Origin of the sequence: Cryobacterium lactosi, from assembly GCF_004403945.1 — a bacterium.
Taxonomy (GTDB): Bacteria; Actinomycetota; Actinomycetes; order Actinomycetales; family Microbacteriaceae; genus Cryobacterium; species Cryobacterium lactosi.
The window spans coordinates 1-55,125 of the sequence record NZ_SOHM01000013.1 but is presented as its reverse complement, the minus strand read 5'-3'; the positions used below and the strand labels follow the sequence as shown (position 1 = coordinate 55,125).

The 55,125-nt window shown below is 64.2% G+C and carries 62 protein-coding genes (1 of these 62 only partly in view); 55 read left to right on the top strand and 7 right to left on the bottom strand.

Annotated elements, in window-relative coordinates:
• From E3T61_RS07750 to E3T61_RS07710, 9 genes are all read left to right on the top strand, one after another.
• Positions 1-292, top strand: partial view of a GtrA family protein gene (locus E3T61_RS07750; RefSeq protein WP_166793180.1) — the 3' portion only. Its footprint begins 116 nt before the window's first position; only the last 292 of its 408 coding nucleotides appear in the window; the start codon falls outside the window, past its left edge; it ends in the stop codon at positions 290-292.
• Positions 289-1,215: a WxcM-like domain-containing protein gene (locus tag E3T61_RS22540; RefSeq protein WP_134640297.1), complete on the top strand. Its 927-nt coding sequence runs from the start codon at positions 289-291 to the stop codon at positions 1,213-1,215. Before E3T61_RS07750 ends, E3T61_RS22540 begins: the two co-directional genes overlap by 4 nt.
• 335 nt (positions 1,216-1,550) lie before the next feature.
• Entirely contained in the window at positions 1,551-3,731 is a 2,181-nt protein-coding gene (locus E3T61_RS07740) for a hypothetical protein (RefSeq protein ID WP_134640296.1), read from the top strand.
• Positions 3,732-4,251: 520 nt separating this feature from the next.
• Positions 4,252-6,408 carry a glycosyl hydrolase gene (locus tag E3T61_RS07735; protein WP_134640295.1) on the top strand — a complete coding sequence of 719 codons (2,157 nt, stop codon included), beginning with the start codon at positions 4,252-4,254 and terminating at the stop codon, positions 6,406-6,408.
• A 209-nt stretch (positions 6,409-6,617) separates the two neighbouring features.
• Positions 6,618-7,433, top strand: a complete 816-nt coding sequence (locus E3T61_RS07730; protein WP_134640294.1) for a glycosyltransferase — start codon at positions 6,618-6,620, stop codon at positions 7,431-7,433.
• On the top strand, positions 7,430-8,419 hold the full coding sequence (locus E3T61_RS07725; RefSeq protein WP_134640293.1) for a glycosyltransferase: 990 nt from the start codon (positions 7,430-7,432) through the stop codon (positions 8,417-8,419). Before E3T61_RS07730 ends, E3T61_RS07725 begins: the two co-directional genes overlap by 4 nt.
• Positions 8,416-9,333, top strand: coding sequence for a glycosyltransferase family 2 protein (locus E3T61_RS07720; protein WP_166793178.1), 918 nt, complete (start codon positions 8,416-8,418; stop codon positions 9,331-9,333). Before E3T61_RS07725 ends, E3T61_RS07720 begins: the two co-directional genes overlap by 4 nt.
• Entirely contained in the window at positions 9,330-10,667 is a 1,338-nt protein-coding gene (locus E3T61_RS07715; RefSeq protein ID WP_134640291.1) for a hypothetical protein, read from the top strand. Before E3T61_RS07720 ends, E3T61_RS07715 begins: the two co-directional genes overlap by 4 nt.
• Complete coding sequence (locus E3T61_RS07710; RefSeq protein ID WP_134640290.1) at positions 10,664-11,680, top strand: glycosyltransferase family 2 protein; 1,017 nt, start codon at positions 10,664-10,666, stop codon at positions 11,678-11,680. The genes E3T61_RS07715 and E3T61_RS07710 overlap by 4 nt, the downstream gene beginning before the upstream one ends.
• Here E3T61_RS07710 and E3T61_RS07705 read toward each other — a convergent pair.
• The gene (locus E3T61_RS07705) at positions 11,651-12,832 is read right to left on the bottom strand and encodes a polysaccharide biosynthesis protein (protein ID WP_134640289.1); all 1,182 of its coding nucleotides are present in this window, start codon (positions 12,830-12,832) and stop codon (positions 11,651-11,653) included. The two genes, E3T61_RS07710 and E3T61_RS07705, sit on opposite strands and share 30 nt — an antisense overlap.
• Positions 12,833-12,909: 77 nt before the next feature.
• Positions 12,910-14,016 carry a hypothetical protein gene (locus E3T61_RS07700; protein ID WP_134640288.1) on the bottom strand — a complete coding sequence of 369 codons (1,107 nt, stop codon included), beginning with the start codon at positions 14,014-14,016 and terminating at the stop codon, positions 12,910-12,912.
• Between the two features lie 196 nt (positions 14,017-14,212).
• Here E3T61_RS07700 and E3T61_RS07695 point away from each other — a divergent pair, with 196 nt between their 5' ends.
• Positions 14,213-14,704 carry a VanZ family protein gene (locus E3T61_RS07695; RefSeq protein ID WP_134640287.1) on the top strand — a complete coding sequence of 164 codons (492 nt, stop codon included), beginning with the start codon at positions 14,213-14,215 and terminating at the stop codon, positions 14,702-14,704.
• 50 nt (positions 14,705-14,754) lie between these two features.
• Here the strand turns inward: E3T61_RS07695 and E3T61_RS07690 are convergent, their stop codons facing one another.
• Positions 14,755-16,488: a DUF4012 domain-containing protein gene (locus tag E3T61_RS07690; protein ID WP_134640286.1), complete on the bottom strand. Its 1,734-nt coding sequence runs from the start codon at positions 16,486-16,488 to the stop codon at positions 14,755-14,757.
• Positions 16,489-16,785: 297 nt separating this feature from the next.
• Here E3T61_RS07690 and E3T61_RS07685 point away from each other — a divergent pair, with 297 nt between their 5' ends.
• The 24 genes from E3T61_RS07685 (at position 16,786) to map (ending at position 31,264) form a co-directional block, all read left to right on the top strand.
• Positions 16,786-18,252, top strand: a complete 1,467-nt coding sequence (locus E3T61_RS07685; protein ID WP_134640285.1) for a sugar transferase — start codon at positions 16,786-16,788, stop codon at positions 18,250-18,252.
• A 472-nt stretch (positions 18,253-18,724) separates the two neighbouring features.
• Positions 18,725-19,033 carry a 30S ribosomal protein S10 gene (rpsJ, locus tag E3T61_RS07680; RefSeq protein ID WP_035834607.1) on the top strand — a complete coding sequence of 103 codons (309 nt, stop codon included), beginning with the start codon at positions 18,725-18,727 and terminating at the stop codon, positions 19,031-19,033.
• 8 nt (positions 19,034-19,041) lie between these two features.
• Positions 19,042-19,701 carry a 50S ribosomal protein L3 gene (rplC, locus tag E3T61_RS07675; protein ID WP_088457178.1) on the top strand — a complete coding sequence of 220 codons (660 nt, stop codon included), beginning with the start codon at positions 19,042-19,044 and terminating at the stop codon, positions 19,699-19,701.
• A gap of 5 nt (positions 19,702-19,706) precedes the next feature.
• Entirely contained in the window at positions 19,707-20,357 is a 651-nt protein-coding gene (rplD, locus tag E3T61_RS07670) for a 50S ribosomal protein L4 (RefSeq protein WP_134640284.1), read from the top strand.
• A complete protein-coding gene (gene rplW / locus E3T61_RS07665) occupies positions 20,357-20,659 on the top strand; it encodes a 50S ribosomal protein L23 (RefSeq protein ID WP_088457176.1) in 303 nt (100 codons plus the stop codon). Before rplD ends, rplW begins: the two co-directional genes overlap by 1 nt.
• Positions 20,660-20,684: 25 nt before the next feature.
• Complete coding sequence (gene rplB, locus E3T61_RS07660; RefSeq protein ID WP_104165740.1) at positions 20,685-21,524, top strand: 50S ribosomal protein L2; 840 nt, start codon at positions 20,685-20,687, stop codon at positions 21,522-21,524.
• A 9-nt stretch (positions 21,525-21,533) separates the two neighbouring features.
• Complete coding sequence (rpsS, locus tag E3T61_RS07655; protein ID WP_066597628.1) at positions 21,534-21,815, top strand: 30S ribosomal protein S19; 282 nt, start codon at positions 21,534-21,536, stop codon at positions 21,813-21,815.
• A gap of 23 nt (positions 21,816-21,838) precedes the next feature.
• Entirely contained in the window at positions 21,839-22,204 is a 366-nt protein-coding gene (rplV, locus tag E3T61_RS07650) for a 50S ribosomal protein L22 (protein ID WP_066597626.1), read from the top strand.
• Positions 22,204-22,968, top strand: coding sequence for a 30S ribosomal protein S3 (gene rpsC / locus E3T61_RS07645; RefSeq protein WP_066597624.1), 765 nt, complete (start codon positions 22,204-22,206; stop codon positions 22,966-22,968). The genes rplV and rpsC overlap by 1 nt, the downstream gene beginning before the upstream one ends.
• On the top strand, positions 22,968-23,387 hold the full coding sequence (gene rplP, locus E3T61_RS07640) for a 50S ribosomal protein L16 (protein ID WP_066597622.1): 420 nt from the start codon (positions 22,968-22,970) through the stop codon (positions 23,385-23,387). The genes rpsC and rplP overlap by 1 nt, the downstream gene beginning before the upstream one ends.
• A complete protein-coding gene (gene rpmC, locus E3T61_RS22535; protein ID WP_066597620.1) occupies positions 23,387-23,725 on the top strand; it encodes a 50S ribosomal protein L29 in 339 nt (112 codons plus the stop codon). Before rplP ends, rpmC begins: the two co-directional genes overlap by 1 nt.
• Positions 23,726-23,727: 2 nt before the next feature.
• Complete coding sequence (gene rpsQ / locus E3T61_RS07630) at positions 23,728-24,021, top strand: 30S ribosomal protein S17 (protein WP_110128307.1); 294 nt, start codon at positions 23,728-23,730, stop codon at positions 24,019-24,021.
• 34 nt (positions 24,022-24,055) lie between these two features.
• Complete coding sequence (gene rplN, locus E3T61_RS07625) at positions 24,056-24,424, top strand: 50S ribosomal protein L14 (RefSeq protein WP_066597616.1); 369 nt, start codon at positions 24,056-24,058, stop codon at positions 24,422-24,424.
• 3 nt (positions 24,425-24,427) lie between these two features.
• Positions 24,428-24,787 (top strand): 50S ribosomal protein L24, encoded by a 360-nt coding sequence (gene rplX, locus E3T61_RS07620; RefSeq protein ID WP_134640283.1) that lies wholly within the window; start codon positions 24,428-24,430, stop codon positions 24,785-24,787.
• Complete coding sequence (gene rplE / locus E3T61_RS07615; protein WP_130176627.1) at positions 24,787-25,377, top strand: 50S ribosomal protein L5; 591 nt, start codon at positions 24,787-24,789, stop codon at positions 25,375-25,377. Before rplX ends, rplE begins: the two co-directional genes overlap by 1 nt.
• A 105-nt stretch (positions 25,378-25,482) precedes the next feature.
• Positions 25,483-25,881: a 30S ribosomal protein S8 gene (gene rpsH, locus E3T61_RS07610; RefSeq protein ID WP_066597609.1), complete on the top strand. Its 399-nt coding sequence runs from the start codon at positions 25,483-25,485 to the stop codon at positions 25,879-25,881.
• A gap of 6 nt (positions 25,882-25,887) precedes the next feature.
• A complete protein-coding gene (gene rplF / locus E3T61_RS07605) occupies positions 25,888-26,424 on the top strand; it encodes a 50S ribosomal protein L6 (RefSeq protein ID WP_134640282.1) in 537 nt (178 codons plus the stop codon).
• 2 nt (positions 26,425-26,426) lie between these two features.
• The gene (rplR, locus tag E3T61_RS07600; RefSeq protein ID WP_088457171.1) at positions 26,427-26,798 is read left to right on the top strand and encodes a 50S ribosomal protein L18; all 372 of its coding nucleotides are present in this window, start codon (positions 26,427-26,429) and stop codon (positions 26,796-26,798) included.
• Entirely contained in the window at positions 26,795-27,508 is a 714-nt protein-coding gene (gene rpsE / locus E3T61_RS07595) for a 30S ribosomal protein S5 (RefSeq protein WP_255455660.1), read from the top strand. Before rplR ends, rpsE begins: the two co-directional genes overlap by 4 nt.
• Complete coding sequence (rpmD, locus tag E3T61_RS07590) at positions 27,508-27,690, top strand: 50S ribosomal protein L30 (RefSeq protein ID WP_066597599.1); 183 nt, start codon at positions 27,508-27,510, stop codon at positions 27,688-27,690. Before rpsE ends, rpmD begins: the two co-directional genes overlap by 1 nt.
• A complete protein-coding gene (gene rplO / locus E3T61_RS07585) occupies positions 27,690-28,292 on the top strand; it encodes a 50S ribosomal protein L15 (RefSeq protein ID WP_110128304.1) in 603 nt (200 codons plus the stop codon). Before rpmD ends, rplO begins: the two co-directional genes overlap by 1 nt.
• A 102-nt stretch (positions 28,293-28,394) precedes the next feature.
• The gene (gene secY / locus E3T61_RS07580) at positions 28,395-29,717 is read left to right on the top strand and encodes a preprotein translocase subunit SecY (RefSeq protein ID WP_134640281.1); all 1,323 of its coding nucleotides are present in this window, start codon (positions 28,395-28,397) and stop codon (positions 29,715-29,717) included.
• Positions 29,714-30,328 carry an adenylate kinase gene (locus E3T61_RS07575; RefSeq protein WP_134640280.1) on the top strand — a complete coding sequence of 205 codons (615 nt, stop codon included), beginning with the start codon at positions 29,714-29,716 and terminating at the stop codon, positions 30,326-30,328. The genes secY and E3T61_RS07575 overlap by 4 nt, the downstream gene beginning before the upstream one ends.
• Positions 30,329-30,427: 99 nt before the next feature.
• Complete coding sequence (map, locus tag E3T61_RS07570; protein WP_241992447.1) at positions 30,428-31,264, top strand: type I methionyl aminopeptidase; 837 nt, start codon at positions 30,428-30,430, stop codon at positions 31,262-31,264.
• Positions 31,265-31,429: 165 nt separating this feature from the next.
• On the opposite strand, the gene E3T61_RS07565 is transcribed toward map, so the two are convergent.
• A complete protein-coding gene (locus tag E3T61_RS07565; RefSeq protein WP_134640279.1) occupies positions 31,430-33,361 on the bottom strand; it encodes a BglG family transcription antiterminator in 1,932 nt (643 codons plus the stop codon).
• 166 nt (positions 33,362-33,527) lie between these two features.
• Here E3T61_RS07565 and E3T61_RS07560 point away from each other — a divergent pair, with 166 nt between their 5' ends.
• The 12 genes from E3T61_RS07560 to rplQ all read left to right on the top strand — a co-directional run bounded on the left by E3T61_RS07560 (position 33,528) and on the right by rplQ (position 42,293).
• On the top strand, positions 33,528-33,845 hold the full coding sequence (locus E3T61_RS07560; RefSeq protein ID WP_134640278.1) for a PTS sugar transporter subunit IIB: 318 nt from the start codon (positions 33,528-33,530) through the stop codon (positions 33,843-33,845).
• 120 nt (positions 33,846-33,965) lie between these two features.
• Complete coding sequence (locus E3T61_RS07555) at positions 33,966-34,232, top strand: HPr family phosphocarrier protein (RefSeq protein ID WP_134640277.1); 267 nt, start codon at positions 33,966-33,968, stop codon at positions 34,230-34,232.
• Between the two features lie 13 nt (positions 34,233-34,245).
• On the top strand, positions 34,246-35,970 hold the full coding sequence (gene ptsP, locus E3T61_RS07550) for a phosphoenolpyruvate--protein phosphotransferase (protein WP_134640276.1): 1,725 nt from the start codon (positions 34,246-34,248) through the stop codon (positions 35,968-35,970).
• On the top strand, positions 35,967-37,424 hold the full coding sequence (locus E3T61_RS07545) for a PTS mannitol transporter subunit IIBC (protein WP_134640275.1): 1,458 nt from the start codon (positions 35,967-35,969) through the stop codon (positions 37,422-37,424). The genes ptsP and E3T61_RS07545 overlap by 4 nt, the downstream gene beginning before the upstream one ends.
• A complete protein-coding gene (locus E3T61_RS07540) occupies positions 37,424-37,864 on the top strand; it encodes a PTS mannitol transporter subunit IIA (protein WP_130176636.1) in 441 nt (146 codons plus the stop codon). The genes E3T61_RS07545 and E3T61_RS07540 overlap by 1 nt, the downstream gene beginning before the upstream one ends.
• Entirely contained in the window at positions 37,861-39,012 is a 1,152-nt protein-coding gene (locus E3T61_RS07535) for a mannitol-1-phosphate 5-dehydrogenase (RefSeq protein ID WP_134640274.1), read from the top strand. Before E3T61_RS07540 ends, E3T61_RS07535 begins: the two co-directional genes overlap by 4 nt.
• 167 nt (positions 39,013-39,179) lie before the next feature.
• Positions 39,180-39,401 carry a translation initiation factor IF-1 gene (infA, locus tag E3T61_RS07530; protein ID WP_022883252.1) on the top strand — a complete coding sequence of 74 codons (222 nt, stop codon included), beginning with the start codon at positions 39,180-39,182 and terminating at the stop codon, positions 39,399-39,401.
• Between the two features lie 67 nt (positions 39,402-39,468).
• A complete protein-coding gene (rpmJ, locus tag E3T61_RS07525; RefSeq protein ID WP_035834639.1) occupies positions 39,469-39,582 on the top strand; it encodes a 50S ribosomal protein L36 in 114 nt (37 codons plus the stop codon).
• 175 nt (positions 39,583-39,757) lie between these two features.
• Positions 39,758-40,132: a 30S ribosomal protein S13 gene (gene rpsM / locus E3T61_RS07520; RefSeq protein ID WP_134640273.1), complete on the top strand. Its 375-nt coding sequence runs from the start codon at positions 39,758-39,760 to the stop codon at positions 40,130-40,132.
• A gap of 42 nt (positions 40,133-40,174) precedes the next feature.
• A complete protein-coding gene (gene rpsK / locus E3T61_RS07515; RefSeq protein WP_055821293.1) occupies positions 40,175-40,573 on the top strand; it encodes a 30S ribosomal protein S11 in 399 nt (132 codons plus the stop codon).
• 166 nt (positions 40,574-40,739) lie between these two features.
• The gene (locus E3T61_RS07510) at positions 40,740-41,729 is read left to right on the top strand and encodes a DNA-directed RNA polymerase subunit alpha (protein WP_066597571.1); all 990 of its coding nucleotides are present in this window, start codon (positions 40,740-40,742) and stop codon (positions 41,727-41,729) included.
• 51 nt (positions 41,730-41,780) lie between these two features.
• A complete protein-coding gene (gene rplQ / locus E3T61_RS07505; RefSeq protein WP_134640272.1) occupies positions 41,781-42,293 on the top strand; it encodes a 50S ribosomal protein L17 in 513 nt (170 codons plus the stop codon).
• A gap of 405 nt (positions 42,294-42,698) precedes the next feature.
• Here the strand turns inward: rplQ and E3T61_RS07500 are convergent, their stop codons facing one another.
• A complete protein-coding gene (locus E3T61_RS07500; RefSeq protein WP_134640271.1) occupies positions 42,699-44,768 on the bottom strand; it encodes an acyltransferase family protein in 2,070 nt (689 codons plus the stop codon).
• A 153-nt stretch (positions 44,769-44,921) separates the two neighbouring features.
• Between E3T61_RS07500 and truA the strand changes: the two genes are divergently transcribed.
• The 4 genes from truA to glmM all read left to right on the top strand — a co-directional run bounded on the left by truA (position 44,922) and on the right by glmM (position 48,385).
• On the top strand, positions 44,922-45,818 hold the full coding sequence (truA, locus tag E3T61_RS07495; RefSeq protein WP_130175907.1) for a tRNA pseudouridine(38-40) synthase TruA: 897 nt from the start codon (positions 44,922-44,924) through the stop codon (positions 45,816-45,818).
• A gap of 187 nt (positions 45,819-46,005) precedes the next feature.
• Positions 46,006-46,452: a 50S ribosomal protein L13 gene (rplM, locus tag E3T61_RS07490; RefSeq protein WP_110128290.1), complete on the top strand. Its 447-nt coding sequence runs from the start codon at positions 46,006-46,008 to the stop codon at positions 46,450-46,452.
• Positions 46,453-46,501: 49 nt separating this feature from the next.
• On the top strand, positions 46,502-46,987 hold the full coding sequence (gene rpsI / locus E3T61_RS07485) for a 30S ribosomal protein S9 (protein WP_134640270.1): 486 nt from the start codon (positions 46,502-46,504) through the stop codon (positions 46,985-46,987).
• 24 nt (positions 46,988-47,011) lie between these two features.
• Positions 47,012-48,385: a phosphoglucosamine mutase gene (gene glmM, locus E3T61_RS07480; RefSeq protein WP_134640269.1), complete on the top strand. Its 1,374-nt coding sequence runs from the start codon at positions 47,012-47,014 to the stop codon at positions 48,383-48,385.
• Positions 48,386-48,447: 62 nt separating this feature from the next.
• Here the strand turns inward: glmM and E3T61_RS07475 are convergent, their stop codons facing one another.
• Positions 48,448-48,990 (bottom strand): GNAT family N-acetyltransferase, encoded by a 543-nt coding sequence (locus tag E3T61_RS07475; RefSeq protein WP_134640268.1) that lies wholly within the window; start codon positions 48,988-48,990, stop codon positions 48,448-48,450.
• 112 nt (positions 48,991-49,102) lie between these two features.
• On the bottom strand, positions 49,103-50,059 hold the full coding sequence (gene coaA, locus E3T61_RS07470) for a type I pantothenate kinase (RefSeq protein WP_134640267.1): 957 nt from the start codon (positions 50,057-50,059) through the stop codon (positions 49,103-49,105).
• Between the two features lie 34 nt (positions 50,060-50,093).
• Here coaA and glmS point away from each other — a divergent pair, with 34 nt between their 5' ends.
• The 5 genes from glmS (at position 50,094) to E3T61_RS07445 (ending at position 54,968) form a co-directional block, all read left to right on the top strand.
• A complete protein-coding gene (gene glmS, locus E3T61_RS07465) occupies positions 50,094-51,944 on the top strand; it encodes a glutamine--fructose-6-phosphate transaminase (isomerizing) (RefSeq protein ID WP_134640266.1) in 1,851 nt (616 codons plus the stop codon).
• Positions 51,945-52,061: 117 nt separating this feature from the next.
• Positions 52,062-52,418 carry a holo-ACP synthase gene (locus E3T61_RS07460; protein WP_130175893.1) on the top strand — a complete coding sequence of 119 codons (357 nt, stop codon included), beginning with the start codon at positions 52,062-52,064 and terminating at the stop codon, positions 52,416-52,418.
• A complete protein-coding gene (gene alr, locus E3T61_RS07455) occupies positions 52,415-53,599 on the top strand; it encodes an alanine racemase (RefSeq protein WP_134640265.1) in 1,185 nt (394 codons plus the stop codon). Before E3T61_RS07460 ends, alr begins: the two co-directional genes overlap by 4 nt.
• Before the next feature lie 5 nt (positions 53,600-53,604).
• Positions 53,605-54,168 carry a tRNA (adenosine(37)-N6)-threonylcarbamoyltransferase complex ATPase subunit type 1 TsaE gene (gene tsaE / locus E3T61_RS07450; protein ID WP_134640264.1) on the top strand — a complete coding sequence of 188 codons (564 nt, stop codon included), beginning with the start codon at positions 53,605-53,607 and terminating at the stop codon, positions 54,166-54,168.
• On the top strand, positions 54,165-54,968 hold the full coding sequence (locus E3T61_RS07445) for a sulfite exporter TauE/SafE family protein (protein ID WP_134640263.1): 804 nt from the start codon (positions 54,165-54,167) through the stop codon (positions 54,966-54,968). The genes tsaE and E3T61_RS07445 overlap by 4 nt, the downstream gene beginning before the upstream one ends.
• Positions 54,969-55,125 lie beyond the last annotated feature (157 nt).

The window sequence follows — 55,125 nt, the reverse complement described above, 5'->3', positions numbered from 1 at the left end:
GCCAGGGACGCTGGCCTTCACGATTGCTTTCGCGCTCGGTATCGTCTACTCGCTGCTGCTCACTGGGCGTTGGGTGTTCAAGTCTCAGCTGACGGCCGGTCGATCAGCAACATATGTGGGCGCTTACGCGGCGATATACCTTTGTGGGCTCGCCTTTGTCTGGGCGGTGGGCGCCGCAGGTGGGCCTCCTTGGGTGAACGGTGCCAGCGTTCTACTAACCGCGCCACTGAGTTTCGTGGCCGGCCGCTTCATCTTCCCCCGTTCTCAACCAAGTCAGGTAGACATCGCATGACCGCACCGTTCGTACATCCGCAGGGTATTTGCGAGTCCGAGAGCGTTGGCGCGGGCACCACAATCTGGGCATTTGCGCATGTGTTGCCGGGCGCGGTGATCGGCAGGAACGTGAATGTCAATGACCACGTCTTCGTCGAAAACGACGTTGTCATCGGTGACCGCGTAACGGTGAAATCCGGGGTTCAGCTATGGGACGGGATCGAACTACATGACGACGTGTTCGTCGGCCCGAACGCAACGTTCACCAATGACCGTTTTCCTCGGAGCAAACAATACCCGGGCGAATTTCCGCGCACGGTCGTGGAACGCGGCGCTTCAATCGGAGGTGGTGCCGTGATTCTTCCTGGAGTGCGCATCGGTCAGCGAGCCATGGTGGGAGCCGGCGCAGTCGTCACACGGGACGTTCCCCCGTTTGCGATCGTAGTTGGCAATCCAGCCAGAATCACGGGATACGCCGATGGGGCCGGCCGCCGCATGTCGAGCCTCGGCGCTCAGAATGTGGTGCGTCCTGATGCAACGTGGCAGACGCCTCTGATCGCATTGAAACAGGCGACCGATATGCGGGGCAGCTTGATGGTCGCTGAGTTCGGCACGGATCTTCCGTTCGTGCCGCGCCGGTTCTTCACTGTCTTCGACGTCCCTTCGATCGACGTACGCGGAGAGCATGCCCACAGAGTGTGTGAACAGTTCCTGGTATGTCTTTCTGGGTCGGTGCGTGCGATCATAGACGACGGTGTAACGCGGGAAGAATTCTTGCTTGACAGCCCGGATCACGGACTTCATATGCCGGCGATGACCTGGGGCACCCAGTACGCCTATTCCGCCGACGCCGTCTTAGCTGTATTCGCTTCCCACGCGTATGACGGAGGTGACTATATCCGCTCATACTCCGAGTTTCAGGTTCTGATCGCGGCTCAGTAGGTGGCCGACGTTGCCTCGCGTGAGCTGTCGCGCTCTGGAGCAATCCCGCTGAAGATCGTCATGCAACCGGCTGCCCCATTCGCCGCCAATGTGCTGGTGACCGCAACGTCCTGCGGCTCCGAGCCCTTCTCGTGTCATTCTCACCCTCGACGAGCTGTACTGGATAGTACGTCAGCGTCGCACGCAAACTCAAAATCGGCTCGATGCCGATCTATCTCTGAAACGCTTGGATCGTATGACGACGGCCTCCTTGGCATGAGATTTTTTGAAGCCGTGCACCGAAGGTACGTCCTTACATCTATCCAGCAGACCGGCAGTACGCAGAAGGAGTTTTCGTGAAATCCCTGATTCGATCTGAGGCCGCGGAGACCGATATTTCCACTTCGGTGACTGCACCACGGGGTGGCGAGAATCGAATTCTTCGTTGGATTCGAGTGCATCGCGAGGTGCGTCGGCTGTCGATTCTGTTCGCAATCATCGCGTCACTGGAGGCGATCGTATTCGGGAGGTTCTTCACCGGCGCTGCGATACCCCCTTGGGACTTCTTGGGCAGCTACAGCACTGGCGCTTTCGCCTGGTGGGAGAACGGAACCTTCTTCAATCCAAGCGAATGGGTTCCGAATTCGCTGGCGGGCTACCCGGCCGCACTGAGCATCCAGGACAGTTCGTGGTATCTGCCCGTCGGCGTAGCTGCGTTCTTCGGTCCGTTCACCTTGCAGGCCGCAGCCATTGTGGCGGCTCTCCACGTGGCACTGGGCAGCGTGGGTACATACGCATTGGTGCGATCATTGCGGTTGCCATTCGGCGTCGCTGCATTGGCTGGCGTCTCCGGGTTTTTCGCCGTTGGGTATCTGAGTAACGCCCAACACGTCGATATCGCGCGCGGATATGCGCTCGTTCCTTGGATTCTCTTGGTTATGTCGTCACGCTGGCCCTGGCGAAACGTTTGGGCGGTGCCGCTGGCCACTTTGATTTTGTGGCAAGCCGCCATCGGTATGTACCCAGGCATGCTCTTCAGCACCGTTTACGTCGGCATAGTTTGGGTCGTAGTCTCACAACTGGTCGAACGACCGGCGTTCCGCGCGTACCTCCTCCCGATGGCTCTCTCGGCTCTTGGCGCGATCCTTCTCTGCGCACCGAAGTTGGTTCCGTACTTTCTTCTCTCAAGCACGACGGTAGGTGCGCTGCCGGACGAGTCGAGATTCGATTTATCGCTAATCGGAACACTGCTCTTTGGATATGGTCACCTTGAGGGCCCGAACGAATTGACGATGAACAGCCTCTTCGTGCCGGCAACGGTTCTGGTACTAGCGTGCTTCGCCAATTTCAGGGATCGCGCATCCAAAGCCGCGCTCGCCATCGGAGTGCCCTCTCTAGTGCTCGGCATGCCCTTCTTCCCCTGGTTCCTTGCCGCGCAAACGCTCCCCGGCCTCGGTTTTAGTCGTTTCGGTATGAGTGACTTCAAGGTTTTCATCGTGTTGGCGAGTGTTCTGCTTGCTGCCTCAGGCGCAAACAGATTGGCCTGTGGAGTTCCTCTCCCTGTCAGAGCATTCTGGACACGGTTCGGTGTGGCAGTTGGGATTGCCATCGCGCTGTTTTCTCTGCGCAAGGAAGGAGCGTTCACTCGGCTGGACTGGTTGCCGGGCTTCGTGGTTCTTCTAGTGGTGCTTGTCGCAGTAGCGATGTGGCGTCTAAGGGGGAAAGGCCGCCGGCCGGCTGCGTTCCTCACTGGGATGCTCGCCCTTACTGTGGTCTCAGGATGCGTCTGGGCGTTCACAACGACGGTTCCTTGGAGTACGCCTAGAACCGCGACCGAGCGTGCAACCTATGGTGCGACGGTCGACGAACTTTTGGCGCTGCGCCCATCTGCTGGTGTCGTCGTTCAGCGCCCGGCCCGAATTAGCTTGCCCGAAGAGTTCGACGCTGGCGTGCTATTTAGTCCTGCTTGGAACGGCAACTACTACGCCGAAAGGGATGCAATAGGTGGATACGTGAACATCAAAAGCTCTGAGACATCCACGCAAATCGCCACAGCTCTCTTAGACCCTGCCACTGGGAAATCTGTTGCCGCCTTCATGGCAGCGCCGGGGCTCGTTCTTTCTGGAAATGTCACGCCAGCATCCATGGGCGCTTGTGCGCGTGCTGCGGAATGCGGCCCAGCAGATACAACACCCATCACCTATACGCCTGGAGACCTAACTTATCGGGTGTCTAGTCCAACTTCGACCGCGGCCGTCCTCAACGAGGCTTACTACCCGGGTTGGATTGTCACCGCATGCGCTGAAGATGATTGTGCGGTTCTTGAAGCAGACCGCAGCGTCAGCGGACTGATCCAGACGATGTTGCCGGCGGGCGACTATGATCTTCGGGTCGAGTACAAGGAGAGGGGCCGTGCCGAGGGCTGGTTGATCTTCGCGGCTGGCCTCATTGTGGCGGCGGTTGGGGGATCCCTGCAATATTTCCGAGACGGTTCGAATCGACGGAAGATTCGGAAAGCCGCGACCACCACTGAGTAGAAGGAACCTGCGTCTCCGCATTGGGTCCTAAATCATCTTCCTCCGGTGGACCACGTTCGTGGATTGGTTTTACGTTCTCGGGATGGGAATTGTGACCTCTACGCGTTTCGCGGAGGAATCAATTCCCACATCGTTTTCGGCACAAGCTGGGGATCCTGGCTGTGGGATTCTGGTCTGCTCCCCGTGGCCCGCTTGCGCTCCGTGGGTCAGATACTACCCAACCTCCTTGACTCCAGCTGGGTTGGTTCTCGGGCTGAGCGGTCTGAACAAGTGGAGGGCTCTCGGCGCGCCATAGCCAGAGTCGCACTCTCGCGCGAGAGTAGGATCACTGGGCTTGGGCGTTTTCGCTGGCTTCGGTCTAGCAATTGCACCGGTCAATTGGGCAATACCGGGGCGTCGACGGAGGCTTACTGTGCGTGGCCTAGGCTAGAACCGCAGGGGCTCACATGGGGGAGCGATCAGCTGGTTCCGATATCTCGGCAACCACCGCACTTACGCCCGTTTAGGGGAGCCTTAATCGATGATGACCGAGAAGTCAGCCACGCCTCGACGCCCGAAAGTTCCATCGTTGAAGCGTCGCACGTGGTGGATAGTCGGCATCGCCGCGGCCCTGGTCGTGGCGCTCGGCGCAGTTGTGATTGCGCAACCTTGGGCGTCGACAGAGACAGCGCGTGTGGATTACCCCGCAAAGCCCGTCCCCGCTCCAGTGGCAGCGCCCGCAATCGAGCAACTGCCTGCCTCCGATGACTTTGACTGGTGGACCCCGCTCACGCCATCGGATAGCGCTGAGTTCCTTGGCTCTTCCACGGCCCAGGGTGGCCAGTCTGCCTTAGAAATCCGCAGTGCTGGCCCTCAGTCTGAGTCTGATCCGCCCAGACTGCAGCAATCGATCAGCGTCGAACGCGGCGGCAATTACACACTTTCGTTTTGGGCTAAGGGCACGGACGTCGGTGAGAACGCGATTCAGGTGCGTCTCGGCCCCTCGGTGGGGCATACGACCTTCGTGTCACTCCCCGCAGGCACGTATGACTGGACCCAGATGTCGCTTGACTACGTCTCTCCAACGGACAGCGCGAAGATGAACATCATGGTCACTGCGGTCGGCCAGGCGGGCTCCGCCCTTGTTGATTCCTTCGTGGCGACCGGCAACGGCAGTGCGGTTGCGCAGATCATGAATTCGGATCTGGAATCTCATTCAGGTCAGGTTGCCCTCGCAAACAAGTCGCTCATGCTTGCGCAAGGAGAAGCCCGATTGAGTGTTGGCTCGCGGCAGTTTCCTACCGGTGACATCACTTGGTCGATTGTTGATGAGCTCGGTGCGGCCGTGGCCGACGGCACCCAGAAGTTGAAGGACCATTACACCTCCATTGACTTGACTGAGCTGCCGCTCGGGTTCTACCAACTCAATTTGACCGCAGCTCTCGAGAGCGGACCACAAGATCGGTCCACGACTTTCGGAGTAATCGAACCCTATGAGGGCGTCGCCTCATCCTCTGCGTTTGGCACCCACCTTCATTTCCACGGCGGTGAGAAACGCATCGACAACCTCATTGGAACTCTCGCGGACATCGGGGTCGGGCACGTTCGCGCGGACGTCGGCTGGTGGGCGACCGAAAGCGCACCTGGTGTCTACGACTACGAGGCCGTGATCGAAAATGCGATGGAGGAGTACGCGAAGGCCGGCATCGAGGCGCTACAGCTGCCGGTGTACTCCAACCCGCTCTATGACGACGGTCTCACACCGAGCACTCCGGAGGGCCTTCAGGCCTACGCGAACTTCACAAACGACCTTCTGAACAAGTTTCCAAACGTGGGCAAAGATGTAGAGGTTTACAACGAGTTCGACCACACCTTTAATAACGGAGTCTGCGGCCCCACCCCTGAGTGCTACATGGACATGTTGTCGGTCACGTCCGACTACGTGAAATCCGTGGATCCCGAGACCACCGTGGTGGGCCCGGGGAATGCCGGAATGGGCTTTAAGCTCGAATGGCTGCAGAAGTTCTTCGACCTGGGCGGTCTGAACTACGTCGACGCAGTGAGCGCACACCCGTATGTCCAGCCCGGGGCCCCTGAGAAACTGGCCGCGGACCTCGACACGATTCAGCAGATGATCTTGACCGCCAACAATGGTGAGTCCAAGCCGATCTGGTTGACAGAAATGGGATGGGCTACCAAGGAAGGCTGGGTTAGCGACCAGAGCCAGGCGGATTATCTCGTTCGAGTCATGGCTTTGTCTTTTGGTCACGGTGTTGAACGCTTCTACTCCTACGAAGCTGCCGACTCAAGCCTGATGGACGGCGACATCGAATCGAACTTCGGACTGTTCGAGGCGTCCACATCGTTCGTGCCGACTGCCTTCGTGCCCAAGCTGGCTGCGGTGGGGCAGGCGCAAATCGCCCAGCAGCTGCAGGGCAAGAAGTTCACCGTCCAGGAAGACGCCGGAGAGAACGTCAGCTCCTACGTATTCGGCGAGAAGAAGGATGCCACGCGTGTGATTTGGACGACGGCCGAAAGCTCGACCGTCACATTGGCGAGCAAGAAGCCGGTCACGGTGACTTCCTTGGACGGCGGAAGCACTGTCGTTGACTCGGTCAAGGGCATGGTGACCCTAGAACTAACGGGGACTCCCGTCTACGTAGCGGGGTCCATCAACTTGGCGGCTGCTGCGGGCTAGACCAGATAGAGCGCCTAGCTTCCGCGTCCCAAAGTAAATAGCTGCTGATCAGGCCCCCGTGCCGCGGGCGAATTGGAATCCGACCATCCGCTACGATACAAAACGGGGAGTCTCCAGTTCTGCGGGGCAGTTATAGTGCGCGCGCGACCCTCGCTGCGATCCTCGTCTGCGGTCGCCCGTAGTTTCCCGACACTTGGAGTTCGAATTCCGTGAATACCCGCTGGACCCTGATCACCGTCACCTGGAACAGCGCAGAGACCCTGCGCAGGTTTTGGGGCACCCGACCTCCAGAAAACGTGCAGTGGATTGTGGTCGACAACGCGTCAACAGATTCAAGCGTCGGAACGGCAGAGTCGCTGGGAGCAGCCTCCGTCATAGCGTTGGAAAAGAACATTGGATTTGGCGCGGCCAACAACCGCGCTCTTGCCTTGGCCACGGGGGAGTACATCGCCTTCGTGAATCCCGACGTGTCGGTTGAGTACGACGACCTTGATGGACTCGCGCGAATGATCGACGTTCGCGGTGGTCTGGTCGCCCCTCAACTTGTAAATCCGGATGGAAGTCTTCAAGCCAATGGGCGGGGCATGCCGACTCTCTCGAACAAGATCAGGAATCGCACTCGCACTACCCCTGGCATCGAGGATTCCTACAACATCTACGCGTCATCCGGCGAGGCACGTTACGTCGTATGGGTGATGGGCGCAGTTGTAGCCGGCAGCGCACAGACGATTCAGGCCCTCAAAGGATGGAACGAGAAATTCTTCCTCTATTACGAGGACAGCGAGATCGGGGTTCGTGCATGGCGCGAGGGATACACCGTAGTTCTTGACGGGGCCTTCCGCTGGGTGCACGGCTGGGCTCGGGAAACAAAGACCTTCCGGTTGCGGCCGTGGATGCGCGAAATCGCGTCGATGACTCGCTTCTATAGCCTCTTCCCGGAGTTCCTCTGGAGAAAAGGCAAGATCGCGTCCCGACACGGCAGCGCTCATCAGAAGGTCGGCCGGGTTTTGGCGGAGATATCATGACTGCTGTCCGATTCGTGCCAACGCCAACGAGCCTCATCTTCACTGTGCTCAACGAGGAACTCGCAATGGCCGAGTTCCTGAAGAGCATCCATGCTCTGTCCGAGAAACCACAGGAGATCGTGGTTGTGGACGGCGGTTCAAGCGACGCCACTGTAGAAATTATTCGGAGGTGGACACCGCCTGAGGGCGTGCGGGTTCAAGTCGTGGTGACGCCGGGTGCGAATATCTCTGCCGGACGAAACCAGGCGATCGAGATGGCCTCTAACCCCATCATCGCGGTTTCCGATGCGGGAGCGACACTAGACCAGCGCTGGTTGGAGCGACTCGTCCGACCGTTCAGCGGCACTGCCGACGTCGCAAGCGGATTCTTCGTATCGTCTGGTGCGAGCTTTTGGGAGCGCGCCATCGGTGCCGTGATCACGCCCGCGCTGTCTGAAGTGGACGGCGAGTCCTTTCTGCCGTCGAGCCGTTCGATTGCTTTTCGCAAGTCTGTTTGGGACGAAGCCGGGGGGTACCCGGAATGGCTGGACTACTGCGAGGACCTGCTGTTTGATCTTCAACTCAAGAAGGACGGCGCCGTTTTCGTCTTCGTGCCGGACGCGATCGCATCGTGGAACGCTAGACCAAGTCTGAGGGCATTCGCGAAGCAGTATTACCGCTACGCGCGCGGTGACGGGAAATCCGGACTTTGGCGGCGACGGCATGTGGCGCGCTATGGTGCGTACACACTGGGCCTGGCACTGGTGGCCGCAGCCTGGCTGAGCCCATGGTTCCTTGCAGTCCTGCTCGGCGGGGTTGCGGCTTACCTTGCCAAGTTCCTTCGACGGGTTGTGAGGGCTCGCCATTCACTAGGCAGTGAAACCGCCAGAGTCTTCCTGCTGGTGCCGGTAATCGTTGTGACGGGAGACATCGCCAAAATGGCGGGTTACCCGGCCGGTTTGTCCTGGCGTTCGCGAAACGAGCAGCTGTGGCAGGTCAACGCGTGAGCACCCCAAACGATCAAGCGCTGTCCTGCATAGTTGTGCACTTCCAGAGCCCTGCCACCCTCTCGGCGACGTTGGCTGCGCTTCGCGCCGCCGGCGTGGTGAGCGCCAGCACCGTAGTGGTGGACAACAGCGTGTCTGATGAAGCGAGCGAGTCTGCACGAACAATCGCAGAACGCGCTGGTTGCCTCTTTCTTCGTGTCGACAATCGTGGTTACGCAGCCGCAGCGAACTCCGGATTGCAGTTCTTGACGTCACAGGGCCTGCGCGAGGAGCTGCTACTGCTGTCGACCCATGAGTCGCTACCCGAGCCCGACGCTGTCGAAAAACTGACGGCGGCCTTCCGGAGCGATCCGGCCATCGCAGTCGCAGGCCCGTTGCTCTTCAACAGCGAGACCGTCGGTTCGAAGATCTGGTCTGGCGGCGGTCGATTGTCGGCGGTTCTCAAACGGCCTCGTCACCACACCGGGAAGCTCAGCGATGACGGTGCACCCGTTGACCGGACCTGGCTAGATGGTGCATTCACCCTGTATGAAACCGCTGTCCTCGAGCAACAGAGACTCGACGAATCGTATTTCCTCTACTTTGAGGAGACCGATTTGCACGTTCGTCTCGCGCGGTTGGGCCGCCGGGTTGTGATTGTTCCTGGAGCGCATGCGTCTCAGAGCTCGAACGGCATTCCACCACGGCTCCTGGGACGCAACCTCTTTCTGTTTCAAGTGAAGCTGTTCTCTCCCTGGCGCGGGAGGCTGGCGGTCTGCTTCGAAGTAGGCCGATCACTCGTCAGGAAGCTACTAACCAGGCGCGGCCGGTGGGGGGACTCAGTCAGCATCGTCAGCGGTTGGCTGGAAGGCGAGAGAAACATTCGCACGAGCCCCGACAGTGAGGCGTCAGCACCAGCAAGCAGGGCCCAATGAACGCGGGGACCACCGCCAAGACACTGCGGATATCGTCAGCTGTCCTGATCTCCGCGCTCATCTTCTTCCCGTCTATCCTGGGTGAGATTGCGAGCGTCCGGCTTTGGGCGATCGGCATCGGCTTGGTGGCCCTCGCCATCGAGACGGCCTTGAGTAAACGCAGTATTCGCGCTCGGGTGCTCACCGTGGCTTGTGCCGCTGTCGCAACCGCCACACTCCTCACTGTGATCGAACTCATGGCCGCCCACCTGGGCGCCCGAGCGTTTGCGGTCAACGGGGAACACCTGCTAGTCCTCCTCCCGCTCTTCGCAGCGACGGGAGCTCAGATCATGAGAAGTGGGATGGGGCGGACATACCTGACCGTGGGAATCACCGCAGCTGCTCTCGTCGCTCTACTCGCTTTGGTTGAGTTTGCCGGCGACTTCTCGGTTCTCGGCAGGGAGTACATGTTCCTGACGAGTCAGCGAGAAGGCCCAACCCGGGCACTGGTCGGCTCGGAGCATGTACTAGTGCTCGGTGCAACATTGGCAGCATTCGTCCCCCTGACATCCATGATTCGTCGTGCGCCCCTCCGGCTCACCGCTGGTGCGGTCATCCTGCTGGGCACATGGGCTTCTGGTAGTCGAGTTCCCGCAGCTATCGCAACCCTCGTCTTCCTCGTGCAGTCGGTTCCTGTCGTGAAAAGCTTCGTGGTGCGAAATACCCGCTATCTGATCCTGCTGGCAGCGTTCGCAATCGCGGCCCTCGCCATCTGTGCGGCGTTCGTCTGGAGCCCTTACATCGGAGGCGAGTCAGGGCTTGACTTCAGCGCCAACTACCGCTTCGCGAGCTATGCGGTACTGCCACAGGTTCTCTTGACGCTGCCACTTGGTTATCTCCTCGTCGGGGCCCCCGACGGAGCGTGGGTAGTCGGGTCCGCATCTCGGGGCCAGGTGGATCTCGGGATGTCAGCTGACTCTGAGCTCTTGTACGCAGCATTCACCCTCGGGTGGGTGGGCGTCCTCCTATACCTGATTGTTTTGTTCGGAAGCTTGAGAACGCTGCAAGAGAACTTTGCCGTTGGGGCCGCGGCGAGTTCAGTCGCTGTGATGGGCTTCAGTCTCGCCCTCCACGGCTGGGACGGAATGAGCAACCTGTGGTACCTCCTCATCGGCGCCTGCGCCTACCTCTTGGGCCGCCAGCACCTAGCGCGTCGTGCTCGACCGCCACAACACCGACACCGGCATGGGACGTCGATCCCCGGCCAGGGAGCGGTCGATACGCCCCGTACCGGCCAGCCCCTGAACGGCGTCACACTGGCTAACCCAAAGCGTTGGTCGAGAGGAACAAAATGACAGCTGAGGCCAAGAAACGAGTTGCCGTCGTCGTACCCAATTGGAACGGCCGGGAGATGCTGGGCGAATGCTTGGACTCCTTACTGGCCCAGTCCCATCCCCTCACCGTCATCGTTGTGGAGAACGGGTCCAGAGACGGGTCCTGGGAGTATCTGACCGAGACATATCCCCAAGTCACCGTTATCCCGCACTCCACCAACCTCGGCTTCGCTGGCGGAGTGAATTCAGGGATTCGCCTCGCGATAGCAGATGGCTTTGAGTTCGTGGGCCTGTTCAACAATGATGCCGTTGCCGCTGAGGACTGGCTCGCCGAACTGGTCACAGCTGCCGATTCGAACTCAACCGTGGGAATGGTCACGGCCAAGTTCCTCAGCATCGATGGGCACCATTTGGATAGCACCGGTGATTTCTACAGTTCCTGGGGGATCCCGTTCGCGCGCGGTCGGGGGGAGGTCGCGTCTTCGAAGTATGACGACGACACCGCTGTATTCAGCGCATCCGGAGGAGCGAGCCTATATCGCATCTCGATGCTCAGGCAGATCGGCTTATTCGATGAGGACTTCTTCGCATATTTCGAGGACGTAGACCTGAGCTTTCGCGCTCAGCTCGCTGGATGGAGCGTGGAATACGTTCCAGGTTCCATGGCTTTCCATCGGATCAGCGCAACCAGCGGAAGGGTCAAGGGCTTCGCGATTCATCAGACCATCAAGAACCTTCCCTGGGTCCTCTGGAAGAACCTGCCAATCGAGCTCTTCCCGGCCGTCTTCCCAAGGTTCTGCGTTGCGTACGTCTCCATGATCTTTGGAGCGGTGACACGGGGCGATAGCAGGGGCGCGGCAGGCGCCGTTGGCCGGTCGATCCTGTTGCTTCCCAAGAAGCTTCGGCAGAGGTCGGCTATTCAGCGGTCTAGTGTTGTGTCCGCCGCGCACATCAAAGAACTGATGTTGTGGGACATACCACCAACGGCCGAGCGACTGCGAGGCTTACGCGACCGGCTCGTGCGAAGGCGCTGACTCGACCCGAGCGCGCTGGCTGCGGTAGATGGCCAGCGCGCCGAGCTGGATTGCGGTGACGACGAACTCGGCGCTTGCCACCGCCACAGCAGCGCCCAGCGCGCCATGCTGGCTGGCACCAAACAGGATGCCAGGCACGCCGACCAAAGCGCCAGCCACGGTGCTCGCGAAGACAGCCTTGTTGAGATCTAGCGGGGTGAGGACTAGGCGACCTAGCGCCGAGTTGACTGAAAGCCAGAAGTAGGCCAGGCCGAAGCAGGCCATCACGGGCCCTCCGACCGCGAGCTCTGGACTAAACAGGAGCGCGCTAAACCATGGCCCGATCAGCGCCAGTCCAAGACCACCTGCGAGCCCGAGCGCGACATTCAGGTATACGGCGGAGCGCATCCGCTTCTTGCTGACGTCGGCATCCTCGTGTTCAGAAACCCACCCCTGGAAAGCGTTTCCGCTGATGGCAATAGCCTGGGTCCCGAGGCGATACAGTTTGTCACCCGAGACGAACTCGGTAGAAGCCCTGAGAGGGGTGACGGCCGTTACCAGGCTGACGGTAATGCTCGTGTAGGCCCCGGATGTCAATACGGTCAAAGCCGGCAGAATGTTGGATTTGAACTGCCCGAAGATGAATCGGAGTGGGTAGCTCCTCAAAGTATCGCGCGACAGAACGCGCAAGCTGAACCACACGTACCCCAACAGCGTCGAGACGATCAGCAAGATGGGATACCACCTCAGGTCCTGCGTCACCAGGAGTGCTAGAAATGCGGTCAGAGTCGAGACCAGCCGCGGAATTGCTTCGAAGACAACCATCGAACGAGGGGTGCCCGACCCGACCCAGAACCAGGCTGGAGAAAAGCCCGCCAGGCTCGCAGCCAACGCCATACCGACACTCAACTGAATGTGGCCCGCGGGGGAGAGCGCAGCGCTGACTACGACTGCAAGCGGGATTGCCACTACTGCCACAGCTGATCGCTGTACAAGGCTGATCCAGTATTGGCCGGTCGCCTCCAGCGGCGATTTCCCGGCTACGCGTTTCGGGCCGATGAGGGTCCAGCCGAAGACTATGAGGATTGCGGCGAACCCACCCACTGACTGGCCAATCGCCAGGCTGACCCAACCCTCCGCCCCGCCGTACCTGGCGAGCAGCGGCAGAAGCATGAACGACGAGAGGATAGAGAGCAATGGGACCACGGTGAACCCAGAGATTCTCCTGTAGATCCCCGATCGGGGGGCGGTCACGAGTCGGTTTCGAGCTGTGCAGCCTGACCGAGCGGCATCAGGTCCGCCGAGCTGTCGGAGTAGAACTGGCCCTGCACAAACGCCCGCTGCACTTCGGCGAAGAAGACTTCCTTTTCTCGCAGTAGCGAGGAGCGGTACTCATTCTGGGTGTCTAGGTGCGACTGGGGCTCTGCCAGGATCCGGTCCAGCAGGGCGACTGTGCCTTCGAGAAACTGCGGATCTGTGGGGTGGACTTTGTGTTGCCAAGGAAGAGGGACGTCCTGGGTGAATGCACCAGCACCGCGTCGAGCGACTATGGTCACCGCTCCAAGAAAGGCCGCTTCGCGAGGCATGCGGTCCTTCCCTGGATGCTGTCCGAGATCCATATATATCGCTGTTGAAGCGAGCGACGTGTAGACGTCATCAGCTGTCATATTGATCAGCGGCCGCCATTCAATGCCGCGGCTCTTGGCGATTACTCGCTCGGTAAGTTCTGAACCCTTCTTTGGGTTGAAGGCCACCGTACGGCCCCTGTCCGTGGTACCAGTAGAACGAAATCCTTCGATTCGAAAAAGGGGGGTGTAGTCGCTGATCAGGGTTGGGACCACATTGAGCTGGGAGTACAGGAAGGCCCAGGCATAGTGCGATTGCACGAGGTGGAGAGTGCTGTGTACGAGGTTGCGACGAGGCCGCAAAGAGATCGCGATGTCCTTGAGCCGTTGACGTGTGGTGACGTTGTGCTCGTTGCCCAGCCCAGCCTTGTCGTCGGACCGCGACCGAGTGATGCGAAAGACAGGTGAGTAGTCGATGCTCAGCCACCAGCACATTCGCTGTGCCTGGGTGAATTCACGGAGCAGGTCGATCCACACCTCTGGCACGATCACGGCGTTGCCTGGAGAGTCGATCGCTTTCAGCGCCTCCGGTGCGTCGTAAACCTCATAGTCGCGCACGCGCGGGGTGTCTTCTGTTCCCATGAACGGAACCAGGAATGCCTGCTGGCCGCTCTTGCGAAGGGCGTCCACGAGCTGGTGGAGCGCTTCGGGGCCTCCGGTGCGGAGTCCTCGTGGGTAGAAAACGTAGACGGTGTCGAATACGCCCGTGGACGCGAGAGTCGGCTTGTGCATAGAGAAAATCCCCCAAAGTAGTGCAACGGTTGATTCTAGTTGATCGTCTTCCCGTCGCTGTGTGTCGTGCACGAGTCGTGCGCCCGTGTGTGGGCAACCGGCGAGCCTCGTCTGGCAGAGTAGGAGGCCACCTGCTTGACAGCAGGCTCACGCGATACGTGGCGGGTTTGGCGGAACGGCCCCGAGAGGAATTCACTTGACTACCCAGGCACCACCCAAGAGCCGGGCGCGCATGGCCATCGGCGGCGTCTTGCTCGCGGCGTACGTCGTCGTCGTTCTCCTCGCCACCCTGTGGCCCACCCCTCTGGACCAGGGGTATAGCGCGGCCATTCAGAAGGTCTTGGACGTCGTTCACCGCAATGGCGTGCCGGAGTGGTTCGGTTACAACAAGCTTGAATTCTCGGCCAATGTGGCGATGTTCGTGCCCCTCGGGTTCTTGTCGGCGCTACTGCTCCCAGCCCGTGTCTGGTGGTTAGCGCTGGTCATGTGTCCCGCGCTTTCAATCGTGATCGAAATTACCCAGGCCGTCTTCTTAGCGGCCCGGTTTGCCACGTTGACTGACGTGATTTCTAATTCAATCGGCGCCGTGATCGGTATTCTGATCGCCGTCCTGCTGCGGTCCGCCGTGTACGAACGGGATCAGAAAGTGATCGCGAGGGCGCTCTGGCAGAACGGCCTTGCGAGTTGAGGCCGTCAGGCAAACCGGCGGGCACGGAATCGCCGCACACTCCCGAATAGCTAGCCGCAGGCTGGCTCCACTGACTGCGCCGTGGCGTTGATCATGGGGGTACCACGGACTTCGAGGGGACCGTATTGCCCCTCTGCTCCCGTGAACGAGGCCGTGACTGTACTTGACTCGCCCGGTGCCAGATAGGCCGTGAAAGACGCCACGGGCCTGCCCAGGTCGTTTCCGGAGGCATTCACGGTGGTACTTTCGCCTGCCGCATCAACTCGGGCATCTACGAGCGTCGCTCCCACCGGCCCGTATACGAAGACCTTTGTGCTCGTGAGCTGGGGACCGTAGTTTCCGCTCGACACGTACTCGGGGAGCGCGTTCGCCTCGTCGGCCGTCAAGTTGGAGTGCAAGGTCACTGTCGTGCTGAAGCTCGGTGTCGGACCAGCCGCGCAAATGTCGCTCGTTGTTGTGGCGGCGGTTTGCAGGAAGTAGTCCATCTTCGAAGCGGACGTGTCCTGGTAGTAGACCCCGATGGCAGTGCTTTCGACATTGTCCTTGGGCAGGGCGCCCTGGATACGTGTGCCGTCCAAAGCCTGTTGCTCCGTCGGGTCAGCGCTCCAGGCCAAGATGCTGCCCTGGTTCACACCTTCCGTGACGGCCGTGATCATGGCGTTCATGTCGAACTCACCGCTGATCACTTTGTTGAGGATGGCGGATGCGGCCGACTGGAAGAACGCGTCGATCTTTTCCGGCTCTTGGTACGAATCGAATCTGTAATACACGTCGTGCACGAGCAGACTGACTGCATTCTCGCTGCTCAGTACATCGCCGCTGGGGAGATCGATGGGCCCTGTGGCGTTGAGAATTCGCGCGAGTGCTAGAGGGTCGACTGAAATTACGCCATTTGCGGTGAGCCCCTTGTCCCGGATCCAGTAGGCACGCATCAGCTCCGCTGCAGTCGGAAAGTCGGGTCGACTTGTAGACGTGTTCGGATAACTAACGAGGTAGTCGGTGAACAGGTCGATCGCACTTTGGTCCACGGGCACATCGAGTTTGGTTCCCTCGACCAGGTCCTGGCTGCCGGCGCCCTGCGCGGCAATCGAAATTGCGCCTTTGTCGACATTGATGAGGGTGTAAGACGCCGCGCTGCCGCCAAGGGCAGTGCTCTCTGCGTTGTTCTGGAATGCCAGTAGGTATGTGCGTGGTCCGTCTGCCCCGAGGGCCGGCCCGACGAGTTGCAGCAACGGTACGGCGCTCGCTATTGCTGAATCGGCTTTTCCCAAGAGGCCGTTTACTTTTGTCACCGCGGCCGAGACCGGACCGACGGTGGCGGAGGCGTCAACTGTCGCCATTCTGGCCATCGACTCTGCGAACACAGTCTGGGCGGTTTCGGCGATTGTCTGAACGTCTTCGAGCGGCGTGATGTCGAAGCCACCGGTGACTGGATCGCGGGCCGTTATGTCATAGTTCGCGACGAGTTCGACCGCGGGAGCGGCCACATCTTGCACAATCGCGTCGATGCTCTCGGAGACAGCCCGCACCGCCTTAAGGTTCGCGCCGACGATCGGAACGACCTCGGCGGCTCGCCAAGTCAGGTCCTGAGTCCCCGCCACAGCGCTAGCGGATTTCTCCTGCAGTTCGGTACTCGTCGCGGTCAGGGTAGTGAAATCCCCGCTGCCAATCTCGGTCTGCAGCTGGTCGACGAGTGCCTGAGACGCTTCCAGGTCCGTCTTCACCACGAGCACTCGTGTGGCGAGCCACGTCACCGCACCAAGCAAGAGTATTGCGGCAATCACGAGGCCTACCTTCACCCGTCGTTTCGCGACCGACTTGCGACGACGGTGACGTACGTCCGCGCGCGATGGGCGGGACGACGTGCGTTTGGATGCTCGTGAATTCACAGGTCCACCCTAGGGGAGTGCGACTGTGAGGGCGGGGAACCACAAGCACCGATGTGGCGCGCGGCCCTACAACAGGGCACACACACATTGCCTGATAAAGCACTGAGTACTGTCGAATATGTGGAACGATGAAAAAGGCATGTCTGGAATATCTATTTTCGGATGCACGCGTGTCATGCGATGGGGGAACGAATGGCAATCGGCGATACACGTACCGCGGGGGTGTTGCGGCGCAGATCCTGGCAGCGCGCCTATGCGGTGCGGCTATTCAGCACGGACATCATGGTGGTACTCGCTGCGGTGTTCGGATCCCAATTCATCTGGTTCGGACTCGAGACCGTGGAGCTGGAGGCTCCGCAGCCGTTCAGTCTCGGTGCCAGCTACACGGCCGTCTCACTAGTTCTCGTTGTTGCCTGGATGATTATGCTCGACGTATTCGCCACCCGGGATCACAAGGTGATCGGCAGCGGAACGCTCGAATATAAGCGGGTCGCGGACGCAACAATTCGTTTGTTCGGTGTCTTCGCGATCGTGGCCTATCTGTTCCAAATCGAGGTAGCACGTGGCTATTTCCTTCTGGCGCTGCCGCTGGGTATGTTTCTCCTCATCGGTTCTCGCTGGCGCTGGCGCAAGTGGCTGCGTAAGCGTCAGGCCCGGGGTTTCTATCTCTCCCGTGCGTTGCTCCTTGGCGAGCGATTGAAGTCGGCCCACGTGGCCGCAACGATTACCCGCTCCCCGGGTTCAGGTCTGCTGCTTGTCGGAGCACTGACTCAGGAGGGCACTGTCGGGAAGGGACCGGTGCGCGGTGTCCCCGTTGTGGGCGACTATGGCGACCTTATGGTCGCCGTCGACGAGACCAACGCCGACACGGTGATTCTTACTGGTGCCGATGAGATCAGCCCCGAAGATATGCGCCGGGTGGGTTGGGAGCTCGAGGCTCGCGACGTGGAACTGATTGTGGCGCCGGCACTGACCGACATCGCCGGGCCACGCATCCACTCACGACCGGTAGCCGGGCTTCCACTGATTCACGTGAGCTACCCGCAGTTCGAGGGTGCGAAGCGCGTGACCAAGCGCACCTTCGACATCCTTGGGTCTGCGCTGCTCATTCTGCTCAGCTCACCCGGGCTCATCTGGGTGGCCATCGCGGTCAAGCGCTCCAGCCCCGGCAACATCGTCTACCGCCAGGACCGCATTGGCCGGCACGGCGCCACCTTCGGCATGTACAAGTTCCGCTCGATGGTGCAGGACGCTGACGACCAGCTGGAGAGCCTGCTCGACGCGCAGGGCACGTCGGACACCCCACTGTTCAAGGTGACAAACGACCCGCGCATCACCCCGGTCGGCAAAATCCTGCGCAAGTACTCCATCGATGAGCTGCCGCAGCTGTTCAACGTGCTGTTCGGCGAGATGAGCCTGGTGGGCCCGCGCCCGCAGCGCGCCGCCGAGGTGGCCCTCTACGACGATGCCGCGCACCGCCGGCTGATCATGAAGCCCGGCATGAGCGGGCTCTGGCAGGTCAGCGGCCGGTCCAACCTCAGCTGGGAAGACAGCATCCGCCTGGACCTGTACTACGTGGAGAACTGGTCGCTCACGGCCGACATCCTGATTCTGTGGCGCACTGTGCGCGCCGTGGTCACTCCGGATGGGGCCGTTTAGGCGGGTCTCGACAGGCTCGACCAGCGGGACGGTTTCGGGGTCTTGCGAGGGTCGACCGGCAGGGACGCGAGACGCCCGAGTTCCGCGGAACGACGCGGATCGCGCGACACGCCCAACGCGACACGCCCGGGTTGCACAATGACCTATTCCTGTGGCAGACTCTTCTAGTTCAACACTTTCGGATCGCGCTGCTCGCGAGACCGGAATCACTACCAGGCAGTGCATAGCTCGCCCCTTGAGGGTCGGAGTTAGGCCGCGGGTAGCAGAACGAAGCTTAAATCAACTTCTTGGATGCGTGGGTAAAACCATGTCATCCGCCAGGTCTCGACCTGGGGGAGTTGGCTCGAGAAGGTCGGAACCCCGGCCGGATCGAAATTGACAGATGAACAGTGGTGCGATAGCAGCAGTGCTACTACGGCGTCCAATGCAGCCCTCGGGATGTAAGAAGCCTTGACAAGAAAGAGAGTTCGACATGGCGGGACAGAAGATCCGCATTCGACTTAAGTCGTATGACCACGAGGTCATCGACATCTCGGCGCGCAAGATCGTCGACACCGTGACCCGTGCGGGCGCGACCGTCGTCGGCCCCGTGCCGCTTCCGACCGAGAAGAACGTGGTGTGTGTCATCCGTTCCCCTCACAAGTACAAGGACAGCCGGGAGCACTTTGAAATGCGCACCCACAAGCGTCTGATCGACATCATTGACCCGACGCCGAAGGCCGTCGACTCGCTTATGCGTCTCGACCTCCCGGCCGACGTCAACATCGAGATCAAGCTCTAGGGCCCGCGATGTCGTACGCAGATACCAAGACCACCAAGGGCCTCCTCGGCAAGAAGCTCGGCATGACTCAGGTGTGGGACGAGAACAACAAGCTTGTTCCCGTTACCGTCATCGAGATCTCGCCGAACGTCGTCACCCAGATCCGCACGAAGGACATCGACGGCTACGCCGGCGTCCAGATTGCCTCTGGCGCCATCGACCCCCGCAAGGTGAACAAGCCGTCCGCAGGACACTTCGAGAAGGCCGGCGTCACGCCGCGCCGTCACGTTACCGAGCTCCGCACCGCGGATGCCGCTGACTACACCCTGGGCCAGGAGCTCACCGTTGACGGTGTGTTCGTTGCCGGCACCAAGGTCGACGTCATGGGCACCTCCAAGGGCAAGGGCTTCGCCGGTGTTATGAAGCGTCACAACTTCAAGGGTGTTTCCGCTTCGCACGGTTCACACCGCAACCACCGCAAGCCCGGTTCCATCGGTGCCTCCTCGACCCCCAGCCGTGTCTTCAAGGGCATGCGCATGGCCGGTCGTATGGGTGGCGAGCGCGTGACCGTGCTGAACCTCAAGGTTCACGCGATTGACGCTGACAAGGGCCTGATCCTGGTCAAGGGTGCCGTTCCCGGCGCCAAGGGCCGCCTCGTATTCGTCCGCACCGCAGTGAAGGGAGCGTAGTTCTTATGGCTACCGCACTCGACCTCATCGACGCCAACGGCAAGAAGGCCGGCTCCGTTGAGCTGCCCGCCGAAATCTTCGACGTCCAGACCAACATCCCGCTGATTCACCAGGTCGTTGTCGCGCAGCTCGCTGCCGCACGCCAGGGAACGCACAAGGTAAAGAGCCGCGGAGAAGTTTCCGGTGCCGGCCGCAAGCCGTTCAAGCAGAAGGGAACCGGTCGCGCTCGTCAGGGCTCGATCCGCGCCCCTCAGATGACCGGTGGTGGCATCGTCCACGGACCGACCCCGCGCAGCTACGACCAGCGCACCCCGAAGAAGATGATTGCCGCCGCGCTCAAGGGTTCGCTCTCTGACCGCGCCCGTGGCGACCGTCTTCACGTGGTCACCGCTCTGTTCTCGGACGAGACGCCCAGCACCAAGGGCGCCATCACGCTGCTCACCCAGATCGCCAGCAGCAAGCACGTGCTGGTCGTTCTCGAGCGCACCGACGAGCTGACCCTCCGCAGCATCCGCAACCTCCCGACGGTGCACGTGCTGTCCTGGGACCAGCTGAATGCCTATGACGTTCTCGTCTCTGACGACATCGTCTTCACCAAGGGCGCGTTTGACGCGTTCGTGGCGCACAAGACCAAGAAGGAAGAGGTGTCCGCATAATGGCTACCCCGATTCAAAAGGACCCCCGCGACGTCATCATCGCTCCGGTCGTCTCTGAAAAGAGCTACGGCCTGATCGACGAAGGCAAGTACACCTTCATCGTGGACCCGCGCTCGAACAAGACCGAAATCAAGCTGGCGATCGAGAAGATCTTCAAGGTTGAGGTTGCGTCGATCAACACCATGAACCGCATCGGCAAGACTCGCCGGACCAAGTTCGGCATGGGTAAGCGCAAGGACACCAAGCGTGCCATCGTCACGCTCAAGTCCGGTTCCATCGACATCTTCACGGCCGTCGGCTAAGCGGCCAGGACTAGAGGAATAAGAAATGGCTATTCGTAAGTACAAGCCCACGACCCCCGGTCGTCGCGGTTCTTCTGTTGCGGACTTCGCAGAGATCACCCGTTCGACGCCCGAGAAGTCGCTGCTTCGTCCGCTGTCCAAGACCGGTGGTCGTAACAACCAGGGTCGCATCACGACGCGTCACATCGGTGGTGGCCACAAGCGCCAGTACCGCGTGATCGACTTCAAGCGCAACGACAAAGACGGCGTCAACGCCAAGGTCGCTCACATCGAGTACGACCCCAACCGCACGGCGCGCATCGCGCTGCTGCACTTCCTGGACGGCTCCAAGCGCTACATCATTGCGCCGAACAAGCTGAACCAGGGCGACATCGTCGAGTCGGGTGCCGGTGCTGACATCAAGCCCGGTAACAACCTGCCGCTGAAGAACATCCCCACCGGTACCATCATTCACGCCATCGAGATCCGTCCGGGTGGTGGCGCCAAGCTGGCCCGCTCCGCCGGAGTGTCGGTTCGCCTGGTCGCGAAGGATGGCATCTACGCCCAGCTGCGCCTGCCGTCCGGAGAAATCCGTAACGTCGACGCCCGCTGCCGCGCCACGATCGGCGAGGTCGGCAACGCCGAGCAGTCGAACATTAACTGGGGCAAGGCCGGCCGGATGCGCTGGAAAGGCGTTCGCCCGACCGTTCGTGGTGTTGCCATGAACCCGGTCGACCACCCGCACGGTGGTGGTGAGGGTAAGACGTCCGGTGGACGTCACCCCGTCAGCCCCTGGGGCCAGAAGGAAGGGCGCACCCGCCACCCGAACAAGGAAAGCGACAAGCTCATTGTTCGTCGCCGTACCGTCGGCAAGAAGCGTAAGTAGGAGTAGACGATGCCAAGAAGTCTTAAGAAGGGCCCCTTCGTTGACGACCACCTGCTTCGCAAGGTTGTCAAGGCGAATGAAGCCTCAAGCAAGAACGTAATCAAGACCTGGTCGCGCCGTTCGATGATCATCCCCGACATGCTCGGGCACACCATCGCGGTTCACGACGGTCGCAAGCACATCCCGGTGTTCGTCACCGAGAGCATGGTGGGACACAAGCTCGGCGAGTTTGCCCCCACCCGCACCTTCCGTGGTCACGTGAAGGATGACAAGAAGGGTCGTCGCCGCTAACGCGGTGACGTGAAGGAGGAGAAATGGTGGAGTCGATCGCACGCGTGCGTCACATCCGCGTTACCGCCCAGAAGGCCCGTCGCGTTGTCAACCTGATTCGTGGCAAGCAGGCGCATGAAGCGCTGGGAATTCTCAAGTTCGCGCCGCAGGGCGCGTCCGACCCCGTGTACAAGCTGGTCGAATCGGCCATCGCGAACGCACGGGTCAAGGCCGATGCTGCGAACGAGTTCCTGGACGAACAGGATCTGTTCATCTCCCAGGCATTCGTCGACGAGGGCACGACGCTCAAGCGTTTCCAGGCCCGCGCACAGGGTCGCGCATTCCAGATCAAGAAGCGTACGAGCCACATCACTGTTGTGCTCGCCACTCCTGAGGAGGGTACGAAGTAATGGGTCAGAAAGTAAACCCGTATGGCTTCCGTCTGGGAATCACGACCGACCACGTGTCGCGTTGGTTCTCTGACAGCACGAAGCCGGGCCAGCGTTACAGCGACTTCGTCGCTGAAGACGTCAAGATCCGCCGCCTGTTGAGCACCAGCCTCGACCGCGCAGGCGTGTCCCGCATCGAGATCGAGCGCACCCGCGATCGTGTCCGTGTCGACATTCACACCGCCCGTCCGGGCATCGTGATCGGTCGTCGCGGCGCGGAAGCAGAGCGCATCCGGTCCGACCTTGAAAAGCTCACCGCCAAGCAGATCCAGCTGAACATCCTCGAGGTCAAGAACCCCGAGCAGGATGCACAGCTTGTCGCGCAGGGCATTGCAGAGCAGCTCTCCGCTCGTGTGGCTTTCCGCCGCGCGATGCGTAAGGGCCTGCAGGGCGCCCAGCGCGCCGGCGCCAAGGGTGTTCGCATCCAGGTGTCCGGTCGTCTCGGTGGCGCTGAGATGAGCCGTTCGGAGTTCTACCGCGAAGGCCGTGTGCCGCTGCACACCCTGCGCGCGAACATCGACTACGGCTTCTACGAAGCCAAGACCACCTTCGGCCGCATCGGCGTGAAGGTCTGGATCTACAAGGGCGACATCACCAACAAGGAACTCGCTCGTGAGCAGGCCAACGCTAAGTCGTCCCGCCCCGAGCGTCGTGACGACCGTCCCCGCCGTGCGCCTCGCGCAGAGGGCGCGGCTCCGGTTGCAGCAGGAGTTGAGGCTAAATAATGTTGATTCCCCGCAGAGTTAAGCACCGCAAGCAGCACCACCCCGGCCGTACCGGCCACGCAACCGGTGGTACCACTGTTTCGTTCGGCGAGTATGGCATTCAGGCCCTCACCCCCGCGTACGTGACCAACCGTCAGATCGAGTCCGCTCGTATCGCCATGACGCGTCACATCAAGCGTGGCGGCAAGGTCTGGATCAACATCTACCCGGACCGCCCGCTGACCAAGAAGCCTGCCGAAACCCGCATGGGTTCCGGTAAGGGTTCGGTCGAGTGGTGGGTCGCGAACGTCAAGCCGGGCCGCGTGCTCTTCGAGCTCTCCGGTGTCTCTGACACCGTTGCTCGCGAAGCGCTGACCCGCGCAATTCACAAGCTGCCCCTCAAGGCACGCATCATCAAGCGCGAGGAGGGCGACGCATAATGGCGATCGGATCCAAGGAGCTCGCCTCAGTCGAGCTCGACACCTTTGAAAACGAACGACTGTTCGACGAGCTGAAGAAGGCCAAGGAAGAGCTGTTCAACCTGCGCTTCCAGTCGGCCACCGGCCAGCTCGAAAGCCACGGCCGCCTCCGCGCGGTCAAGCGGGACATTGCACGCATCTACACGGTTCTCCGTGAGCGCGAGCTGGGCATTCGTGCCACTCCCGTCGCAGTCGAGGCTCCGGCCAAGGCTGAGAAGAAGACGACCAAGAAGGCCAAGGCCAAGGACGCATCCACGGATGCTCCCGAGGCTGACGCCGTCGAGACGAAGGAGGCCTAATCATGGCGAAGACTGACGAAACGGTCGTCCCCGCCGAGGCTCTCGTGCGCGGCTACCGCAAGACGCTGCGTGGTTACGTGACCAGCGACAAGATGGATAAGACCATCGTTGTCGAGGTCGAAGACCGCGTGAAGCACCCCCTGTACGGCAAGGTCATCCGCCGTACGTCCAAGCTGAAGGTTCATGACGCGGAGAACACCGCCGGCGTCGGCGACCTGGTCCTGATCAGTGAAACTCGACCGCTGAGCGCCACCAAGCGCTTCCGCCTGGTCGAGGTTCTCGAGAAGGCCAAGTAAGCGCTCGCGCTTACTTGATAGAAGGAGTTAGAAAGTGCTTCAGCAAGAATCACGACTCAAAGTTGCCGACAATACCGGTGCCAAGGTCCTGTTGACGATCCGTGTTCTCGGTGGCTCCGGCCGTCGTTACGCCGGACTGGGTGACGTCATCGTCGCCACCGTCAAGGACGCCATCCCGGGTGGCAACGTCAAGAAGGGTGACGTCGTCAAAGCCGTCATCGTTCGCGTCAAAAAGCAGACCCGTCGTCCAGACGGCTCGTACATCAAGTTCGATGAGAACGCCGCAGTGATCTTGAAGGCTGACGGAGACCCCCGTGGTACCCGTATCTTCGGACCGGTCGGTCGCGAACTCCGCGACAAGAAGTTCATGAAGATCATTTCGTTGGCACCGGAGGTTATCTAAATCATGGCCAGAATCAAGAAGGGTGACCTCGTAGAGGTCATCACCGGCCGCACCCAGGCTCGCGGCGGAGACCGTGGCAAGCAGGGTCGTGTGCTCGAGGTACAGGTTGAGAAGAACCGTGTTCTCGTCGAAGGCATCAACTTCGTCAAGAAGCACGTTCGTGTCGGCCAGACCCAGCGCGGCTCCAAGACCGGCGGCATCGAGACCGTGGAAGCATCGATTCACGCTTCCAACGTCGCGCTTGTCGACCCGGAGACCAAGAAGCCGACCAAGGTCGGATTCCGCCTCGAAGAGGTAACGAAGGACGGCGTCTCCAAGACGGTCCGCGTTCGTTACGCCAAGAAGTCAGGTAAGGACCTCTAATGACTGACACCGCAACTGAGGCCACCAAGCCCGTCGTGCTGCCGCGTCTCAAGCAGAAGTACCGCGAAGAGATCTCCCTGCAGCTCGCCAAGGACCTGGGCTTCACCAACGTCCACCAGGTACCCAACCTGACGAAGATCATCGTCAACATGGGTGTCGGCGAGGCTGCACGCGACGGCAAGATCATGGATGGCGCCGTCGCCGACCTCACCAAGATCACCGGCCAGAAGCCGCAGGTCACCAAGGCACGCAAGTCCATCGCGCAGTTCAAACTGCGTGAAGGACAGCCCATTGGCACGCACGTCACACTTCGTGGCGACCGCATGTGGGAGTTCCTCGACCGGCTGCTCAGCCTCGCACTGCCCCGTATCCGCGACTTCCGCGGCCTCTCGGACAAGCAGTTCGACGGCGCCGGCAACTACACGTTCGGTCTCACGGAGCAGGTTATGTTCCACGAGATCGACCAGGACCGGATCGACCGTATTCGCGGTATGGACATCACTGTTGTGACGACCGCCAAGAACAACGACGAGGGTCGCGCGCTGCTCAAGGCGCTCGGCTTCCCGTTCAAGACGGCCGAGAACTCCTAAACTAGCAATACCCCGGGGGCCGGACATCCGTTCGGCCCCCTCCACCACCACAGGTCGTCATCCGTGTAACGGGTGCACGAAACCAGGCGAGAAAGGCACCACAAAATGACAATGACAGATCCGGTCGCAGATATGCTGACCAGACTGCGCAACGCTAACTCGGCGTACCACGACACAGTGTCGATGCCGCACAGCAAGCTCAAGGCGCACATCGCAGACATCCTCAAGGCACAGGGTTACATCTCTGCCTGGGATGTCAAGGATGCAGAGGTCGGAAAGACCCTCACGCTGAACCTCAAGTTCGGCCCCAACCGCGAGCGTTCCATCGTCGGCATCAAGCGGGTTTCCAAGCCCGGCCTGCGCGTGTACGCAAAGTCGACTGAGATCCCTACGGTTCTCGGCGGCCTCGGCGTTGCCATCCTGTCCACCTCCAGCGGTCTGCTCACCGACCGCCAGGCTGAGAAGAAGGGCGTAGGCGGAGAAGTTCTCGCCTACGTGTGGTAGCCGACAATGTCACGTATTGGAAGACTTCCGATCGAGATCCCTGCGGGTGTCACGGTCGAAGCTAACGGCCAGGCCGTCAGCGTCAAGGGTCCGAAGGGCGAGCTCGCGCTCACCGTCGCCAACCCCATCGAGGTTAAGGTCACCGATGGCCAGGTTCTGGTCACCCGTCCCGACGACGAGCGCGCTTCGCGTTCGCTGCACGGACTGACCCGTACCCTGATCGCCAACCAGATCATCGGCGTCACCGTGGGTTACACCAAGGGACTCGAGATCGTCGGTACCGGTTACCGCGTCGCTCAGAAGGGCACCTCTGTTGAGTTCGCCCTCGGCTTCTCGCACCCGGTCCTCATTGAGCCGCCCGTTGGTATCTCCCTGACCGTCGAGGGCGTTAACAAGCTCACGGTCAGCGGTATCGACAAGCAGGCCGTCGGTGAGGTTGCCGCAAACATCCGTAAGATTCGCAAGCCTGAGCCTTACAAGGGCAAGGGTGTGCGTTACGCCGGCGAGATTGTTCGCCGCAAGGCCGGAAAGAGTGGTAAGTAACCATGGGTCTCGGAACTAGAGGAAAAAGCAAGTCGGCTGCCCGCGGACGCAGGCACGCACGTCTTCGCAAGAAGATCGAGGGGACCGCGCTTCGTCCGCGTCTCGTCGTCACCCGCTCGGCTCGCCACGTATTCGTGCAGGTCGTTGACGACAGCAAGGGTTTCACCCTCGCGTCGGCGTCGACTCTCGAAACCGGTCTGCGCACCTTCGATGGTGACAAGACCGCCAAGGCGCACAAGGTCGGCGAGCTCGTCGCCGAGCGCGCCAAAGCCGCCGGTATCGAAGCCGTCGTATTTGACCGTGGTGGCAGCAAGTACGCAGGACGCGTCGCAGCCATCGCCGAAGGAGCCCGAAAGGGAGGGTTGGACCTGTGAGCACTGAATCCAGTAGCACCGCAGCAGCGAAGGAAGCTGACGTCGTCACTGAAGTTCCGGTGGAAACCGCAGCTTCGACCACGCCGCCGCAGAACGAGCCTCGTGAGGCTCGCCGTGGTGGCCGTGAGCGCAGCCCGAACCGTGAGCGCGGAAGCCGTGACGCCGAGAAGAGCCAGTTCCTCGAGCGCGTCGTCACGATCAACCGTGTTTCCAAGGTGGTCAAGGGTGGTCGTCGCTTCAGCTTCACCGCTCTGGTCGTCGTCGGAGACGGTAACGGCCTGGTCGGCGTTGGTTACGGTAAGGCCCGCGAGGTCCCGACCGCAATCAGCAAGGGCGTCGAGGAAGCGAAGAAGAACTTCTTCCGCGTTCCCCGCGTCGGCCTGACCATCCCGCACCCCGTTCAGGGTGAAGCAGCTGCCGGAGTCGTTCTTCTCCGTCCGGCCGCAGCAGGTACCGGCGTTATCGCCGGTGGCCCGGTGCGCGCCGTACTCGAATGCGCCGGCATCCACGACGTGCTGAGCAAGTCGCTCGGTTCGTCGAACACCATCAACATCGTGCACGCCACGGTGGAGGCCCTGCACCAGCTCGAAGAGCCCCGTGCAGTCGCGGCTCGCCGTGGCCTTGCCTACGAAGACGTGGCTCCGGCCCGTTTTCTGCGTGCCGACGCGGCTGCAGCAGCAGCCGCCGCAAGCGCAAAGGCAGGTGCCTAATGGCTCAGCTGAAGATTACGCAGATCAAGTCCAAAATTAGTGAGAAGCAGAACCAGCGCGACACACTTCGCAGCCTGGGCCTGCGTCGCATTGGCGCCGTCACGATCCGCGAGGACAACTCGCAGAACCGTGGCTACGTCAACACCGTTGCTCACCTTGTGAAGGTCGAGGAGATTGACTAATGGCTGACGAGAAGGAAGCTACCGAGAAGGTAGCAACCAAGCCCGCCGCTAAGAAGGCCGCCGCTCCCAAGGCGACGACCACGAAGGCTGCTGCAGCCAAGGCTCCGGCCAAGACTGCTGCCGCCAAGAAGGCCGCCGCGCCGACTGAGCCCACTGAGGTCCGTCCGCAGGTTCTGAAGGTTCACCACCTTCGTCCCGCGCCCGGATCGAAGAAGGACAAGCAGCGCGTTGGCCGTGGTGAAGGATCCAAGGGTAAGACCGCGGGTCGTGGAACCAAGGGCACCAAGGCGCGCTACACCGTGCGTATCGGCTTCGAGGGTGGGCAGATGCCTCTGCACATGCGCACCCCGAAGCTGCGCGGGTTCAAGAACCCGTTCCGCGTCGAGTACCAGGTTGTAAACCTGGAGCGCCTCGCCGAGCTGTACCCGACCGGCGGCGATGTAACCATCGCTTCACTGGTCGCCAAGGGCGCAGTTCGCGACAACGAGAAGGTCAAGGTTCTCGGCAATGGTGACATTGCGGTTAAGCTGACTGTTGCAGTCGATAAGGTCTCCCGCTCAGCAGAGCAGAAGATCGTCGCAGCAGGTGGCTCGATCAAGTAGTAAGACCCGTAGACGAGATCGAGCTTGTCGAGCCTGCTCAGCGACTAATGCGCTGACGCTGTCTCGGCAAGCTCGTTCTTTGTTACTAACTGGAGGCCTTTTTTGTTTAGCGCCATTGCGCGGATATTCCGCACGCCGGACCTTCGTAAGAAGATCGGGTTCACCCTGGGCATCGTCGCCCTGTTCCGTCTGGGCTCGTTCATCCCCGCCCCATTCGTGGACTTCGGCAACGTGCAAGCCTGTCTTGCAGCGAACCAGGGAACGAGCGGCCTCTACGAGCTCGTGAACCTGTTCAGCGGTGGCGCCTTGCTGCAGCTGTCCGTCTTCGCGCTGGGGATCATGCCGTACATCACGGCCTCCATCATCGTGCAGCTGCTGCGCGTTGTGATCCCACACTTCGAGACCCTCTACAAGGAGGGTGCGGCGGGCCAGTCCAAGCTCACGCAGTACACCCGCTACCTCACCATCGCCCTGGGCATCCTGCAGTCGACCACGCTGATCACGGTGGCCCGCAGCGGCGCCCTGTTCGGCACCTCGGCCTCCTCCGAGTGCTCGCAGCTGCTCACCAACGACGCCTGGTACGCCATCATGCTGATGGTCATCACCATGACCGCCGGTACCGGCGTGATCATGTGGATGGGTGAGATGATCACCGAGCGTGGCATCGGCAACGGCATGTCGCTGCTGATCTTCACATCGATCGCCGCCCAGTTCCCCAACTCCCTCATCTCGATCGCCCAGCAGCGCGGCATCGACGTGTTCCTCATCGTTCTGGCGATCGGCCTCATCGTCGTCGCCGGCGTGGTGTTCGTGGAGCAGTCGCAGCGGCGCATCCCGGTGCAGTATGCCAAGCGCATGGTGGGCCGCCGAACCTATGGCGGCAACAACACCTACATCCCGATCAAGGTGAACATGGCCGGCGTTGTGCCCGTCATCTTCGCGTCGTCGCTGCTGTACCTGCCGGCCCTGATCGCCCAGTTCAATCAGCCCGCCGCCGGCGAGACGCCGCAGGCCTGGGTCACCTGGGTCACGAACAACCTCACCCAGGGCAGCCACCCGCTGTACATGGCGTTCTACTTCCTGCTCATCGTGGGCTTCACCTACTTCTACGTCGCGATCACCTTCAACCCCGAAGAGGTCGCGGACAACATGAAGAAGTACGGCGGCTTCATCCCCGGCATCCGTGCCGGCCGGCCCACCGCCGAGTACCTCGACTACGTGCTCACCCGGGTGACCCTGCCCGGGGCTCTCTACCTCGGTCTGATCGCGCTGATCCCGCTGATCGCCTTCTCGCTGATCGGTGCCGACCAGAACTTCCCGTTCGGTGGCGCCAGCATCCTGATCATCGTCGGCGTCGGCCTGGAGACGGTCAAGCAGATCGACTCCCAGCTGCAGCAGCGCCACTACGAAGGGCTCCTGCGATGACCCGTCTCCTCGTGATCGGCCCCCCGGGCGCCGGCAAGGGCACCCAGGCCGTGCGCCTGGCGGAAGCCTTCGGCATTCCGGCCATTTCCACCGGTGACATCTTCCGTGCGAACGTGAAGAACGAAACCGAGCTCGGACTGCAGGTCAAGGCGTTCATCGAGGCCGGCAAGTACGTGCCCGACACGCTGACCAACGCGATCGTCGCCGACCGCCTGGCCGAGCCGGATGCCCTGAACGGCTTCCTGCTCGACGGGTACCCGCGCACCACCGACCAGGTGCTCGAGCTGGACCGCCTGCTCAACGCCGAGGGCACCTCGCTCGACGCCGTGGTGCAGATCGTCGCCGACACCGATGAGGTCGTCGCCCGGCTGCTCAAGCGGGCCGCCGAGCAGGGCCGCGCCGATGACACGGCCGACGTCATCCGTCACCGGCTCGACGTGTACGAAGAGCAGACCGCTCCGCTGATCGACCTGTACGACAAGCGCGGCGTTGTCGTCACCGTCGACGGCCTCGGCGCCGTCGACCAGGTCACCGACCGGATCGTGGCGGCTCTGGCCGAGCGCGGCCTGCACGCCGTCGGTCCGACCGACGCCGTGGCGGCATCCGCATAGATTTGCTGTGATGGGGCGTCGGCTTCGGTCGGCGCCCTTTCGTTTTTCACCCGGGCGCTTTCCGGCGCCGGCTTTCGCACGACGACTTAGTTTGCAGGTATGACCGTGGCCCTTCGCCGCTCCATCTACAAGTCCCCGGCGCAGATGCGCCTGATGCTGGCCCCCGGCCTGGCGACCGCTGCGTCGCTCGTGGCAGCGCGCAACGCGATGCAGGTGGGTGTCACCACGCTCGAGCTGGATGCGGCCGCTGAGGCTGCCATTGTGGCCCTGGGCGGCCAGCCCAACTTCAAGCTCGAGCAGGGCTACTTCCACACCGTGTGCGCGTCGGTGAACGACGACGTGGTGCACGGCATCCCCAATGGGCGGGTGCTGGGCGCCGGCGACATCGTCTCCATCGACAGCGGCGCGATCCTCGACGGCTGGAACGGCGACGCGGCATTCACCTTCGTGCTGCCCGACCCGTCGCGGCCCGAGCTCGTCGCCGAACGCCAGGAGCTGTCGCGCGTGACCGAGCAGTCGCTCTGGCACGGCATCGCACGCCTGGCCGAGGCCCGCCACCTCAACGAGGTCGGCGAGGCCATCGAGGACTACATCGAGTCGCAGGGCACCTACGGGATCCTCACCGACTACGTGGGCCACGGCATCGGCAAGTCCATGCACGAGGCACCGCCGGTGTTCAACTACCGGGTGCGCCAAAAGGGCCCGGACGTGAAGCCCGGCCTGGTCGTGGCCATTGAGCCGATGGTGGTGCTCGGCGACATCGAGACCTACACCCGCGACGACGACTGGACCGTCGCCACCAGCGACGGCAAGGCCGCCGCACACTGGGAGCACAGCGTGGCCGTGCACAAGGACGGCATCTGGGTGCTCACCGCGGAAGACGGTGGCGCGGCAGGGCTGGCCCAGTTCGGGATCACGCCGGTTCCGCTGGCGTAACGGTTGGTGTCAGTGGCGTAAAGGCGGAGTTTTTCGGGACACGCCGCATCCGGGGGCCGGGTGTGCGGCGTGTCGGGAGTTTCTCCGCCTTTAGTGTCGTGGCGGGCGGCATCCGTGCGTTGGGCACGGGGACGAGGCGCCACGGGCACGCGGGGGAGCGGCCGGCTAGGCGTCCATGACGTGGACGAGTTCGTCGATGAACGAGGCGAAGTCGACGGAGCGCTTGATCAGGCGCTGCACCTCGAGGCGGTCCGAGAAGACCTCGACGAACTGGTCGAAGACGGCCTGGAAGGTGCTGCGGCCGGCGGCGCTGAACGCGATCAGGGCGACCACGTTCACCCGGTTGTCACCCCAGTCCATCGGGGCGTCGTTGATCACGATGGCAATGGATGTCTGCTTGGCGCTCATCGACATCGCGTGCGGCACCGCGAGGTTGTCGGTGAACGCCGTGGAGGACATCAGCTCGCGCTCGATGGCGCCGTCGACGTAGCTCTGGTCGATCAGTCCCCGCGACATCATCCGCTCGCCCAGCGCGGTGATCATCGCGGTCTCGTCGCGGGCGTAGAAGTTGCGGGAGAACAACGACTCGTCGAAGAACTGCAGCAGGTCGTCCTTCAGGCTCGCCCGGCGGCGCATCCGGCGCACCCGGCTGGTGTGCTGGCGGATGCGGTCGATGTCGCCCTGGGTGAGAAACGGCTGGATGACGATGACCCCGTCGGCGTGCAGCGGGGGGTCGATCGTGGTGAGCACCAGATCGGCGTCGAGCGAGTCCCAGGCCACATCGGAGCGGGTGATCACCGCGACGACGTCGAGGTCGTCGCCGAGCACCCGCTCGATGCGTTCGCGCAGCAGCACGTGCATGTCGTAGTAGTTGGGGCAGACGATCGCGCAGGTCACCAGTTCCACCCGGCGCACCTGCTGCTCGAGGTGCGCGCCCACGTGCATGGCGATGTACGCGATCTCGTCGTCGTTGATCACGATCTGCTCCGCGCGCTGCAGCTCGCTGGCGATGTACACGGCCAGCTCGTAGATCAGCGGGTACGAGGTCTTGATCGACCGGGTCAACGGGTTGCGTGAGTACGACTTGTCGTGCGCCCGGTTGATCAGGTTGCGCACGTGCAGGGTCAGCCGCACGATGAAGTCGTCGTCGTCGAGGTCGACCAGGTACTCCTGGCTGGCCCGGTCCGCGATGGCGCGCATCGCGGCCAGTTCCTCCGGCCGCACGTAGCTCTCGATGAGGGTCTCGGCCGGCTGATCGTGCCCGGGGGTGATCACCCGGGTGGTGAGCAGGAACGACAGATAGGCGAGGTCGCCGCTGCCCAGGCACACGTCGAAGTGCTTCATGATCAGACTCGACAACGAGGTGGCCAGCTCCGACGGCGGTTCGGTCACGGCCGGCGCGGGGGAGAGGTGCTTGGTGACCCGGTCGATGGCGATCGCCACATGCAGAAGCACATTGTTGATGCCGTACTCGTTGACGAAATAGCCCTGACCGTCGAGCATCTCGATGAGGTCGGTCTTGAACGCGCCGAGGCTGTCGGCGCCGGCCTGGCCCGAGGTGAACTCCCGCTGGATGGTCTCCAGGTCGATCATGCCGCGGGCGCTTTCCTCCCGGAACATGCGGCTGAGCAGCCGCCGCCGGTCGGTTTCGGAGCCGGTGAGTGTGACGACACTGCCGTGCCGTGCCAGGGTCAGACCGCTGTCGGGCAGCATCAACCGCACCCGGGCCAGGTCAGCCTCCACAGTGGAGTCGCTGACGAAATTCTCCGCCGCGAGCTCGTAGACGTCGAGGCCGTCGGGCGATTCGGTGAGCCGGCGCACCAGGCTGGACAGGCGCTGCTGCGGAGTATCGGCATCCGCCTCACGCGCCTTGGACCGGTGCTGGGCGGTGAACGTGGCGTATTCGTCGCGGTTGAGTCGGTAGCCCTCGGTACCCGATTCGATCACGGTGAGCGGATGCGCGGCCGCCTTCACCGCCGTGACATAGCTGCGCACACTGCGCGGGGTCACCCCCAAGCGGTCAGCAAGTTCGCCTGCCGTGATCCAGCTGGATGTCTGGGACAGGAGGTCCAGCAACCGCGTCTGTTTATCACTCATCGTGCGCAACTCCATTGTCTCAAGAGTAGTCAAGCAGAGTGCGGGCTCGGCACGGTCTAACTCCGACGTGTTTCCGCACCCTGCGGAAAAGGGTCTGGTGGCGCCGGAAGCCCAGGTAGAGGACAGTAAGTGTTGCATTCACAAGATCGATGAAAGGAAAGAATCAATGAAGATTCTCATCGTTTGCGGTGCTGGCGCGTCCAGCGCATTCGTGGCCCACCGGCTGCGGGTCACCGGCAAGGAACGAGGGCTCACCCTCACCGTTGTCGCCGGCAGCGAGTCGGACCTGCCGTCCTCGCTCGACACCATCGACGTTCTCCTGATCGGTCCCCACCTCGCCCCCCGCTTCGATCGCATCAGCGCTCAAGCCAAGGAGCGCGGCGTGGGTGCGGTTCTGCTGCCCGAGTCGGTCTTCTCGGCGCGGGACGGCGCCCTGGCCCTTGACCTGGCCGTGACTGCCGAACACGAACGGTCGTGGGTCTGACACCTGTCAGCCACACCGTAATTCCCTTGCCGGCGGCTGCCGGCCGCCCGTACGAAGCCGGGACCTCGACTGAGGTCCGGCGACAACATCCCGCACTCTCGAAAGGCATGGCGCGAACACATGGTCGAACGCACCGTACAGATCGGATCGACGCACGGGCTGCACGCTCGCCCCGCGAAACTCTTCACCAAGGCCGCCGCCGCGGCCGGCGCCCCCGTCACCCTGCAGAAGGGCGACGGCAAGCCGGTCAATGCCGCAAGCATCCTCGGCGTCATCTCGCTCGGCATCAACCACGGTGACAGCGTCACGCTGGCCACCGACGCCGACAACGCCGAAACCGTGCTCGACGGCCTCGCCGAGCTCCTCCTCACCGACCACGACGCCTGAGCGGGACGCGCACATGATTGAACTGCAGGGCATCGGGATCGGCCAGGGCGTCGCCATCGGCCGGGTCCTCTGCATGCCCGAACCGCTGCCGGAGCCCATCGACACCCGCAGCACCCTGGATCCCGCCGCCGAACTGGCCCGCGCGACCGCGTCGATGCACGTCGTCGCCGAAGACCTCGAGGCCCGGGGCGAGCGCGCCGGCGGCACCGCCCAGGAGGTGCTCGAGGCCCAGGCCATGATGGCCGAGGACCCCACCCTCGTCGACGAGGTCACCGCCCGGCTGCACAAGCACCAGACCGCCGAGCGCGCCGTGTTCGAGGCCTTCGCCACGTTCCGCGACCAGATGCTCGCCCTCGGCGGCTACCTCGGTGAGCGCGCCGCCGACCTCGACGACGTCGCCCAGCGGGTCATCGCCGACCTCGGCGGGCTGCCCGCGCCGGGCGTGCCCGACCCGGCAGAACCGTTTGTGCTCGTCGCCCACGACCTGGCGCCGGCCGACACGGCCCTGCTCAACCTGGAGAAGGTGCTCGGCCTGATCACCATCGACGGCGGACCCACCTCGCACACCGCCATCCTGGCCCGGGAGAAGTCGATCACCGCGATCGTCGGCACCCACGCCGCCGCGCAGCTCACCGACGGCGACGAGGTCATCATCGACGCCGCCAACGGCATCGTTCTCGTGACGCCCACCGACCGCCAGCTCGCCGAAGCCCGCGCCCGGATCCTGGCCCGCGAGGCTCGCGCGCTGGCCCCGATCGGCCCCGGCCGACTGGCAGACGGCACGCCCGTGCCGCTCCTGGCCAACCTCGGTTCAGCGGATGGTGCCGCCAAGGCCGTCGCCCTCGGCGCCGAGGGTGTGGGCCTGTTCCGCACTGAGTTCCTCTTCCTCGACTCCACCTCCGCGCCCACCGTGACGCAGCAGCGTGAGCAGTACGAGCGGATGCTGCGCGCCTTCCCCGGCCAGAAGGTCGTGGTGCGCGCGCTCGACGCCGGCGCCGACAAGCCCCTGGCGTTCCTCAACGATGCCGCGGAGGAGAACCCCGCCCTGGGCCTGCGCGGACTGCGTGCCCTGCGCGCCAGCGAGGACATCCTGCGCGAGCAGCTCACCGCCCTCGCTGAGGCCGATGCGGCCACCGACGCGGACCTGTGGGTGATGGCGCCGATGGTGTCCACCGTGGAGGAGACGGTCTACTTCACCGCCCTCGCGCACGAACTGGGCCTGAAGATGGCCGGCGTCATGGTGGAGGTGCCGTCCGCGGCCCTGCTCGCCGACCGCATCCTGGCGCACGCCGACTTCGCGTCGATCGGCACCAACGACCTCACCCAGTACACCCTCGCCGCCGACCGGATGCTGGGCAGCGTCGCGGCGTTCCAGGACCCGTGGCACCCCGCGGTGCTGCGCCTGGTGGGCGAGGTCGGCGCCGCCGGCGCTCAGGCCGGCAAACCCGTCGGCGTGTGCGGCGAGGCCGCGGCCGACCCGCTGCTCGCCGTGGTGCTCGTGGGCCTCGGCGCCACCACCCTGTCGATGTCGGCTTCGGCCCTCGCCGACGTTCGGGCCTCCCTGGCCGACTTCACTCTTGAGCAGGCGCGGCACCTCGCCGCGGCCGCTCTGTCCGCCGATGGCGCAGCATCCGCTCGCGCCGCGGCAACCGCAATCGCACACAGCTACACCAGCACCGCCCCTACCGGCACGGCCCCTACCGTGCTGACCAACCCCGAGAGAGGTACACAGAAATGACAACGACGTCTGTCACCGAGAAGAAGGGCGCGAGGGTCCACGTTCAGGCCTTCGGCACCTTCCTGAGCGGCATGATCATGCCCAACATCGCGGCGTTCATCGCGTGGGGCATCATCACCGCCTTCTTCATCCCCACCGGCTGGACCCCGAACGAGACCCTGGTCACGCTCGTGGACCCGATGATCTTGTACCTACTCCCGTTGCTGATCGCCAACACCGGCGGCCGGATGGTCTACGGCACCCGCGGTGGAGTGATCGCCTCGATCGCCACCATGGGCGTCATCGTCGGCAGCTCGATCCCGATGTTCATCGGCGCCATGATCGTCGGCCCGCTGTCCGCCTGGATCCTGATGAAGGTCGACAAGATCTGGGCCGGCAAGATCCGCCCCGGCTTCGAGATGCTGGTGGACAACTTCTCCGCCGGTATCCTCGGCTTCGCACTGGCCCTGGGTGCGTTCTTTGGAATCGCCCCTCTGGTCACCGGTCTGAGCGCCTTCCTCGAGACGATCGTGGACTGGCTGATCACCAACGGCCTGCTGCCGATCGCGTCGATCTTCATCGAACCGGGCAAGATCCTCTTCCTCAACAACGCCATCAACCACGGCGTGCTCACCCCCATCGGTGTGCAGCAGGTCCAGGAGAGCGGCAAGTCCGTCCTCTTCCTGCTCGAGGCGAACCCCGGCCCCGGCCTGGGCATCCTGCTCGCGTTCTCGTTCTTCGGCGTCGGCCTGGCCCGCGCGAGTGCACCCGGCGCGATCATCATCCAGTTCCTCGGTGGCATCCACGAGATCTACTTCCCGTACGTGCTGATGAAGCCGATGATGCTCCTCGCCGCCATCGGTGGTGGCATGACCGGTGTTGCCGTGAACGTCGCCTTCCAGACCGGCCTGCGCGCCCCCGCCTCGCCCGGCAGCATCATCGCGGTACTGGCCCAGACCCCCGCCACCGACTTCGTCGGCGTCATCCTCTCGGTCCTCGCCTCCGCCGGTGTCTCGTTCGCGATCGGTGGTGTCATCCTCCGCGCCAGCCGCAAGAAGGACCTCGCCGCTGAGAACGACAACGAACTGGCCGCCGCCATCGCCAAGACCGAAGCCAACAAGGGCAAGTCCAGCTCCATTCTGGGCAACCTCGGCGCCTCGGCCACGACCGGTACCGCAGTGAAGAACATCGTCTTCGCCTGCGACGCCGGAATGGGTTCCAGCGCCATGGGCGCCTCGGTGCTCCGCAACAAGATCAAGAAGGCCGGCATCGAAGGGGTCACGGTGACCAACCAGGCCATTGCTAACCTCGATGGAACCGCCGACCTCGTGATCACCCATCAGGACCTGACGGACCGGGCCCGGGGCAAGAGCCCCAAGTCGGTTCACGTGTCGGTGGAGAACTTCATGAACAGCCCGAAGTATGACGAGGTCGTGCAGTCCCTGCAGGACGCTAGTGAGGAAGTGACCAAGTAATGACCCAGAGCATTCTGGAACCGCAGAACGTGGTGGCCGCAGGCGCGGCCACCACCCGGGACGAAGCCATCCGTGAGGCCGGCGCCCTGTTGGTCGCCGCCGGAGCGGTGAAGCAGGAGTACGTCGACTCGATGTTCGTGCGCGAAAACTCCGTCTCGACCTACATGGGCAACTTCCTGGCGATCCCGCACGGCACCAACGACGCGAAGGAGTCGATCGTGCGATCGGCTCTCTCGCTCGTGCGGTACGCCGCGCCGATCGACTGGGATGGCCAGCCCGTCAAGTTCGCCGTCGGCATCGCCGGCCTGAACAACGAGCACCTGGAGATCCTGTCCAAGATCGCCATCGTCTTCTCCGACGAGGACGAAGTACAGAAACTGATCGACGCAGGTTCGCAGGACGAGATCTTCGCCCTGCTCGAGGAGGTAAACGCAGAATGAAAGCCATTCACTTCGGCGCGGGCAACATCGGCCGCGGCTTCGTAGGTCTCCTGCTTCACGAGGCCGGTTATGAGGTTGTCTTCGCCGATGTGAATGCTCCTCTTATAGAGGCACTGCACGGTACACCGTCGTACACGGTGCACGAGGCGGGAGAGACGCCCGCCGACAAGGTGGTCGACAACTTCCGTGCCATCAACAGTTCCACCCACGAAGACGATCTCATCAACGAGATCGCCACGGCCGACGCGGTCACCACCGCCGTCGGCCCCACCGTGTTGCGGTTCGTGGCACCGGTTATCGCGGCGGGCCTGGCCCGCCGCGATGCCGGCCTGCCGCCGCTGGCCGTGATGGCGTGCGAGAACGCCATCAACGCCACGGATGTGCTCGCCGAGCAGGTCTGGGCCAACGTCGACGAGGGTGACCGTGTGGCACTGGCCAGCCGGGTCGCGTTCGCCAACACGGCCGTGGACCGTATCGTTCCCGGGCAAGCCGCGGATGCCGGCATTGACGTCACCGTGGAGGCCTTCTACGAGTGGGTCATTGAAAGCCCCGCGTTCGGCGGCAACCCGCCGGTGATCCCCGGCGCCACGTTCGTTGAGGACCTGGCTCCCTACATCGAGCGCAAGCTCTTCACTGTCAACACCGGCCACGCCACGGTGGCCTACCTCGGCACCCAGGCCGGCGTCTCCAAGCTCTCCGATGCCCTCCTGGTGCCGTCCGTCGCGGATGGTGCCCGCCGGGTGCTCGAGGAGACCAGCGCCCTCCTGGTGGCCAAGCACGGCCTCGACGAGGCCACCCAGCGCGCCTACCGGGAGAAGATCCTCGGCCGCTTCGCGAACCCGTCGCTGCCCGACACCGTCGAGCGGGTCGGCCGTCAGCCGCTGCGCAAGCTCAGTCGGCACGAACGCTTCATCGGCCCGGCGGCCGAGATCGCCGAGCGCGGCACCCGCCCGGTGGCGCTGCTCGAGGCCATCGCCGCGGCGCTCCGCTTCGACGTGGCCGACGACGAGCAGAGTGTCGAGCTCCAGCGCATGCTGGCTACCGACTCCCCGGAGGCCATCGTGGCCGACGTCTGCGGGCTCGAGGCCACGCATCCGCTCTACGCCGATGTGCTCGAAGTTGTGCGCGGCGCCGTCACCGCATCCTGAACCTGAATCCCTCGGCCCGAACGGGCCGAGGGATTATAGGGATGAATTGCCAAAAGGCAATCACATAGCATAGGATAAATCCTTGGTGTCTAGCACTGCCTTTATGGGCGTGTCTGGCTGCCACAATTCCGCACGACCAGCAACCAATACTTTAGCGATAGTGAGTTATGGCCAAAAAAGACGGTGTCATCGAGATCGAGGGCGCAGTAGTCGAAGCTCTTCCCAATGCGATGTTTCGCGTTGAGTTGACCAACGGCCACAAAGTTCTTGCCCACATTTCGGGCAAGATGCGTCAGCACTACATCCGCATCCTCCCCGAGGACCGCGTGATCGTGGAACTGAGCCCTTACGACCTGACCCGCGGTCGGATCGTCTACCGCTACAAGTAACTGTTGCTGTAAGTAACGGCCCACGGCATCCCGAGGGTACGAAGACAGCGATTACAAGGACACACCCATGAAGGTCAAGCCCAGCGTCAAGAAGATCTGTGACAAGTGCAAGGTCATCCGCCGTAACGGCAACGTGATGGTCATCTGCGAGAACCCGCGTCACAAGCAGCGTCAGGGCTAAGGTTTCGACAGGCTCAACCAGCGAGTAACTCGCCGGTTATCGAGCGCATCGAGACACAGCACGACACAACTAAATACATAGCAGTGCCGGGAACCCCTCGGGGTGACACCATCGGTTGGAGGCCGATGCACAGGCACTGCTACAGACCTCCACTCATCCCACAGGAGAAGCCACAATGGCACGTCTAGCCGGCGTAGACATTCCGCGCGATAAGCGCGTGGAAGTTGCACTTACTTACATTTTCGGTGTTGGCCGTACGAGGGCACTCAAGACCCTCGCCGACGTCGAGATCGATGGAAACATTCGCGTCAAGGACCTGACCGACGACCAGCTCGTCCAGCTCCGCGACTACATCGAAGGAACCTTCAAGATCGAGGGTGACCTTCGCCGTGAGATCGCCGCTGACATCCGCCGCAAGGTCGAGATCGGTAGCTACGAAGGTATTCGTCACCGCAAGGGCCTGCCCGTTCGCGGCCAGCGCACCAAGACCAACGCTCGCACCCGCAAGGGCCCGAAGCGCACCGTAGCCGGCAAGAAGAAGGCGCGCTAGGCCTCGCCTAGCTCGTCACGCCTCTAGGATTCAGGAGAAATCATGGCAGCACCAAAGTCGGCCGTACGGAAGCCGCGTAAGAAAGAAAAGAAGAACATTGCTGTGGGCCAGGCCCACATCAAGTCCACGTTCAACAACACCATCGTCTCGATCACCGACACCACCGGTGCGGTCATCAGCTGGGCGTCCTCAGGTGGAGTCGGCTTCAAGGGTTCGCGCAAGTCGACCCCGTTCGCCGCTCAGCTGGCCGCCGAGTCGGCTGCCCGCCAGGCACAGGAACACGGCATGAAGAAGGTTGACGTCTTCGTCAAGGGACCGGGCTCAGGCCGCGAAACGGCTATCCGTTCGCTGCAGGCTGCCGGCCTCGAAGTTGGCTCGATCAACGACGTGACCCCCCAGGCCCACAACGGTTGCCGTCCCCCGAAGCGCCGCCGCGTTTAATTCCTTTCAGTGACTGGCGATTGGGCTTGTCTGGGTCGAAAGATCCGGGCAGGCTCACTCGCCGTTCACCGCGACAGGGCCGTACTCGCGGGCCCGTCGAGACTCACAATTTCACAACTCGCCACTAAGTGTCATATAGCGGACACTTCGCCGAAAGGAATCAATAGTGCTTATCGCACAGCGCCCCACGCTCACCGAAGAGAACATTTCGGAGTTCCGGTCCCGGTTCGTCATCGAACCGCTCGAGCCCGGCTTCGGCTACACCCTCGGTAACTCGATGCGCCGCACCCTGCTTTCCTCGATTCCCGGCGCTGCTGTCACCAGCATCCGCATCGATGGAGTGCTTCACGAATTCAGCACCGTTCCCGGGGTCAAGGAAGATGTCACCGAGATCATCCTGAACATCAAGGGTCTGGTCATCTCCAGCGAGCACGACGAGCCGATCACCGCGTACCTGCGCAAGCAGGGCTCCGGCCAGGTCACCGCCGCCGACATCTCGGCTCCGGCCGGCGTCGAGGTTCACAACCCCGAGCTCGTCATCGCGACCCTGAACGACAAGGCCAAGTTCGAACTTGAACTGACCATCGAGCGTGGCCGTGGTTACGTGTCGGCTACCCAGAACCGCAACGAGTACTCCGAGGCCGGCCAGATTCCGGTCGACTCGATCTACTCGCCGGTTCTCAAGGTGACCTACCGTGTCGAGGCAACTCGTGCCGGTGAGCGCACCGACTTCGACCGCCTCGTCGTTGACGTGGAGACCAAGTCGGCTATCTCGCCCCGCGACGCCATCGCATCCGCCGGTCGTACGCTGACCGAGCTGTTCGGTCTGGCCCGCGAGCTGAACACCGCCGCTGAGGGCATTGAGATCGGCCCCGCGCCGGTCGACGCCGTCCTCTCGACCGAGCTGTCCGTGCCGATCGAAGACCTCGATCTGTCCGTGCGCTCGTACAACTGCCTCAAGCGCGAAGGCATCAACAACGTCAGCGAACTGGTCGCCCTCTCGGAGACCCAGCTGATGAACATCCGCAACTTCGGTCAGAAGTCGGTGGATGAGGTCAAGGACAAGCTCGTTGAGCTTGGCCTGTCACTGAAGGATTCTGTGCCCGGCTTTGACGGTGCGCACTTCTACAGCGGCTACGACGAAGAAACCATCTAAGGCTCGTCGTTTCTCGACGCCTTTCGACTTTGATACTGGAGATTACCGATAATGCCTAAGCCCACTAAGGGAGCCCGTCTCGGTGGCGGACCGGCGCACGAGCGCCTCATGCTCGCGAACCTGGCTGCCGCCCTGTTCACCCACAAGTCCATCAAGACGACCGAGACGCGCGCCAAGCGCCTGCGTCCGGTTGCCGAGCGCCTGGTGACCTTCGCCAAGCGTGGCGACCTGCACGCTCGTCGTCGCGTTCTCGCGACGATCGGCGACAAGACCGTCGTGCACGAGCTCTTCACCGAGATCGCGCCCCAGGTTGCGCTTCGCGATGGCGGCTACACCCGCATCACCAAGCTCGGCTTCCGCAAGGGCGACAACGCCTCCATGGTGCAGATGGAGCTCGTTCTCGAGCCCGTTTCGCCCAAGGTGAAGTCGAACAAGGCTCCCGCGAAGGCGTCCGCGCCCGTCGCCGAGGAGACCGTTGTTGAAGAGGCACCCGAGGCCGAGGTCGCTGAGACCGAAGCCGTCGAGGCCGACGCTGCTGAGGCATCCGCTGAGGAAGCCAAGTAACACTCGCTCCCCCCGCTGTACCTGAAAGGGCCCGACTTCGGTCGGGCCCTTTTTGTGCGCGCGGGGCGGTGCGCGGGGTGTGTGCGCGGCTGTGGGCGCCGCTGTGTGGGCTTGGCGCCGCTGTGCGGGCAACGCGCCGCTGTGCGGGTGGTGCGCCGCTGTGCGGGCGGGATGCCGATGGCCCGGCGGGGCGCCAGAGCGCCCTGTTGGGAGGTAGGCGGGTCAGGCGCCGCTATGCCCCTGGCGCGCCACCCGCCTACCGGCGCCTTGCCCGCATACCTCGAGAACTCCAACCTGGGCATCCGTCGAAGCGCCGTCTTGGTGCAGAGATGCCGTGCAGAACGGTCGGTACCGAGAGACGCTGCAGGGTCGCCAGGTCACAGGTCACAGGTCACAGGGTGCAGGTCAGCGGACGCGGAAGGCCTGCAGCGTGTCGACGCCGGGTGCGCGACTTTGCGGTTCGCCGGGCAGGCGCTCCAGGGCCGTGGCCACGGTGTCGGCGTAGATCGTCCCGCCGGTGGGGCCGGGGTGGATGCCATCGGCGGCGAGCACGTCGACGTGTGGGGCGATCGCGCTGCTCCAGTCGGCGAGGACCACCTGGCTGCGGCGGGCGGAGAAGGTCGCCAGCTCGGCGTTGACGCCGGGGGTCCAGTCCCGCTCCGCGAACGCGTTCACGACGATGAGCTCACGGGCGGGCCCGATCACCCCCATGATCGCGGAGAGATCGGCGGGGTCGATGGGTCCGTTGGTGCCGAGCCCCAACAGCACCACGGGGCGCAACGTGCCCGCGGCCCGGTGCTCGGCGAGAATTTCCGGAGCGGCTCCCATGCCGCGGGACACGGCCGCGTCGATCATGATGCCGGGGAACTCGGTCTGCAGCTCGGCCGCGGAGGCCAGCATGACGGAGTCGCCGACGGCCGTGATGTTCGAGCCCCTGCTGGCCTCTGCTGCCACTCCGGCGGCCTGGGCCTGGGCCTTGGCATCGGCGGCGGCCTGCTCCGCCGCGGCCTTCGCAGCCCTCTCCAGCGCCTGCTGGCCGCGCAGCACCTCGGCCTGCGCGGTCGTGATGGTGGGCGCGGTGACCACGGATGCGACGGTGCCCCCCAGCAACAGCAGCACGGCGGCTGTCGCCATCGCCAGCACCGCAACCGGGCGGCGCCGCCGAGTCGCGCCTGCGGGGTTGGTCGTGCCGGCGTGGTCGGCTGCGGCTGCCGCTGCCGTGTCGGTCGGGCCAGTTGAGCCGGTCGCGGAATCAGTCACACCGGCGGGGCCGGTCGCCCCGAAGACCCGATCGCGCACCAGGCGGAACGCGCCGCGCAGGCCGTGCCGGCGGATGGGCATCTCGAGCCAGCGGTGCGAGATCGCGGCGGCGGCCAGGGCCAGCAGCAGCGTGAGCAGCCCGGTGGCGACGATATTCCCGCGGCCGAACGGCGCCACGAGCTGCACCAGCACCAGCAACGGCCAGTGCCAGAGGTACAGGCCGTAGGAGCGTTCGCCGAGGTAGCGGAGCGGGGCGGCGTCGAGCATCCGCCCGAACCGGCCGCCGGTCACGCCCGCCCAGATCACCACGGCGGTGAGCAGGCTCACCAGCAAGAGACCGCCGCGGTAGGTGGCGGCGGCGTTGTCGGGCAGCCAGATCGCCGCGGCGAGCAGGCCGGCCACGGCACCCGCACCCCACCAGGCACGGGTCGCGGCCACCGCGCGGCCGACGGTCGCCGCCGCCGGGGTGCCGGCCGCAGCCTCGCCGAGTCCTACAGCCCGCCCGAGCGGGCGCAGCAGCAGGGCCAGGCCGGCGCCGATGAGAAGGCCGAAGCTGTGGGTGTCCGAGCCGTAGTACACCCGGCTGGGGTCGGCGCCGGGCTGGTAGGCCACGCCCATCCACACCGACGACGCGAGAGCGAGGGCAGCCACCAGGGCCAGGCGGAGGCCCGGCCGGCGGATCCGCAAGAGGGGCAGCAACAGCAACGGCCAGAGCAGGTAGAACTGCTCCTCAACGGCCAGCGACCAGAGATTGCGGAACAGCTCGGGCTGGCCCGAGCCGAAGTAGCTGGTGTTGGCCGCGGTGGACACCCAGTTGTAGCTGAATGTCGCGGCGCCCAGCAGCTTCCAACCCAGGCCCACCAGCACGTCGCCGCCGATCAGCCAGGCGGTCGTGCAGGCCAGCAGCACCAGGGGCACCAGCGCCGGCAGCAGCCGACGGGCGCGGTGCAGCCAGAACCGCCTGGGCGAGAACCGGCCGGTGCGGTCCCGCTCAGCCACGATCAGACCGGTGATGAGGAACCCGCTGATCACGAAGAAGATATCAACGCCGATGAAGCCGCCCCGGAGCACCGGCGGAAACAGGTGGTACACCACGACGAGGGTGACCGCGAGGCCGCGCAGCCCGTCCAAGCCGCTGAGCCGCCCGCCGGCCGGGCCGCCGGTCGAGAGGGCTGTGGCGGGGGAGCGGGGCGTGATGCGAAGGGAACTGGTCATAACTGTGCGGCCGGACGACGGCCCGTCCAACGATAACCCGGCCCGGCCTCTACACTGACCTCTGTGAGTTTTCCCGAGCCCGTCGACGGCACCCCTTCAGTGGTGCTGTCCGAGCTCAACCCGGATGGCGCCCTGGCGGAACCGTCCGATTCGATGCCGGCACCCGGCTCCAGCCGCATCCGCCTGGACATCGCCTACGACGGCACCGACTTCTTCGGCTGGGCCACCCAGCCCGGTTACCGCACCGTGCAGGGCCAGATCGAGGAGGGCCTCGCCGCCATCCTCAAACGCCACCAGCCCACCCCCGCCCTCGTCGTCGCCGGCCGCACCGACTCCGGCGTGCACGCGCTGGGCCAGGTTGCCCACTTCGACCTGAACCCCGATCAGGTGGACAGCCTGGTGCGGATCAAGCGCGGCCGGGGAGTGCCCAAGCACCAGACCGACCTGGCCACGATGGTGCAACGCCGGCTCGGCGGCATCCTGGTCACCCAGCCCGAAATCGTGATCCGCCGCGCCACCCTGGCACCGGCCGGGTTCGATGCCCGGTTCTCCGCCCTCTGGCGCCGCTACGAATACCGCATCTCCGACACCGGGGCGCTGCGGGACCCGTTACAACGGTTGCGCACCACCTGGCACGGTTTCGCGCTGGACCTCGCCGCCATGCAGGAGGCCGCCGCCACCCTCATCGGGCTGCACGACTTCGCCACCTATTGCAAGCCGCGGCCCGGCGCCACGACCATCCGTACCCTGCAGTCCTTCGAGTGGCGGCGCGACCCCGACGGGGTGCTCGTGGCGACGCTGCAGGCGGATGCGTTCTGCCACTCGATGGTGCGCGCCCTGGTGGGCGCCTGCGTGTCGGTGGGGGAGGGCAAGCTGGTGGGCACCCGTCTGGTGGACCTCCGCATCGAGAGGGCCCGCACCAGCGAGTTCAAGGTGATGCAGGCGCACGGCCTCACGCTCATGGAGGTGGGGTACCCGGAGGATGCTGGCATGGCCATCCGGGCCGCGCAGACTCGTGCCCGTCGCGAGCTGCCCGACGACGACGAGTGAAATCGCACGGATCTGCCCGCGGGAGTTGTGCGTGATTGCCCGGTGAACTAGTGTTGCTCTTTGGTGTCTTAGGCGTTGCAGCCAGGCACACGAACGTGAGCCCTCCATCGATCGTGTTCTCCTCGAGAACACACCCGGAGCGGGATTCACGAACACCTCCGTTCGAAAACAAGAAAGCAGCACAACAGTGACGCGCACTTACACCCCCAAGGCAAGCGAACTCCAGCACGACTGGGTTGTCATCGATGCCACCGATATCATTCTGGGTCGGCTCGCCAGCCACGCCGCGATTCTTCTTCGCGGCAAGCACAAGGCGACCTTCTCCCCTCACATGGATGGTGGCGACTTCGTCATCATCATCAACGCCGAGAAGATTGCCCTCACCGGCAAGAAGCTTGACCTCAAGATGGCGTACCGCCACTCCGGTTACCCGGGCGGCCTCACGGCCACGAACTACTCGGAGATGCTCGAGAAGCACCCCACCCGTGCGGTAGAAAAGGCGATTCGCGGCATGCTGCCGAAGAACTCGCTCGGCCGTGCACAGCTGCTGAAGCTCAAGGTCTACGCAGGCCCCGAGCACCCGCACGCTGCGCAGCAGCCCAAGCCGTACACCCTCAGCCAGGTCGCTCAGTAGCGTCGGCCCCAGACTTCTCGACATCTAAGAAAAAAGGATTCACACCATCGTGGCGAAGATCGCAGACCAGATTGACGCAGCTCCCGAGAGTTTCACCACCGAGACTCCCGCTGAAGTTGCAACCAAGGCGCCCCGCGCCGTCCTCAACGTTCCCGGCGCAGCCGTGGGCCGTCGCAAGCAGGCCATCGCCCGCGTGCGCATCGTTCCCGGCGCCGGCAAGATCGTCGTCAACGGGCGCGAGCTCGACGACTACTTCCCGAACAAGCTCCACCAGCAGCTCATCAACGACCCGTTCAAGGTCCTCGACCTGCTCGGCAGCTACGACGTCATCGCACGCATCACCGGTGGTGGCCCGTCCGGCCAGGCCGGCGCGCTGCGCCTCGGCATCGCCCGCTCGCTGAACCAGATCGACGAAGAGAACAACCGCGCCATCCTCAAGAAGGCCGGCTTCCTCAACCGTGACGCTCGCGTCAAGGAGCGCAAGAAGGCCGGACTCAAGAAGGCCCGTAAGGCGCCGCAGTTCTCGAAGCGCTAATCAGCTAGCCGAGTTCTCACTCAAATGGCTCGACTATTTGGCACGGACGGCGTCCGGGGCCTGGCTAACCGTGATCTCACGGCTGGCCTGGCCCTGGGCCTCGCCCAGGCGAGCGCCGTAGTGCTCACCTCAGGCCGCCGCGCAGAGGAACGACGTGCCCAAGGCCGTCGCCCCGTCGCCGTGGTCGCCCGCGACCCCCGCATTTCCGGTGAATTCATCACCTCCGCCGTTGCAGCTGGCCTCGCCAGTTCCGGCGTCGACGTGCTGGATGCCGGCGTCATTCCGACGCCCGCTGCCGCATTCCTCATCGCCGACATCGGCGCAGACTTCGGCGTGATGATCTCCGCCTCGCACAACCCTGCGCCAGACAACGGCATCAAGTTCTTCAACTTCGGTGGCACCAAGCTGCCCGACGACGTCGAGGACCGCATCGAAGCGGTACTCGCCGAAGACAAGCTGCTCACGCCGATCGGCGGCGACGTCGGCCGCATCCGCCGCTTCGCCGACGCCGAGGACCGCTACGTCGTGCACCTGCTCGGCACCCTGCCGCACCGGCTCGACGGCATCCACGTGGTGCTCGACTGCGCCCATGGCGCGGCGGCCGGTGTGTCCCCGCAGGTCTTCACGGATGCCGGAGCACGGGTGACCGTCATCGGCGCCGACCCCGACGGCCTCAACATCAACGACGGCGTGGGCTCCACGCACCTCGACAACCTCGCCCGCGCGGTGCTCGAACACGGCGCCGACGTGGGCATCGCCCACGACGGCGACGCCGACCGGTGCCTGGCCGTGGACCGCGACGGCAACATCGTCGACGGCGACCAGATCATGGCGATCCTGGCCGTGTCGATGGCCGAGCGTGGTGTGCTCAAGGACCGCACCCTGGTGGCGACCGTGATGAGCAACCTGGGCCTGAAGAAGGCCATGGCCGCCAACGGCATCAAGATGATCGAGTCGAAGGTGGGCGACCGCTACGTGCTCGAAGAACTCGACGCGCACAAGCTCTCCCTCGGCGGTGAGCAGAGCGGGCACGTCATCATGACCAAGTTCGCCACCACCGGCGACGGCATCCTCACCGGGCTGCACATCGTGGCTGAGATGGCCCGCACCGGCAAGACCCTCGCCGAACTGGCCAGCGTCATGAAGGTGTTCCCGCAGATCCTCGTGAACGTGCGCGGCGTGGACCACCACGCCCTCGCCGGCGACGAGGTCATCGCCCAGGCGGTGCGCGACGCTGAAATCGAGCTGGGCGACACCGGCCGGGTGCTGCTGCGTCCGTCCGGCACCGAGCCGATGGTGCGGGTCATGGTCGAAGCCGCCGACCAGCCCACCGCCGACCGTCTGGCCCACGCCCTGGCCGACGTCGTGCAGTCCCGCCTGGCCCTGCAGCCCAGCTAGCGCCCGCACGCTCGATCAGCGGGATCTCGACAGGCTCGATCAGCGGGTGGTCGCGAGCCCGATCAGCGGGGGAGCGGCGCGGCGATCGTGTAGCGCACGTGGCGGCGCAGCGGCGAGGGCTCCGGCACCCGCGGGTGGTCGAACTCGTCCGCGACCTGCATGCCCAGCCGCTCCATCACCCGGCGTGAACGGATGTTGCTCACCGCCGTGATCGAGTTCACCTCAGTCAGCGCCAGCTCGGCGAACGCCCAAAAGAGAGCGGCCGTCGCGGCCTCGGTCGCGAAACCCTTCCCCCAGGATGAGCGCGCCAGCCGCCAGCCCACCTCGACCCCGCCGGAACCCGGGATGCCCTCGGGCATCGGCGCCAGCCCGGTGAAGCCGATGAACTCGCCGGTGTCGAGGCGTTCCACGGCCCACAGCCCGTAGCCGTGCACGTCGAACAGGGCATCGGCGCGGGCGGCGAGGTCGTCGCTGTGCTCGCGCGTCAGCGGAGCGGGAAAGAACCGCATCACCTCGGCATCCGCGTTGAGCCGGGCGAACGGCTCGCGGTCGGAGTCGAGCCAGCGCCGCAGCACGAGCCGGTCGGTGCGCACCTCGAAGTCCATCCCCCGACCGTACCCGGGCGGGACGACTGTTGCCCATCCGGACTTCTGCGTCCGGCGCACCGGACGCAGAAGTCCGTTTCGGGCACAGTTGGGCGCGAGCGCGCGCCGCGGGTCAGACCTTGCGCAGCAGCACCTTGTCGACGGTGTGGTCGGAGGCCTTGCGCAGGACCAGAGTGGCGCGCGACCGGGTGGGCCGGATGTTCTGCAGCAGGTTGGGCTCGTTGATGGTGCCCCAGATGGTGCGGGCTCTGGCGCGGGCCTCGTCCTCGCTGAGGGAGGCGAAGCGGTGGAAGAACGACTTCGGGTTGGTGAACGCGCCGCGCTGCAGGCGCAGGAACCGCTCCTCGTACCAGCGCGAGATGTCGGCGGTGCGCGCATCCACATAGATGGTGAAGTCGAACAGGTCGCTCACCGCGAGGCCGTGGCCGGGCGCGGGAGGCTGCAGCACATTGAGACCCTCGACGATGAGGATGTCCGGCTGACGCACGACAACCTGCGCGTCTGGCACGATGTCGTAGTTCAGGTGTGAGTAGAACGGGGCGCGCACCTCGGCGGCGCCGCTCTTGATGGCGCTGACGAAACGCAGCAACGCCCGCCGGTCGTAGGCCTCCGGGAAACCCTTGCGCTCCATCAGGCCGCGGCGGGCCAGTTCGGCGTTGGGAAAAAGGAAGCCGTCGGTGGTGACCAGTTCCACCCGGGGAGTGTCTTCCCAGCGGGCCAGGAGCTCGCGCAGCAGCCGGGCGATGGTGGACTTGCCCACGGCGACGGAGCCAGCCACGCCGATCACGAACGGGGTGCGCTGGGCGCGTTCGCCCAGGAAGTCGCTGGTGTCGCGGTGCAACCTCCTGGCGCCGGCGGCGTACAGGTTAAGCAGCCTGCTCAGCGGCAGATAGACATCCGACACCTCGTTGATGTCGAGCGGCTCGCCCAGGCCGCGCAGCTGCACCACTTCGGTCTCCCGCAACGGCAGCCGGGTGGAGGGCGCAAGCGATGCCCACACAGCACGGTCGAGCTCCACGAAGGGGGTGCTGTGACCGTTATTACTGGGGCTCACCACCGGCTCGGACATCGACACCAAGCATAGTGCGACTAAAATCAGGGCCATGTGCGGAATCGTGGGATATGTCGGAGATAACAAAAGCGTCGAGGTCCTCATGGGAGGGTTGCGTCGACTCGAGTACCGGGGCTATGACTCCGCGGGAATCGCGGTGATCGACGACGCCGGGGTGCTCAACACCGCCAAGCGCGCCGGCAAGCTCGCCGTGCTCGCCGCCGAGCTCGAGGCGCACCCGATCAACAACGGGCGCACCGGCATCGGACACACCCGCTGGGCCACCCACGGGGGTCCCACCGACCAGAACGCGCACCCGCACCTGGGTGACAACGGCAAGCTCGCCCTCATCCACAACGGCATCATCGAGAACTTCTCGCCGCTGAAGGACGAGCTCCTCGCGGAGGGCTACGTCTTCGAGAGCGAAACCGACACCGAGGTGGCCGCCGTGCTGCTCGGCCGCGAATACCAGCGCCTCGGCGACCTGGGTGAAGCGTTCCGCACCGTCGTCGCGCGCCTGGACGGCGCCTTCACGCTGCTCGCCGTGCACCAGGACCAGCCCGGCGTCGTCGTCGGCGCCCGCCGCAACTCGCCGCTGGTGATCGGCCTGGGCGACGGCGAGAACTTCCTCGGCTCCGACGTCGCCGCGTTCGTGGAGTACACCCGCCGGGCCGTCGCGATCGGCCAGGACCAGATCGTGACCATCACCCCCGACCTCGTCACCGTCACCGACTTCTTCGGCGCTCCCGTCGAGGTCGAAGAATTCGACATCGCCTGGGACGCCTCCGCCAGTGAAAAGGGCGGCTGGTCCAGCTTCATGGCCAAGGAGATCTCCGAGCAGCCGGATGCCGTCACCAACACCCTGCGCGGCCGCATCCACGACGGCCAGGCCGTGGTGCCCGAACTCGAGGCCTTCGGCGACGACGTGCTCGCCGGCATCAGCCGCATCGTCATCGTGGCCTGCGGCACCGCCGCCTACGCCGGCCAGACCGCCAAGTACGCCATCGAGAAGTGGGCCAAGGTGCCGGTGGATGTGGAACTCAGCCACGAGTTCCGCTACCGCGACCCGGTGCTCACCGCGGACACCCTGGTGATCTCGATCAGCCAGTCCGGCGAGACCATGGACACCCTGATGGCCGTGAAGTACGCCCGCGAGGCCGGCGCCAAGGCCATCTCGATCTGCAACACCCAGGGCGCCACCATCCCGCGCGAATCCGACGCCGTGATCTACACGCACGCCGGCCCCGAGGTCGCTGTCGCATCGACGAAGGGCTTCACCGGCCAGATCGCCGCGCTCTACCTCTTCGCCCTGCACCTGGCCCGGGTGCGCAACACCCTGTCGCTGGAAGAACTGGCCGAGCAGGTTCTCGAGCTCCAGGCCATCCCGGAGAAGATCGCCACCACCCTGCTGCAGGAAGACGCCGTGCGTCAGCTCGCGGTGTGGATGACCGACTCGCGCGCGGTGCTCTTCCTCGGCCGCCACGTGGGCTTCCCGATCGCGCTCGAGGGTGCGCTCAAGCTCAAGGAGCTCGCCTACATCCACGCCGAGGGCTTCGCCGCCGGCGAGCTCAAGCACGGCCCGATCGCGCTCATCGAGCCCGGCCAGCCCGTCTTCGTCGTGGTGCCGAGCCCGCGCGGCTCCGCGCACCTGCACCCCAAGGTCGTCTCCAACATCCAGGAGATCCGCGCCCGCGGTGCCCGGATCATCGCGATCGCCGAGCAGGGTGACGCCGCGGTGCTTCCGTTCGCCGACACCGTGTTCCACATCCCGCTCGCCGGACCCCTGTTCGAGCCGCTGCTCGCCGTGGTGCCGCTGCAGATGTTCGCCATCGAACTGGCCACCGCCAAGGGCCTGGACGTCGACCAGCCGCGCAACCTGGCGAAGTCCGTCACGGTCGAATAGGCCCGGTCGCAGACGAAACAGGCCACGGATGCCCAGGGCTCGCCGCGTCATCGCCTCGCGATGGCGCCCGAGGCCTGGGCATTCGGTGCGAACCGGCAGACAGGGATTGAGCAGAGCATGATCAAGGGCATCGGGGTCGACATCGTCGACCTGGCACGCTTCGACCGGCAGGTGGCTCGCACGCCCGGGCTCGTGACGCGGCTGTTCGCGCCGGCCGAACGCGCCCTGCCGACACACTCCCTGGCGGCGAGGTTCGCCGCCAAGGAGGCCCTGATCAAAGCCCTCGGTGACAGCGCGGGAGCCAGCTGGCAGGAGATGGAAGTGATCTCGGACTCGCACGGCAACCCATCCTTCGCACTCACCGGGGTGCTGCAGGCGGCGCTGGTCGCCCGCGGCATCACCAGCGCACACCTCAGCCTCACCCACGACGCCGGGGTTGCCTGCGCGTTCGTGGTTCTGGAGGGAGACGCATGACCGACTTCCGTGAGGCTGTCATCGACCTCGACGCGGTGCAGGCCAACGTGGTGCGCCTCCGCAGCCTGATCGGCACCAGGCACACCATGGCCGTGGTGAAGGCCAACGGGTACGGCCACGGTGCAGCGCCGGTGGCCCGCGCCGCGCTCGCCGGCGGCGCAGACTGGCTCGGCGTCGCCGACATCAGCGAGGCCCTAGTCCTGCGTGCCGCCGGCATCAACGCGCCCCTGCTGGCCTGGCTGCACGGCCCCGACGCCGACTTCGCCGCCGCCATCGCCGCCGACATCGACCTCGGCCTGTCGTCGGCGCTGCAGCTGCGCCAGGTCGCGGAGGCCGCCACAGTACTGGGCCGTCCCGCCTTCGTGCAGATCAAACTGGAAACCGGCCTCAACCGCAACGGCGTCGACGAGGCGGACTGGGCCGAGGTGCTCGGCCTGGCCGCCGCGTTCGAACGGGTCGGCCGGCTGCGCGTGCGCGGCGTATTCAGCCACCTGGCCAATACCTCGGCCGAGGACGACCTCACCGCCATCGCCAGCTTCGACCGCGGCCTGGCCGCCGCCGCGGCCGCCGGCCTCACCGTGGACCTCGCCCACCTGGCCTCCACGGCCGCCGCGCTGCGACTGCCCGCCGCCCGGTACAACATGGTTCGCCTGGGCATCGGTATCTACGGGCAGTCCCCGTTCGACGACCAGGATGCCGCCGCCCTCGGCCTCACCGCCGCCATGACCCTGCGCGGCCGGGTCGCCGCCGTGCGCCAGGTCAACGCCGGCGCGGGCGTCTCCTACGACTACCTGTGGCGCGCCACCGCCGACACCACCCTCGCCCTGGTTCCGCTTGGCTACGCCGACGGGGTGCCCCGGCAGGCCATGAACACCGCCCGGGTGGCCATCAACGGCAGCCAGTACCCGGTGGTCGGCCGGGTTGCCATGGACCAGTTCGTCGTCGACGTGGACTCGGATTCCGTCACCGTCGGCGACGTCGTTGTGCTATTCGGCGACGCCGCGGCCGGAGTGCCCACCGCCGCCGAGTGGGGCGCGGCGGCCGGCACCATCAACTACGACATCGTCACCCGGGTGGGCGCCCGGGTGCCCCGCCGCTACGTCGGCACCCTGGCGGAGAACACCGACGCCGGCGCACCCGGCGTCCCCGGTGCGGATCCGACCGAGACCGCGGAGGCGTAGCCCGGATGCGCCGGATCATCGCCGACCCCGACACCATGCACGCGTTCGGACTCGAGCTGGCTGGACTGTTGCGTGCCGGCGACCTGATGGTGCTCACCGGGCCACTCGGCGCGGGCAAAACCACCTTCACCCGCGGCCTCGGCGAGGGCTTGCAGGTGCGCGGCGCGGTCACCAGCCCCACCTTCGTGCTCGCCCGCACGCATCCGAGCACCGTCGGCGGGCCGCCGCTGGTGCACGTGGATGCCTACAGGCTGAGCAGCGCCATGGAACTCGACGACCTGGACATCGACTTCGCCCGCTCGATCGTGGTGGTGGAGTGGGGCCGCGGGCTGCTCGAGGGGATCACCGAGTCCTGGCTGGACGTGGAAATCGAGCGTCCCGTCGGGGCGTCCCAGGCCGACCCGGCCGCCGACGTCGATGACGCCGCCGCCCTGGACCTGCCTGAGCCGCGCACCGTGACGGTGACCGGCCACGGCCCACGCTGGCAGGCCGGCCTCCCCGCAGGCGGTTCCTCCGATTCGCTGCCCGGGCCTGCCGACTCTTCGGGCTCCGACGGGGGACTCGCATGACGGCACCCGGCCCGGGGGATTCCCGCCCCACCGGAGCCTGGTACTGGATCGCCCTCATCGTGACCGGCCTCATCGGCGGGCTGCTCTCCGGCCTGTTCGGGGTCGGCGGCGGCATCGTGATGGTGCCGCTGCTCATTTCTCTGGCCCGTATGGACCAGCGCCGCGCCTCTACGACATCGCTCGCGGCCATCGTGCCCACCTCGATCGTGGGCTCGCTCACCTACCTGGCCAACGGCCACATCGACCTGGTTGCCGGTGCGATCATCGCCGCCGGAGCGGTGGTCGGATCCGTGATCGGTACCAACCTGTTGCGGCGCATCCCGTTGTTCTGGCTGCGTTGGCTCTTCATCGCGCTGCTGGTCGTTGTGGCCGTGCGCATGGTCATCGTTGAACCTGATCGCGGCGCCGCCCTCGAGCTGAGCCTGATCGTGGTGCTCGGCTACCTGGCGCTGGGCCTGGCGATGGGCGTGGCATCCGGGCTGTTCGGCATCGGCGGGGGAGTGATCGCGGTGCCGGCACTCGTGGCGGTGTTCGGCGTGAGCGACCTCATCGCCAAGGGCACCTCGCTGCTGGTGCTGGTGCCCACGAGCATCGTCGGCACCATCGCGAACGCGCGCGCCCGGCTCGTCGACCTGCCGGCCGGTCTTGTGGTGGGAATAGCCGCCACCCTCGCGGCGGTGCCCGGGGTGGCACTGGCAGTGCTGATCCCACCACGGCTGTCCAGCATCCTCTTCGCCGTGCTGCTCGTGCTCGCCGCCGCCCAGCTCACCGTGCGCGCCCTGCGCACCAAGCGTCCCTAGCGCCCCGCCCGCGCGCGGTTCCTGCGCTAACTGTTCCCCATGCGGACTTTTGCGCCCGGTACGCGGTATTTGTCAACCTGTTTGAGACAGGTTGGGTTTGGGTTTCTTGCGGGGGTCGTTGATGCAGGCCCGGCCCGGTAGGGCCGGGGGCTTGGGT

Excerpts from the sequence above, each read along its gene's own strand:
- E3T61_RS22540 (WP_134640297.1), top strand. The coding sequence starts at position 289 with ATGACCGCACCGTTCGTACATCCGCAGGGTATTTGCGAGTCCGAGAGC.
- E3T61_RS07735 (WP_134640295.1), top strand. The coding sequence starts at position 4,252 with ATGATGACCGAGAAGTCAGCCACGCCTCGACGCCCGAAAGTTCCATCG.
- E3T61_RS07725 (WP_134640293.1), top strand. The coding sequence starts at position 7,430 with ATGACTGCTGTCCGATTCGTGCCAACGCCAACGAGCCTCATCTTCACT.
- E3T61_RS07715 (WP_134640291.1), top strand. The coding sequence starts at position 9,330 with ATGAACGCGGGGACCACCGCCAAGACACTGCGGATATCGTCAGCTGTC.
- E3T61_RS07710 (WP_134640290.1), top strand. The coding sequence starts at position 10,664 with ATGACAGCTGAGGCCAAGAAACGAGTTGCCGTCGTCGTACCCAATTGG.
- E3T61_RS07705 (WP_134640289.1), bottom strand. The coding sequence starts at position 12,832 with ATGCTTCTGCCGCTGCTCGCCAGGTACGGCGGGGCGGAGGGTTGGGTC.
- E3T61_RS07700 (WP_134640288.1), bottom strand. The coding sequence starts at position 14,016 with ATGCACAAGCCGACTCTCGCGTCCACGGGCGTATTCGACACCGTCTAC.
- E3T61_RS07685 (WP_134640285.1), top strand. The coding sequence starts at position 16,786 with ATGGCAATCGGCGATACACGTACCGCGGGGGTGTTGCGGCGCAGATCC.
- rpsJ (WP_035834607.1), top strand. The coding sequence starts at position 18,725 with ATGGCGGGACAGAAGATCCGCATTCGACTTAAGTCGTATGACCACGAG.
- rplC (WP_088457178.1), top strand. The coding sequence starts at position 19,042 with ATGTCGTACGCAGATACCAAGACCACCAAGGGCCTCCTCGGCAAGAAG.
- rplD (WP_134640284.1), top strand. The coding sequence starts at position 19,707 with ATGGCTACCGCACTCGACCTCATCGACGCCAACGGCAAGAAGGCCGGC.
- rplW (WP_088457176.1), top strand. The coding sequence starts at position 20,357 with ATGGCTACCCCGATTCAAAAGGACCCCCGCGACGTCATCATCGCTCCG.
- rplB (WP_104165740.1), top strand. The coding sequence starts at position 20,685 with ATGGCTATTCGTAAGTACAAGCCCACGACCCCCGGTCGTCGCGGTTCT.
- rpsS (WP_066597628.1), top strand. The coding sequence starts at position 21,534 with ATGCCAAGAAGTCTTAAGAAGGGCCCCTTCGTTGACGACCACCTGCTT.
- rplV (WP_066597626.1), top strand. The coding sequence starts at position 21,839 with ATGGTGGAGTCGATCGCACGCGTGCGTCACATCCGCGTTACCGCCCAG.
- rpsC (WP_066597624.1), top strand. The coding sequence starts at position 22,204 with ATGGGTCAGAAAGTAAACCCGTATGGCTTCCGTCTGGGAATCACGACC.
- rplP (WP_066597622.1), top strand. The coding sequence starts at position 22,968 with ATGTTGATTCCCCGCAGAGTTAAGCACCGCAAGCAGCACCACCCCGGC.
- rpmC (WP_066597620.1), top strand. The coding sequence starts at position 23,387 with ATGGCGATCGGATCCAAGGAGCTCGCCTCAGTCGAGCTCGACACCTTT.
- rpsQ (WP_110128307.1), top strand. The coding sequence starts at position 23,728 with ATGGCGAAGACTGACGAAACGGTCGTCCCCGCCGAGGCTCTCGTGCGC.
- rplX (WP_134640283.1), top strand. The coding sequence starts at position 24,428 with ATGGCCAGAATCAAGAAGGGTGACCTCGTAGAGGTCATCACCGGCCGC.
- rplE (WP_130176627.1), top strand. The coding sequence starts at position 24,787 with ATGACTGACACCGCAACTGAGGCCACCAAGCCCGTCGTGCTGCCGCGT.
- rpsH (WP_066597609.1), top strand. The coding sequence starts at position 25,483 with ATGACAATGACAGATCCGGTCGCAGATATGCTGACCAGACTGCGCAAC.
- rplF (WP_134640282.1), top strand. The coding sequence starts at position 25,888 with ATGTCACGTATTGGAAGACTTCCGATCGAGATCCCTGCGGGTGTCACG.
- rplR (WP_088457171.1), top strand. The coding sequence starts at position 26,427 with ATGGGTCTCGGAACTAGAGGAAAAAGCAAGTCGGCTGCCCGCGGACGC.
- rpmD (WP_066597599.1), top strand. The coding sequence starts at position 27,508 with ATGGCTCAGCTGAAGATTACGCAGATCAAGTCCAAAATTAGTGAGAAG.
- rplO (WP_110128304.1), top strand. The coding sequence starts at position 27,690 with ATGGCTGACGAGAAGGAAGCTACCGAGAAGGTAGCAACCAAGCCCGCC.
- E3T61_RS07575 (WP_134640280.1), top strand. The coding sequence starts at position 29,714 with ATGACCCGTCTCCTCGTGATCGGCCCCCCGGGCGCCGGCAAGGGCACC.
- map (WP_241992447.1), top strand. The coding sequence starts at position 30,428 with ATGACCGTGGCCCTTCGCCGCTCCATCTACAAGTCCCCGGCGCAGATG.
- E3T61_RS07565 (WP_134640279.1), bottom strand. The coding sequence starts at position 33,361 with ATGAGTGATAAACAGACGCGGTTGCTGGACCTCCTGTCCCAGACATCC.
- E3T61_RS07560 (WP_134640278.1), top strand. The coding sequence starts at position 33,528 with ATGAAGATTCTCATCGTTTGCGGTGCTGGCGCGTCCAGCGCATTCGTG.
- E3T61_RS07555 (WP_134640277.1), top strand. The coding sequence starts at position 33,966 with ATGGTCGAACGCACCGTACAGATCGGATCGACGCACGGGCTGCACGCT.
- ptsP (WP_134640276.1), top strand. The coding sequence starts at position 34,246 with ATGATTGAACTGCAGGGCATCGGGATCGGCCAGGGCGTCGCCATCGGC.
- E3T61_RS07545 (WP_134640275.1), top strand. The coding sequence starts at position 35,967 with ATGACAACGACGTCTGTCACCGAGAAGAAGGGCGCGAGGGTCCACGTT.
- E3T61_RS07540 (WP_130176636.1), top strand. The coding sequence starts at position 37,424 with ATGACCCAGAGCATTCTGGAACCGCAGAACGTGGTGGCCGCAGGCGCG.
- E3T61_RS07535 (WP_134640274.1), top strand. The coding sequence starts at position 37,861 with ATGAAAGCCATTCACTTCGGCGCGGGCAACATCGGCCGCGGCTTCGTA.
- infA (WP_022883252.1), top strand. The coding sequence starts at position 39,180 with ATGGCCAAAAAAGACGGTGTCATCGAGATCGAGGGCGCAGTAGTCGAA.
- rpmJ (WP_035834639.1), top strand. The coding sequence starts at position 39,469 with ATGAAGGTCAAGCCCAGCGTCAAGAAGATCTGTGACAAGTGCAAGGTC.
- rpsM (WP_134640273.1), top strand. The coding sequence starts at position 39,758 with ATGGCACGTCTAGCCGGCGTAGACATTCCGCGCGATAAGCGCGTGGAA.
- rpsK (WP_055821293.1), top strand. The coding sequence starts at position 40,175 with ATGGCAGCACCAAAGTCGGCCGTACGGAAGCCGCGTAAGAAAGAAAAG.
- rplQ (WP_134640272.1), top strand. The coding sequence starts at position 41,781 with ATGCCTAAGCCCACTAAGGGAGCCCGTCTCGGTGGCGGACCGGCGCAC.
- E3T61_RS07500 (WP_134640271.1), bottom strand. The coding sequence starts at position 44,768 with ATGACCAGTTCCCTTCGCATCACGCCCCGCTCCCCCGCCACAGCCCTC.
- truA (WP_130175907.1), top strand. The coding sequence starts at position 44,922 with ATGCCGGCACCCGGCTCCAGCCGCATCCGCCTGGACATCGCCTACGAC.
- glmM (WP_134640269.1), top strand. The coding sequence starts at position 47,012 with ATGGCTCGACTATTTGGCACGGACGGCGTCCGGGGCCTGGCTAACCGT.
- E3T61_RS07475 (WP_134640268.1), bottom strand. The coding sequence starts at position 48,990 with ATGGACTTCGAGGTGCGCACCGACCGGCTCGTGCTGCGGCGCTGGCTC.
- coaA (WP_134640267.1), bottom strand. The coding sequence starts at position 50,059 with ATGTCCGAGCCGGTGGTGAGCCCCAGTAATAACGGTCACAGCACCCCC.
- glmS (WP_134640266.1), top strand. The coding sequence starts at position 50,094 with ATGTGCGGAATCGTGGGATATGTCGGAGATAACAAAAGCGTCGAGGTC.
- E3T61_RS07460 (WP_130175893.1), top strand. The coding sequence starts at position 52,062 with ATGATCAAGGGCATCGGGGTCGACATCGTCGACCTGGCACGCTTCGAC.
- alr (WP_134640265.1), top strand. The coding sequence starts at position 52,415 with ATGACCGACTTCCGTGAGGCTGTCATCGACCTCGACGCGGTGCAGGCC.
- tsaE (WP_134640264.1), top strand. The coding sequence starts at position 53,605 with ATGCGCCGGATCATCGCCGACCCCGACACCATGCACGCGTTCGGACTC.
- E3T61_RS07445 (WP_134640263.1), top strand. The coding sequence starts at position 54,165 with ATGACGGCACCCGGCCCGGGGGATTCCCGCCCCACCGGAGCCTGGTAC.